This is a genomic window from Nonomuraea antimicrobica (genome assembly GCF_039536965.1).
Classification (GTDB): domain Bacteria; phylum Actinomycetota; class Actinomycetes; order Streptosporangiales; family Streptosporangiaceae; genus Nonomuraea; species Nonomuraea antimicrobica.
Genome location: NZ_BAAAZP010000196.1, coordinates 1 through 55,201, shown reverse-complemented (window position 1 = coordinate 55,201; position 55,201 = coordinate 1). Strand labels below are relative to the sequence as shown.

Annotated in this window: 50 protein-coding genes, 3 tRNA genes and 1 pseudogene; 32 read left to right on the top strand and 22 right to left on the bottom strand. The window is 69.7% G+C overall.

Going from position 1 to position 55,201, the window contains the following annotated elements:
* Positions 1-373 precede the first annotated feature (373 nt).
* Both ABD844_RS44125 and ABD844_RS44120 read left to right on the top strand, forming a co-directional pair.
* Positions 374-670: a hypothetical protein gene (locus ABD844_RS44125; protein ID WP_344892867.1), complete on the top strand. Its 297-nt coding sequence runs from the start codon at positions 374-376 to the stop codon at positions 668-670.
* A 316-nt stretch (positions 671-986) separates the two neighbouring features.
* Positions 987-1,068, top strand: a tRNA-Tyr gene (locus tag ABD844_RS44120).
* 121 nt (positions 1,069-1,189) lie between these two features.
* On the opposite strand, the gene ABD844_RS44115 is transcribed toward ABD844_RS44120, so the two are convergent.
* From ABD844_RS44115 to ABD844_RS44095, 5 genes and pseudogenes are all read right to left on the bottom strand, one after another.
* Positions 1,190-2,575: a tyrosine-type recombinase/integrase gene (locus ABD844_RS44115; RefSeq protein ID WP_344892864.1), complete on the bottom strand. Its 1,386-nt coding sequence runs from the start codon at positions 2,573-2,575 to the stop codon at positions 1,190-1,192.
* Positions 2,576-2,903: 328 nt separating this feature from the next.
* Entirely contained in the window at positions 2,904-3,722 is an 819-nt protein-coding gene (locus ABD844_RS44110; RefSeq protein WP_344892862.1) for a ComF family protein, read from the bottom strand.
* A 2-nt stretch (positions 3,723-3,724) separates the two neighbouring features.
* Entirely contained in the window at positions 3,725-4,624 is a 900-nt protein-coding gene (locus ABD844_RS44105) for a DNA-processing protein DprA (RefSeq protein ID WP_344892859.1), read from the bottom strand.
* A gap of 354 nt (positions 4,625-4,978) precedes the next feature.
* Entirely contained in the window at positions 4,979-5,983 is a 1,005-nt protein-coding gene (locus ABD844_RS44100; protein WP_344892856.1) for a DNA-methyltransferase, read from the bottom strand.
* A gap of 464 nt (positions 5,984-6,447) precedes the next feature.
* Positions 6,448-6,594 (bottom strand): annotated as a pseudogene (locus ABD844_RS44095) (tyrosine-type recombinase/integrase); the annotation flags it as partial.
* Positions 6,595-6,801: 207 nt separating this feature from the next.
* Here ABD844_RS44095 and ABD844_RS44090 point away from each other — a divergent pair.
* Positions 6,802-7,272: a histidine phosphatase family protein gene (locus ABD844_RS44090; protein WP_344892854.1), complete on the top strand. Its 471-nt coding sequence runs from the start codon at positions 6,802-6,804 to the stop codon at positions 7,270-7,272.
* Positions 7,273-7,690: 418 nt separating this feature from the next.
* On the opposite strand, the gene ABD844_RS44085 is transcribed toward ABD844_RS44090, so the two are convergent.
* The 5 genes from ABD844_RS44085 to ABD844_RS44065 form a co-directional block, all read right to left on the bottom strand.
* Positions 7,691-8,068, bottom strand: a complete 378-nt coding sequence (locus ABD844_RS44085; protein WP_344892851.1) for a hypothetical protein — start codon at positions 8,066-8,068, stop codon at positions 7,691-7,693.
* 1,197 nt (positions 8,069-9,265) lie between these two features.
* Complete coding sequence (locus ABD844_RS44080; protein WP_344892848.1) at positions 9,266-9,643, bottom strand: hypothetical protein; 378 nt, start codon at positions 9,641-9,643, stop codon at positions 9,266-9,268.
* Between the two features lie 154 nt (positions 9,644-9,797).
* Entirely contained in the window at positions 9,798-10,697 is a 900-nt protein-coding gene (locus ABD844_RS44075) for a hypothetical protein (protein WP_344892845.1), read from the bottom strand.
* 75 nt (positions 10,698-10,772) lie between these two features.
* A complete protein-coding gene (locus ABD844_RS44070) occupies positions 10,773-11,072 on the bottom strand; it encodes a barstar family protein (protein ID WP_344892842.1) in 300 nt (99 codons plus the stop codon).
* A 194-nt stretch (positions 11,073-11,266) separates the two neighbouring features.
* Complete coding sequence (locus ABD844_RS44065) at positions 11,267-11,863, bottom strand: hypothetical protein (RefSeq protein ID WP_344892839.1); 597 nt, start codon at positions 11,861-11,863, stop codon at positions 11,267-11,269.
* A gap of 434 nt (positions 11,864-12,297) precedes the next feature.
* Here ABD844_RS44065 and ABD844_RS44060 point away from each other — a divergent pair, with 434 nt between their 5' ends.
* Positions 12,298-12,654: a hypothetical protein gene (locus ABD844_RS44060; RefSeq protein ID WP_344892836.1), complete on the top strand. Its 357-nt coding sequence runs from the start codon at positions 12,298-12,300 to the stop codon at positions 12,652-12,654.
* 220 nt (positions 12,655-12,874) lie between these two features.
* On the opposite strand, the gene ABD844_RS44055 is transcribed toward ABD844_RS44060, so the two are convergent.
* The 5 genes from ABD844_RS44055 to ABD844_RS44035 form a co-directional block, all read right to left on the bottom strand.
* Entirely contained in the window at positions 12,875-13,816 is a 942-nt protein-coding gene (locus tag ABD844_RS44055; protein ID WP_344892833.1) for an SLAC1 family transporter, read from the bottom strand.
* A gap of 805 nt (positions 13,817-14,621) precedes the next feature.
* The gene (locus ABD844_RS44050; protein WP_344892830.1) at positions 14,622-15,191 is read right to left on the bottom strand and encodes a flavin reductase family protein; all 570 of its coding nucleotides are present in this window, start codon (positions 15,189-15,191) and stop codon (positions 14,622-14,624) included.
* An 87-nt stretch (positions 15,192-15,278) separates the two neighbouring features.
* A complete protein-coding gene (locus ABD844_RS44045; protein ID WP_344892827.1) occupies positions 15,279-16,055 on the bottom strand; it encodes an SDR family oxidoreductase in 777 nt (258 codons plus the stop codon).
* Between the two features lie 270 nt (positions 16,056-16,325).
* Positions 16,326-17,165 (bottom strand): SDR family NAD(P)-dependent oxidoreductase, encoded by an 840-nt coding sequence (locus ABD844_RS44040; RefSeq protein WP_344892824.1) that lies wholly within the window; start codon positions 17,163-17,165, stop codon positions 16,326-16,328.
* 228 nt (positions 17,166-17,393) lie between these two features.
* Positions 17,394-18,245, bottom strand: coding sequence for a helix-turn-helix transcriptional regulator (locus tag ABD844_RS44035; RefSeq protein WP_344892821.1), 852 nt, complete (start codon positions 18,243-18,245; stop codon positions 17,394-17,396).
* Positions 18,246-18,370: 125 nt separating this feature from the next.
* Between ABD844_RS44035 and ABD844_RS44030 the strand changes: the two genes are divergently transcribed.
* From ABD844_RS44030 to ABD844_RS43980, 11 genes are all read left to right on the top strand, one after another.
* The gene (locus tag ABD844_RS44030; protein ID WP_344892818.1) at positions 18,371-19,225 is read left to right on the top strand and encodes a helix-turn-helix transcriptional regulator; all 855 of its coding nucleotides are present in this window, start codon (positions 18,371-18,373) and stop codon (positions 19,223-19,225) included.
* A gap of 209 nt (positions 19,226-19,434) precedes the next feature.
* The gene (locus ABD844_RS44025) at positions 19,435-20,826 is read left to right on the top strand and encodes an amidohydrolase family protein (RefSeq protein WP_344892815.1); all 1,392 of its coding nucleotides are present in this window, start codon (positions 19,435-19,437) and stop codon (positions 20,824-20,826) included.
* An 82-nt stretch (positions 20,827-20,908) separates the two neighbouring features.
* Complete coding sequence (locus tag ABD844_RS44020; RefSeq protein WP_344892812.1) at positions 20,909-21,598, top strand: Atu4866 domain-containing protein; 690 nt, start codon at positions 20,909-20,911, stop codon at positions 21,596-21,598.
* Between the two features lie 45 nt (positions 21,599-21,643).
* Positions 21,644-21,973: an Atu4866 domain-containing protein gene (locus ABD844_RS44015; protein ID WP_344892809.1), complete on the top strand. Its 330-nt coding sequence runs from the start codon at positions 21,644-21,646 to the stop codon at positions 21,971-21,973.
* 129 nt (positions 21,974-22,102) lie between these two features.
* Positions 22,103-22,951, top strand: a complete 849-nt coding sequence (locus ABD844_RS44010; protein ID WP_344892806.1) for an NTP transferase domain-containing protein — start codon at positions 22,103-22,105, stop codon at positions 22,949-22,951.
* Between the two features lie 17 nt (positions 22,952-22,968).
* Positions 22,969-24,771, top strand: a complete 1,803-nt coding sequence (locus ABD844_RS44005) for an aldehyde ferredoxin oxidoreductase family protein (RefSeq protein ID WP_344892803.1) — start codon at positions 22,969-22,971, stop codon at positions 24,769-24,771.
* Between the two features lie 173 nt (positions 24,772-24,944).
* Positions 24,945-27,902, top strand: a complete 2,958-nt coding sequence (fdhF, locus tag ABD844_RS44000) for a formate dehydrogenase subunit alpha (protein ID WP_344892800.1) — start codon at positions 24,945-24,947, stop codon at positions 27,900-27,902.
* Positions 27,903-29,606 (top strand): NAD(P)H-dependent oxidoreductase subunit E, encoded by a 1,704-nt coding sequence (locus ABD844_RS43995; RefSeq protein WP_344892797.1) that lies wholly within the window; start codon positions 27,903-27,905, stop codon positions 29,604-29,606. It abuts the gene before it with no gap.
* A gap of 40 nt (positions 29,607-29,646) precedes the next feature.
* Positions 29,647-30,867, top strand: coding sequence for a molybdenum cofactor synthesis domain-containing protein (locus ABD844_RS43990; protein ID WP_344892794.1), 1,221 nt, complete (start codon positions 29,647-29,649; stop codon positions 30,865-30,867).
* On the top strand, positions 30,864-32,783 hold the full coding sequence (locus ABD844_RS43985) for a molybdopterin biosynthesis protein (protein WP_344892791.1): 1,920 nt from the start codon (positions 30,864-30,866) through the stop codon (positions 32,781-32,783). Before ABD844_RS43990 ends, ABD844_RS43985 begins: the two co-directional genes overlap by 4 nt.
* Before the next feature lie 479 nt (positions 32,784-33,262).
* Positions 33,263-33,895 carry a 2'-5' RNA ligase family protein gene (locus tag ABD844_RS43980; protein WP_344892788.1) on the top strand — a complete coding sequence of 211 codons (633 nt, stop codon included), beginning with the start codon at positions 33,263-33,265 and terminating at the stop codon, positions 33,893-33,895.
* A 135-nt stretch (positions 33,896-34,030) separates the two neighbouring features.
* On the opposite strand, the gene ABD844_RS43975 is transcribed toward ABD844_RS43980, so the two are convergent.
* Genes ABD844_RS43975 through ABD844_RS43965 form a run of 3 tightly spaced genes read right to left on the bottom strand, consistent with a single transcriptional unit; the run spans position 34,031 to position 36,247 of the window.
* Positions 34,031-34,531 (bottom strand): NUDIX domain-containing protein, encoded by a 501-nt coding sequence (locus tag ABD844_RS43975; protein ID WP_344892785.1) that lies wholly within the window; start codon positions 34,529-34,531, stop codon positions 34,031-34,033.
* Between the two features lie 50 nt (positions 34,532-34,581).
* Positions 34,582-35,325: an ABC transporter permease gene (locus ABD844_RS43970; RefSeq protein WP_344892782.1), complete on the bottom strand. Its 744-nt coding sequence runs from the start codon at positions 35,323-35,325 to the stop codon at positions 34,582-34,584.
* The gene (locus ABD844_RS43965) at positions 35,306-36,247 is read right to left on the bottom strand and encodes an ATP-binding cassette domain-containing protein (RefSeq protein ID WP_344892779.1); all 942 of its coding nucleotides are present in this window, start codon (positions 36,245-36,247) and stop codon (positions 35,306-35,308) included. Before ABD844_RS43965 ends, ABD844_RS43970 begins: the two co-directional genes overlap by 20 nt.
* A gap of 261 nt (positions 36,248-36,508) precedes the next feature.
* Between ABD844_RS43965 and ABD844_RS43960 the strand changes: the two genes are divergently transcribed.
* The 12 genes from ABD844_RS43960 (at position 36,509) to ABD844_RS43905 (ending at position 44,291) form a co-directional block, all read left to right on the top strand.
* Positions 36,509-37,030: a P-loop nucleotide/nucleoside kinase family protein gene (locus ABD844_RS43960; protein ID WP_344892776.1), complete on the top strand. Its 522-nt coding sequence runs from the start codon at positions 36,509-36,511 to the stop codon at positions 37,028-37,030.
* Positions 37,027-38,043, top strand: coding sequence for a GH25 family lysozyme (locus ABD844_RS43955; RefSeq protein WP_344892773.1), 1,017 nt, complete (start codon positions 37,027-37,029; stop codon positions 38,041-38,043). Before ABD844_RS43960 ends, ABD844_RS43955 begins: the two co-directional genes overlap by 4 nt.
* Before the next feature lie 74 nt (positions 38,044-38,117).
* Positions 38,118-38,642, top strand: coding sequence for a C40 family peptidase (locus tag ABD844_RS43950; RefSeq protein ID WP_344892770.1), 525 nt, complete (start codon positions 38,118-38,120; stop codon positions 38,640-38,642).
* A 138-nt stretch (positions 38,643-38,780) separates the two neighbouring features.
* Positions 38,781-39,011: a transposase gene (locus ABD844_RS43945; protein WP_344892767.1), complete on the top strand. Its 231-nt coding sequence runs from the start codon at positions 38,781-38,783 to the stop codon at positions 39,009-39,011.
* 39 nt (positions 39,012-39,050) lie between these two features.
* Positions 39,051-39,123, top strand: a tRNA-Thr gene (locus tag ABD844_RS43940).
* A gap of 392 nt (positions 39,124-39,515) precedes the next feature.
* Positions 39,516-39,589, top strand: a tRNA-Met gene (locus tag ABD844_RS43935).
* Positions 39,590-39,660: 71 nt separating this feature from the next.
* A complete protein-coding gene (gene rpmG / locus ABD844_RS43930; protein ID WP_019632658.1) occupies positions 39,661-39,825 on the top strand; it encodes a 50S ribosomal protein L33 in 165 nt (54 codons plus the stop codon).
* 456 nt (positions 39,826-40,281) lie between these two features.
* On the top strand, positions 40,282-40,731 hold the full coding sequence (locus ABD844_RS43925; RefSeq protein ID WP_344892763.1) for a MaoC family dehydratase N-terminal domain-containing protein: 450 nt from the start codon (positions 40,282-40,284) through the stop codon (positions 40,729-40,731).
* Between the two features lies 1 nt (position 40,732).
* Positions 40,733-41,161 (top strand): MaoC family dehydratase, encoded by a 429-nt coding sequence (locus tag ABD844_RS43920; RefSeq protein WP_344892760.1) that lies wholly within the window; start codon positions 40,733-40,735, stop codon positions 41,159-41,161.
* Positions 41,162-41,330: 169 nt separating this feature from the next.
* Positions 41,331-42,449, top strand: coding sequence for a hypothetical protein (locus ABD844_RS43915; protein WP_344892757.1), 1,119 nt, complete (start codon positions 41,331-41,333; stop codon positions 42,447-42,449).
* A gap of 11 nt (positions 42,450-42,460) precedes the next feature.
* Positions 42,461-43,498 carry a UDP-N-acetylmuramate dehydrogenase gene (locus tag ABD844_RS43910; RefSeq protein WP_344892754.1) on the top strand — a complete coding sequence of 346 codons (1,038 nt, stop codon included), beginning with the start codon at positions 42,461-42,463 and terminating at the stop codon, positions 43,496-43,498.
* A gap of 226 nt (positions 43,499-43,724) precedes the next feature.
* Positions 43,725-44,291: a TMEM165/GDT1 family protein gene (locus tag ABD844_RS43905; RefSeq protein ID WP_344892751.1), complete on the top strand. Its 567-nt coding sequence runs from the start codon at positions 43,725-43,727 to the stop codon at positions 44,289-44,291.
* Positions 44,292-44,310: 19 nt separating this feature from the next.
* On the opposite strand, the gene ABD844_RS43900 is transcribed toward ABD844_RS43905, so the two are convergent.
* Positions 44,311-47,163, bottom strand: coding sequence for an ATP-binding protein (locus ABD844_RS43900; RefSeq protein ID WP_344892748.1), 2,853 nt, complete (start codon positions 47,161-47,163; stop codon positions 44,311-44,313).
* A gap of 167 nt (positions 47,164-47,330) precedes the next feature.
* Positions 47,331-47,477 carry a hypothetical protein gene (locus tag ABD844_RS43895; RefSeq protein WP_344892745.1) on the bottom strand — a complete coding sequence of 49 codons (147 nt, stop codon included), beginning with the start codon at positions 47,475-47,477 and terminating at the stop codon, positions 47,331-47,333.
* Positions 47,478-47,687: 210 nt separating this feature from the next.
* Here ABD844_RS43895 and deoC point away from each other — a divergent pair, with 210 nt between their 5' ends.
* From deoC to ABD844_RS43875, 4 genes are read left to right on the top strand one after another with little or no spacing between them, the layout of a single operon-like run.
* Positions 47,688-48,617 carry a deoxyribose-phosphate aldolase gene (gene deoC, locus ABD844_RS43890; protein ID WP_344892742.1) on the top strand — a complete coding sequence of 310 codons (930 nt, stop codon included), beginning with the start codon at positions 47,688-47,690 and terminating at the stop codon, positions 48,615-48,617.
* Positions 48,618-48,620: 3 nt separating this feature from the next.
* On the top strand, positions 48,621-50,039 hold the full coding sequence (locus ABD844_RS43885; protein ID WP_344892739.1) for an aldehyde dehydrogenase family protein: 1,419 nt from the start codon (positions 48,621-48,623) through the stop codon (positions 50,037-50,039).
* Positions 50,029-50,226 (top strand): hypothetical protein, encoded by a 198-nt coding sequence (locus ABD844_RS43880; protein WP_344892736.1) that lies wholly within the window; start codon positions 50,029-50,031, stop codon positions 50,224-50,226. Before ABD844_RS43885 ends, ABD844_RS43880 begins: the two co-directional genes overlap by 11 nt.
* Complete coding sequence (locus ABD844_RS43875; protein WP_344892733.1) at positions 50,219-51,064, top strand: aldehyde dehydrogenase family protein; 846 nt, start codon at positions 50,219-50,221, stop codon at positions 51,062-51,064. The genes ABD844_RS43880 and ABD844_RS43875 overlap by 8 nt, the downstream gene beginning before the upstream one ends.
* 60 nt (positions 51,065-51,124) lie before the next feature.
* Here ABD844_RS43875 and ABD844_RS43870 read toward each other — a convergent pair whose 3' ends face one another.
* The gene (locus tag ABD844_RS43870; protein ID WP_344892730.1) at positions 51,125-52,594 is read right to left on the bottom strand and encodes an amidase; all 1,470 of its coding nucleotides are present in this window, start codon (positions 52,592-52,594) and stop codon (positions 51,125-51,127) included.
* 42 nt (positions 52,595-52,636) lie between these two features.
* Between ABD844_RS43870 and ABD844_RS43865 the strand changes: the two genes are divergently transcribed.
* Positions 52,637-53,815: a threonine synthase gene (locus ABD844_RS43865; protein ID WP_344892727.1), complete on the top strand. Its 1,179-nt coding sequence runs from the start codon at positions 52,637-52,639 to the stop codon at positions 53,813-53,815.
* 40 nt (positions 53,816-53,855) lie between these two features.
* Here ABD844_RS43865 and ABD844_RS43860 read toward each other — a convergent pair.
* Positions 53,856-55,201 (bottom strand): ATP-dependent helicase C-terminal domain-containing protein (locus ABD844_RS43860; RefSeq protein WP_344892724.1); only part of this gene is annotated, 1,346 nt, incomplete at its 5' end.

Sequence of the window (55,201 nt, the reverse complement as noted above, 5' to 3'; positions counted from 1 at the left end):
GGAGCCACCGATGCTGGCTGAAGAATCTGCGATCTGCATCATTAAGTCAGAAACGCCTCAGCATCGCACACACGTCCCCGGTACGAACCCATGAGATTCGCCCACCCGTCGTCCGGCTCAAGCCCTCATCAACCACCGCCGAACCGGCCGACCGCCCTCTTTCGCGACGCGCGCCCGCCTTCGCGCCCACGCCATGTGGAACCGTTCACTGCCGGGAGGAGAAAAACGTCGACGGCCGGAAGCACAAACCACACCCTGACCTGGGCCGATGGCTGCGGTGACGGCCGTGGGTCTGGCAACTGTTCTCCACGTCAGCCCCGAGCCGTAGCCCCGGCGCAGGGGATTGCCCTCCAGCCTCGCAAAGTAGGAATGAGTGAACGCAGAGGCAGAGATCCTCGATCTGATGGCGCGCTTGCGGGGGCTCAACAGGAACCCGCGTACCGCTGACGACATCACACCCGTGATGCTCCTGGTGTTGATGCGCCTGGACGACGTCCGTACCGAGATAAGACGAGATCTGGCCGCGCTAGGCGACGAACTCGCCGCCCTCCGACGCCACCTGAACAAAAGCCTCACCTACCCCCCATCAGCACCACCCACAGCACCGGCATCCTGCGACCCGACACGAACACTCAGCGCCGCCGAGCCATCCGCCCACGAAGCCACCTGAAGCCATGGGCCTTCCCACGACGAAGGCCCAGCCCTCAACACCGCTGATCGCGCCCCGGCTACCGTCCCCCCGAATCCACCTCCCCGGCCCCACAACCGCGGCCAGAGGGGCGAAACCCTCGCATCTCTCCAGTCCCTTCCACCACATGCGTCGACGAGGCACAGGGACCACCGAGGTGCGAGCGAGCAGGCGTGTGGGCCGGAGCCGGTTGGCCCGCAGGCGCGGACAATCCGAATCCGGCCCAGGACAAACCGGTGTCACGTACACCTCCGAAGTCCGCTATCCTTCTTTCTGTCGCCGCGAGAGCGGATGGCACGGCAGGTTGCCCGAGTGGCCAAAGGGAGCGGTCTGTAAAACCGTCGGCTCAGCCTACGCAAGTTCGAACCTTGCACCTGCCACACCAGCTAGAAGAGGCCCGTCACCAGCGGAAACGCGGTGGCGGGCCTCTTGCTTTGTGTCCGGCTGTTCACGGTCGTCAACGGCGTTCTACGGGCTCTCGCGTCGCATGCGCGTCGGCGATCAGTCGGCCTCTCGCGGAGGTTCCAGGGCTTCGCTGATCAGCTTTCGGGCGAAGCCGTCTTGGCCCACGATGCACTTCGCGTAGACCCGAAGAAGCACGTTCACGCTGTGCCCTGCCCACTCTGCGACCTGGGGGGCCGGAACCCCGGCGTTGAGCCATGTCGAGACGCAGGCGTGGCGCAGGTCGTACGGCCGGGCCGCGAGCGGTGAGGCGGCCTCGGTCTTGCTCAGCGCGCCCGTACGAGCTTTCTGCCAGACGCGGCCATAGACGCTCTCCGAGAGCGGGCCGCCGCTCTCTCCTACGAACAGGTGGCCGTCCGGGCTTACGCCATGCGTCCTGAGGTGGGCGCGAAGGATGGGAACCAAGGGCGGCGGGATCGGTACGGGTCGGACTGCCGTACGTGCGCGGTGCTTGAGTTCTCGCGACTCCCGACGCTTTCCGTTCCCTGTCCAGTCGGCTCCGACCGCCGACGCTGAGTCGCCGAGACAGAACCATCCCCACTTATCGTCACTTTCGACGTCGGGCAGGTCGATTTCGTCGGCTGTGAGGTCGGCGGCTTCCGCTGGGCGTAGAGCCGAGTAGTACATGACCGCGAAGAATGCCGTCAGTTGCGCCATGGTCTTTTCGACCTCGGCGAGCAGCGCCTCGGCTTGCTTGGGGTTGACCACGCGGCGGGGAGAGACTTCCTCGGAGACCTTGGGCGTCTTCCATTTCACGCTGATCAGCGGGTTGTTGGGCAGTAGCTTGGCCGGGCTCACCGCATAGTCCAGGACGTTGTAGAAGACCGCGCGTTTACGGGCGATCGTGGTCCCTGCGGCGGTCTTTCCCGTCAGGGTCCTGGAAATGCCTTTCAGCGTCTCCAGGACCGTAGCCTCATCGGCGAGCGATGCCACGGGAACGGTGTTCTTCTCCAGCCACGCAACCGTGCTGGCGATGTCTTCCGGTATGTTCCCGGCAGTCCTGCGCGGCTTGTGAGCAGCCCACTTGGACACAGCCTGGCGAATATCAGACTTGGTTGGCCGGCCGGTCCCACTGGTGAGGAGAGACAGTGTCGCGGTGGCGAGCGCGTCAGCGATTGAGCTGCGCGAGTTCGGAGCCGCGTCGTCCCACCGGTGGTCAACGTAGGAACACATCAGCTCCCACCACGTGACTGACTGGCCTCGCTGTCCGGCGTGCTCGCGGGGGCGCCCGGTGGCCAGGTCGAACGCCTTTCCCTGCCGGATGGCCGTGAGCAACTCGGCACGGAAACTCTCAGCGAGTGCCCGCGTCACGAACGTCTCTCGCCAGGGCTTTTCAGCGGTGAGCCACCGCACGGTGTAGGTGTTTCCTCCCTTGTTCTTGTTGGTGAGTACGCGCCATACGCGCACGTCGTAAGTGGTGTTCATCAAGCGGTGTCCTCTCTGGAGGCAAGCCAGCGCTCGTACTCGGTGCGGCGGATGCGCAGGCTGCCGTTGGGCAAGGTGATGCATCTGGGTGCCCGACGCTTGGCGCGCCAGTCATAGAAGGTGGAGCGGGCGATGCCACGGTCTTTGCAGTGAGGCGGTCATGTTGTCTCCCTTCCGATGGGCGTGGTCGGGTCGGGCTGGTCAGTAGGCATGGCGAGGTGAACTCGTTCGTTGGGCGGCGCTCGTGCGCAGGTGAAGGGGCGCGTGGGATGCGAAAGGGCCCCGCTCTGTGTGCTGAGAGCGGGCCCGGTGTTGCCGGGGGAGGCGGTTACAGGTTGCGTGGATTCTGGGCGCGGTCGTGCCGGTCGCAGATGCAGCAGCAGTCGAAACTGAAAGGCTGCTCGCAGGCTTGTTTCCAGATGCCGGCGCTATAGGGATCTTTGGACGCCGGGTTGATCAGCCGCGCGATCACGAGCGTCACCACTGCTGCAGCTCCGGCCTCGATCAGTGCCGAGGCTGCGCTCTGTACGTGAGCGCCGGAGACGAACAGATCATCCACCAGCAGGACGCGCGCGTTGTCCAACCTGTCAGAGCGGGGGACCCGGAAGGCGTCCCGGTGGGCGCGGCGGTCGGCAAGAACCGGCGCGAACATGGTGTCTGCCTCCAGCAGCAGTGGCCGCCACAGTCGAGCCAGCGCGCCCACCCTCTCCACGACCTGCCACATGATGTGGAAGGCTTTAGCGGGTGTGTCGAGGTTGTTGCTCGGGATGGTGGCCACCAGGGTGAACGGGCCGCCCGCCAGTCCTTGCAGGCAGTGGGCGTGCTGGTGGTAGAAGTGGCTCACCGTCGCGGCGAGGAAGTCGGCCCGCTTGCGCCGCCCTCCGGGGCCGTTGGGGTCCCTTTTGCGGACGAGCACGTCGTACAGTTGCGTGTTTGTGGTCGTCAGCGAGATCGGCACCACGTACTGCGTGTGGCCGTATAAGTTCTTCGTGGTGCGCTTGCAGCTTGCGCACGTGGCCCAAGGCCCGCCGGTGTCACCGACGTTGTTCGGACCGGAGTGGCAGATTCGGCACACGCCTGGCCGCGTCGGTGGAACTGGGCGGAACAGTGGCAGGAATTCGCGGGTGAACGCCTCGGCATCACCCATGATCAATAGGTGTTCGTTCCAGGGGTCATATCTATGAGATTGACCGCCTGCTTGGGCAGCTCGTCAATGTCCTGGACGGCAGTCATGCCTCCCCGCGAGCCTGCTCGCGCGGCCCATGGCTGTTCTTGGTGGAGCCGCTGGGACACGAACACATATTTGCCGGTCTGGAGTGCCTGCTCGACGTGGCCGGCTGACGATCCGCCGGCGGCCCCGTCGACGACATACAGGCAGTCCGCTAACCCGCAGGTCACGATGCGGGAGAGCGCCACGGTCCGGTCGGTCGGAGCGGCGTCGGGCCAGAACGCGGACACGAGCGCGCCGCAGTTGGCTATCTGCTCGGCCATACTGGCGTACTCGTCGACGGTGGCTGGCTCGGCGATGCCGCCGGACAGGACGGCCAGGGTGCGGCCACCGGCGTCGTGCGCGGCCTGGTGGACCGCCGCGTCCAGGGCCGAGCGCAGCGGCGCGACCACGGTGATGCCGGCCTGGGCCAAGGCGCGGGCCGCAGACGCCGCATGCCCGGAGTCGACCTCGCCGATCACGGCGACGGAGCGGTGGTCGTTGGGGCGGATGTCGCCGCGGATCCACAGGAACGGCTGCCGGTCGTAGGCCCACATCAGGTTGCCGGGGTAGGCGTCGTCCAGCACGGTGACGAGATGGACGCCGTCATCGCGCATGGCCGTGACGAGGTCGCGCGCCCAGGCCAGGTCGCCGGGCAGGACCTGGGCCGTGATGTCGGCGGCGTGCGCCCGGTCGTCGGCGTCCCGGCTCGCGCAGCGGCGGTCGAGCAGCGCCAGGGCGCTACCCGCGTCGAGGATGATGCGTGCGGTGTAGAACCAGGGCTTGTCGCGGGTGGCTTTGGTGAGGGCGAGGACGGCGGCTTGCTCGTCGATCGTGGTCATGGTCATCACCATCTCGAACGTGGTTTCGGTGTGAACGTACGCGCTGACGCCGACAAAAGCAGCGACAGGATGCGTGGTTGCCTTGGGGCTATCGTGCCGAGCCTGGCACCACGGCGGGGCGGGTTTGCCGGGTTGGATTCACCGCCGTACCGGCCGCGCCGCGGAAGCGTGGCCTTTTGAGCAGGTCACAAGATTCCGGCGCGTGGGCAGGGATCGAAAGAGGCTCACGACGCTTCAAAGAGCGCCGCCTGATCAGGATTGGCAGGTGGGGGCTTGGGCAAGCCCAGGGCTCGGGCTCGCTCTCCCGGGTCGGTGGTGCGCCAGGCAGCGAGGCGGCAGTAGTCCGCGGAGCGATCAACGCTCACGCCGTGGCGGGCCGAGCGTGGCCGCCACAAGGGACGTGGTGCCTGCCCCGCCGAACGGGTCGAGCACGACAGCAGGCCGGGTAGGCGCGTTGGGTTGGAGACAGTCGCAGGCGTAACCGACCATGCGGTCAGGGTTACTCATGCGCAGTGCCCACTCGGCAGAGCCGCCACGGATTGTGGATCGGATCCTGCCGTCAGGGTTGTTGTTCTGGCCGAGGACGCCTGGCTTCTCGACTAACGGTCGGCGTCCTTCGCCACACTTGACGCAGATGCCGGGCGGAGACCAGCCGCGGATGGTGCGCCTCGGGATCTCCATGGGAAAGGCGGCGTAGTGGTCGGTCCCGAGATGCTCAGGCACTACTAGCGGCTGCGACGCGATCTCCCACACGCTCCCGGGGAGAGGGCCGAGCGGGTTCACTGTGTCTGCCATGGCCCGGCGGCGCTGCCCGGGAGGGGTCGCCCGGCGAGCGCCCGGCCTGCGCTCGTAATTACTCGCCGGGGTGCGTATCTCGTCCACGGACGCGTAGTAGTGTGGCTCCTTGGTCAGGTGAGCGATGTCCTCGTGCGCGACTCGGACCCGGTCGGTCACGCTCTCTGGCATCGCTGACGGCTGCGACCAGATGATGACCACCCGCACTAGCAGCCCCAGATCGAGGCATCCGATCCTGTACCGCTCCGGCAGCATCAGACGCGACTTGCGCGGCGCCATCGCCGTCGAAGACTTCCCGGGCGGCAGGCATCCCGCCCGGTCCTCACGCCACGACTGCGCCGACGCCGAACCGCCGTCAGCACGGTCAGAGTACTTGTCGCCCAGCACCACGAAGATTGAACCCTCAGGCTTGAGGACCCGAATCCACTCGCGGGTGCACTCCCACAGCGACTCCACATACTCACCCGGCGAGACCTCGTTGCCGATCTGACCTTTCAGGCTCTCGTCGCCGTCGCGGTAGTCCCTCAGCGCCCAGTACGGCGGCGAGGTGCAGATCAGATCCACGCTCTCGTCTGGTAGCGGGAGTCGGCGTGCGTCTCCGCGGAGCACGATCGCGCGGCCCGTCACTAGGTTGCCTTGGCCAGGGTGGACAGCCAGTTGGCGGCCAGCGGGTCGGAGCCGTACTCGCTGCTCTTGCTCAGGTCCATGGGCGTGACCAGGCCGAGGAAGTGAGTGCCGCAGGTGATGACCATGAAGCGTCCGGCAGGGCGGATCTCCAAGGGCAGGTGGTCGCGGGAGGCGGCGCGGAAGCGGGCCAGGTAGGCCGGGTTCAGGGCGACGCCTCGGGCGGAGGTCACCGGCTCGGGCTTCTTGGTCACCTGCTGGGCGATCCAGTTCCGCCAGTCGCGCAGGAACGGTGCTTCGCCGGAGGCGGGCAGGCGGAAGGTCAGGAGCGGATCGCTGAGCTGGTCGAGGGCCAGGCCGTCGCTGGTGAGGGTGAGTCGCACGTTGGCGCGGGGCTTGATCTGGCACTTCGCATAGACGCGGAGGAGGACGTCAACGCTGTGACCCGCCCGCTCGGCACCCTCCGGGGCCGGGACGCCAGCGTTGAGCCAGAGGGATACGGCCGGGTGCCGGAGGTCGTAGGGGCGCTTGGCGAGCGGAGAGGCGACCATGCCCGGGCGGCGGGCAGGCGTGGGGCCGGGTATGGCGGCGCGCCGCGCCGCCGCTTGATCCGTATAGGCACAACTCGGCAACCTTCTCCTGCTCCAGTCGGAAGCTGTGTACCCGGCATGTGCAAGGCGGTAGCTTCGCGGTGTGGCTGATGACGCCGAGCTGACGCGCTGGGTTGTGCACGGCGAACGGCTGATCTACGACAACCGGTGGATTCGGTTGAGGTTGGCCGATGTGGAGATCCCTGGTGGGGAGCGGTTCGAGCATCAGACTGCGGGCTCTGCACATGGCACACCCCGCCAGAGGCAGACGGCCTCACCCACGCAGAATTCTTCCAACGCCTCGACATCGAGGGAGGCGGCATCTACCGGCCCTTCCAGCAAGGAAACGAGACCTGGGCCGAGATGGTGACCCGCACCAGTCGCACCATCACCGACCTCGCCCATCGTCACCGTGGGGAAACCATCATTCTCGTCGGCCACGCCGAGACGGTTGAGATCTCCTTCAACGCACTCGGGCTGCTACCGGTCTACCGCTCCTTCGACTTGAAAGTATCCCCGGCGTCCATCACCGAATGGATCATCGACCAGAACCGCACACAGTGGCCGCCACCAAGATGGACACTCCGTCGGTTCAACGAAACCCCAGCCTCCGGCGGGGGCGCTCCGGCTCAGGGATGATCGCCGCGCCGGGTGTCTGGGCCGTAGGTGGCTGAGGTGGAAGCCTGATCATCCCGCCCACCATCGACCCGGGACAAGCCGAGCAGACTGGGCCACGGGGCCAAGGTCGTTCCTCCGGTTGGGGGCTCCACCTTGTCCCCGTGGCCCTGGCCCGCTTCCCCTCCGGGCGGGTCGACGCCAGACGGGATGATCAGACGGGCGGGGTGCGCGCGTCGCGTGCGAGACACCAGGTCGCGGGCTGATCGTCGTGCCATTAGCGTCCCATTAAGGGCGGTAACGAAGGGACAACCACGGTCACTCACGACCGCCTTCCGGCCCAGGCCGGTGCCTCTACAAGCCAAGATTCCTGCAATTCCCAAACTGACAGCGCGGATTCGGCTGCAGGCCGGCTGACAGGTGGCTAGTCGGCGCTGTTGGGTCATGGCAGGTTGACTGCGCTGAGGACTTCGCCGATAGCCACTCGGCGCTGGCCCTCAAAGAACTCCAAGTGCTCACCGACTTGTAGCACGGCAGGAGGAAGACTGAGCAGGAACATAAGGGCCTTGCCTGTCTCTCCCGGCTTTAGTCCTCGATCGTTGCGAGGGTAGAGTCGACTGTCCCAATGGATCATGTCGTCCGTAGCTAGACGTTGCCCGATCCACAGTTGGGGACGGTAGCCGTGCACGATTCGTCCCTGGCGTCCTCCCTCCTCTGTCTTCACGAGGGTCAACCGCACTTCGAAGTGTGGCTCGCCGCTCCTGAGCATCTCCCGCAGGAGACGCTTCTGATCACTCTGAAAGTCATCCATCTTGCTCATATTGTGGATGTAGGCACTCAAGGCACCGTGCAATATGCGTGCAATGATCATGCTACGGGGAGCGACGCGACAGCCGAGCAACGCAGGTCAGACACTATGCGGACCTGGAAGCGGTCACGCGCTGCAAAACCGTCGGCTCAGCCTACGCAAGTTCGAACCTTGCACCTGCCACCAGCAGTTAGCGCAGCTCAGAGGCCCTACGGGCCTCTTCTATGTTTCAGGGGTGTGCAGCCAGATGCCGCCATGAGCGGTTTGTCGCTGGTCGCGGGATATATGCGGGATGGATCATGGGGTGTTTCCCCAGGTGGACGCCCATGGGCTGGGATGTGCGCGGGATGATGTGGCCCTGGAACGCCGAAAGGCCCCGGGGGAAGCCGGAGCCCTTCGAGGAAAGTTGTTTGTTATCTCATGCGGTCAGTACGTCCGCGATCCGCCGGTTGACGATCTCCTCCTGACCGTCGATCAAGCGGCGGCGCCGCACCCCGGCCATCCGCCCGCCCGCCGTCCGGGCGTGCGGCCTGGGGGCCGGTCCCGAACGGCGCGGGACACCGGGCTGGGCGCCGCACGCCGCCCCCGTCGTACGGACCGAACGCTGCGACCGAGGTTGCCGCGCCGTCGCACAGATGCAGCCCTACGGTCGCCACTGCATGGCTGGCCGCTGTGGATGGCTGGGGGCAATCGACGATCCGTGCTTCGTTCCTCAGCACGGCTCACCGGACAACGTAGTTATGGTCTGCGTCCGGCTTGAGGTAGGTCCTCCAAGTCTTCAGGTGACCAGAGGCTGCTACTGATCGCCTGATTCGTACACCTGGATGTCTGGGTCATCCTCGAGTCGGGCAAGGAGGTCGGCCACGGAACGTCCATGATGCGCCCAGTCGGTGGTCCGGGCTGCACTGCCCAATACAGCTGCCTTGGCTTCTCCGAGTGCGCTTGGGCCTGCACCGAGGAGCTGTCTTGTGACCAAGATGGAATCTATTACGCTCACGCCCCGGTCGGCCAGGAGACGTTGCACCGCTTCCATTCCGTCTTCCCATCCAAGTAGGGGTCGGCACTCTGCCTCCAACTCGGCCACGCGCCTCGCGCGTTGAGGATCAAGCCCATGGATTCCCATCTGAATCCTTCAGTCGTAACAATGTGATCATGCCGACCAGCGCGAGGCAGCAGGAAGATCGGCCGCGAGGTAGAGCTTGGTTGTGTCTACAGATCCGTCGGCGAGGGGATGGCGATCAGGTCCAGCGCCGCGATCTCGGCGAGTGCCTGACTGGAGAGATACCGGACTTCAGCCCATCCGGGATCGGTGGCGAGTCCCTTGGGGCTCCACCTTTCGGAGTGGGACTGACCGCTCATAGCCGTTAGGCAGTCGTCGATGCGCTGCAAAAGATCGTGAAGGATCGGTGATAAGAGCCCTGGCGATTGCTCGTCGACGCTCCACGGTACCCACCCGTTCGCCCAGTCGAGGTCGAGCGCCAATTCGTCCGGGTGCCACTGGTGCCGGGCAACCCATGCCGCCTGTTCGTCGGCGGAGGCGGCCAGCATGGCAAGCGTCTCCGCCAGTCGCAACACTGAGGTCGGCATGTCGGGCATGGTGTCCCGAGTTTCCGGCTGTGGGCCAGAGTTCATTGGCGTTGTCCCTTCTCTTGTGATCTTGCAACACCGGTTGCCCCGCCCAGGGAGGGCGGCTGCCGTCCCGGCTGCCGAATTGACCTGAAGTCCGTCGCTCCTGGCGCGCTCATTCACAGGGCACGTTGGCCAGAGCACGAGCCGCTTGGACGATGGCCGCGGCGTCGCTGGTCAGGGACTTGTCGGCGATGACCAGCGGGACGCCGAAGTAGCTATTGGAGCGCCGCATCTGCTTGGCCAACCTGGGCGGGGCCATGCGCAGGGTGTGCTCCTCGTCGGCCAGCATGAAGCCCACGATGCGGTGGGAGCCGTTGCGGCCGGTCCCCCGTGGGAGAGGCATCAGGCGGATGGCCGAGATCTGCGGCCAGGTGATGGTGAAGCCACGGCGGGGGAGCGTGACCCCCGATTCGTCCAGGACGAGCACAGGCTTGTCGAGCCGTACGGACAGCAGGACGATGCCTCCGACCACGGCCAGAACCAACAGCGGGATGGAAAGGGCCGGCGGACCGAACAGCAGTGCGACGCCGACCAGGGCCCCTGGCACGAGTCCGGCCAGCGCCCAGTCGCGGCGCGCCCGCTTCATGTCGTACCGGACCACCAAGGGGCCGGTGGGACCCATGGCGGTGGCCGGAGAGGCGGTGGGCACGGCCAGGTTGTTGACGTACTCCATGCGCATCAGCGCCTTCAGCCGTCGCGCGTCACGCCGGACGAACCATACGACCATGGCCACCCACAGCACCAGAGCGACCACCTGGAACCGGGAGTTCTCGACGCCAGCCACGAACGTGGCGACCACCGACACCGCGAGCGCCATTAGGAGCAGCAGCATGAGCAGCAGAGCCGGGACCAAGCGGCGGAAGTAGCCGCTCACGCCGAGCATTGATCGCGCATACGCCGCCGCGACGGCCGCGACCTGGGGATCGGGGTGCCTCTGCACGGAGAGCAACAGCTCCCGGCGTACCTGTTTGTCGAGGCGCCGCCATGCGGCCCGCGGTGAGTCCATGGTCATATTCCGACATGATCTCGTGGCTGCTGGTACGACCCCAACGGGTGCTCTCCAGGGGTCGGCCCACGGACGAGATGATCAGGCGGGCGGGGTGTGCACGCTGCGCAGCTCAAAGGTGAAACGGTCGCGCAGGCCCCATGCCGCGTCTTGTGTATGGACTTTGTCAAAGAGCCGGCGGATTCTCTCGAACAGATCGGCACCGAGGTTGGCTCTGCTTTCCTCCCAGTGAGTCCACACCAGCTCCACATCGGTACTCAGCCTGTTCCGGAGCGCGGCGAGGTTGTTGCCGTAGTAAGGCCCGAAGTCCAGAGGTCCGGCCAGAAACCGGTGAAGATTGGCCTCCATGGGTATCTGCCGCCCATCAACGACGACGCGCATTGCGCCACCTCCCGAGTTTCCGCGGTTCAGGCTTGATCGCCGGGCCAGGAGCGGGCCTTCACTTTTCCGTAGGTACGGTCATGAGTTGCGCACCGTCGACAGTTGGTGCCGCACTGAGGCTCGCTTGTCTGTGGCTGGCCATGGTGGGTGCATGGAAGCGAACGATGGTGGACAACGTAGGTTGCCATGGACGGTCACGAGTAGTCCTCTTCGTCGTATTGCTCAAGGTGGAGGAGAGCGCGGATTTTTCCCACCGCCGGCTTGCCGTCGTGGCGGGCGGCGTTCAGTACCTCCTGGATGAGCGTGTCGCGGGTACGGGCACGCGCCGCCAGGAGCCAGTGCCGTTGGGCCGTGAGCGATTCGGCCTCGAGTTGCCCCACCGGACCGCGCAGCGCCCTGGGCCAGGCGGTGTCGGTCAAATGCCGGATCTGCGTCTTGTTCGCGGTGGCGACCTGCGCTGCTCGGCGGCGTAGCACCGTGACAGGCTGGCCGCCGTTGATAGCCTGCTCAAGTCGCTCGAGCGCGATGTTGTACGGCCGCACGATGCCCAGATAACGGCGGGCCGCCTGATCGACGCTCAGCGGCGCCGGGCTCGGCGTCGCCTGCGGCGAGGGAGTCTCGGTCTCCACGCGTGGATCGGGGCTCGCGACCGTGGTCGTTGGGGGCGCGAGCGCGGCTGCTGGTACCGCGTCGACGGGGTCGCTCGAACACCCCGCGACCAGGGTAGCGATCACCAGTGTTCCTGCAAGGATGCGCACAAGTCCGCAATTGATCCACTCCGTCGTCGGCATGTCAAGGCGCTGAACCGCCCGCCAGAATTCATGCGGCTGTGGGAGGGGTCGCCCCGCCGCCGGCACGGCATCCGGTTCATCAAGGACGGCCCGCCGATCCGTACGACGCCCTGAACCGCTGCCTGTCCGCTCTGGGTGACGAAGCTTTGAACCTCCGCGCAGGCGTCCACATGCCCCGGATCGGCGCTAGCCGTGAGGTCGCCGTTGACCGGTTGACCAGAGACCGTTCCGCTTCAACGGTCGTTTCGCAGCGTGCTGTGTGCCCTGAGACCATCGCCGCCCGATAGCGATCTCCCTGAGAAGCGTCTCCTCATGTAGACCTCCGCGGGCCGGGAAGAAGACCTTCGAAGTCTGCTTCTCCGAATCTTGGATTTCGCTGAGGAGCGCTGAGAACCCCATCAGCCGCATCGCCAATTCTTCTCTAGACTGTTGAAGTGATCGAGTTGGGCTCGCGAGAGCGTAAGCAACCGCCGCCGGCTCATGTCGTGTGGGAGAGCCTGACCGATCCCCGACGACCTGGTGGGCGCCCATGGCTCGATCTGCGTCCTGACGAGGTTGAGCCGCGCATCCTGCATGCGGTGAAGCCGGAGCTCGTGGTCTGGTCATCATTGTGGCCGGGGAGGCCCGATGATGAGATCCGGTTCGACATCCGGCCGGCTGAGAGCGGCTGCGCACTGCGCTGGACGCTGTTGACGCCTGAGGGAATTCCGGAGCAGGCTGTGATCGGCCATCTGCGTTACCGGCTCAATTTCCTGATTAATGCTCAGCTTCGATTCTCCTTCGGGCAGTAGGGTCTCCTGCCCTCAGGAGGGGTTCCTACCGTGCCTTCCCAGCGCAGGCAGCAAGGTCAGTAGGGGTGTTCCCCGGTTGCGCTGCGGGGCCTTCCATTCCCGAAGTGGGGAAATTCCGGCCGCCACTGTGTCAGCCGACCGGCCGCCGTTGGGGGAGAGCCTGTTGGATGCTGACACGTCCAGGTGATCGTTGTGCAACTGGCGTGCAATGGGTATGCCGTTACCGCGGTGCTTGCGGGTTCTGGAGTTGGGGCAGGAATCTGTGGTGGGCGAGGGCGGTCGTCGTCTTGGCGACGAGCGCGGCGATGAAGGCTGTGATCGCGATCAGTACGCACCAGGCCCACACCGTGTGCCCGACGGGCTTTCCGTAGTGGATCCAGTGCAGGGCGAAGGTGGCGACGGCGGCGTACGGGAACGCGAACGACCAGAACGCGGGGCTGAACGCCAGCCGGCGGTACACGGGGATCAGCCGGAGTTGGACGATGGCGGCGAGCACGGTGAAGCCGCCGAACACCAGGGCCAGGGCGTCGACCTTGTCGTGGGTGATGGCCAGGTAGGCGAGGCCGGCGAGAGCGGGCGGCGCGATCTCGATGGCCAGGGTGGGCATCAGCGGCGCAGGCAGGCGCGGGCGGAACAGTAGCCGGGCCAGGATGACGGAGCCGATGAGCAGCCACGACACGAGGCCGATGCCCATGAACGCGTGGGCGATGGCGGTCCAGCCGGCGCGGGCGGCGCCGATGGAGGCGATGAGTCCGCCGGCGACGGCGGGCAGGACATAGCCGGAGTGGAACCGGTCCAGGTCGAGCCCTTCGACGATCCATTGGCCGGTGATCCACCCTGCCAGGATGATGGTGGCGGCGGCGAAGAGCGCGAACAGCCACCGGCCGGCGGTAGGGGCGTGGGGCATCAGACCGATCGCCAGGAGCATGCCGACGATCGGGATCAGCGACACGAACGGCGCCAGCACCGGATCGGCCAGTTCGCCGCGCCAGCCGCCGGGCCGTTGCGGAACCTGCGACACGTAGCCGACGATGAGCACCAGCCACACGACGGCGGTGACGACGAACAGGATGTCGGCCACCAGCGCGGGCGCCAGCCTCAGCATGGCCGCGTACCCCCAGCAGGTTGCCAGACCGGCCAACCCGTAGGAGATTCCAAACATGTTCGAGGTGATCCCAACCTGGGGTTGAGCTGTCCGCGTGTTCATCGAGCCCTCCACCGCGAGTACTGGCGGCCGCGTGCCCTCTGCAAATTCGCTGACGCTGACTGTGGTTGTGTGAGCGACGTCGTAGGATCCTGCCACTGTCAGTTCGACCTACCCCTAAAACCCATGCCCATGTCACCTGCGTGATCCAGGCTCGCGGCGGGGGCGATCATCCGCTTTACTCTGTTTGGCCTCCGGAAACCGTCCTTGCTTGCGACGCGTCCGCGAGAGGGAGTTCGGAGAGGTCGTCTTGACCCTGCTGTGGGAGTCACCCCTACTGGATAAGCAACCGCAGGTCTGAGCTGCGGGCATTGTCGCGCAGGCGACTGCCCTCATTCCGAAGATCTGGAATTTACGCCGGATTGCTCTGCGAAATGGCTGGTGGGCATCACTGAGTGCCGCTCGCTGTGGATGGACCGGCCGTTCGACGGCGGTTCGGATCGCGGTGAAGTGCTCGGGGGCTCGCGTGGTCATCTCGGCCGTCGCCTTGAAGGAGGCCACGTCGAAGGACACGTGGTTGGTCCAGGCGCAGACGTACGTCGTGGCGAGCCGGCACATCGTGTGCCCGGATCAAGCAACAGGGGATCATGATCCGATGCCGGCGATTGGAGCGAGATCGCTTCGGTGCGGCGTGGGCCGTAGAGTGAGGCGCCGCCTGGGTCCCGGGGTTGAGAACTCGGTGGAGGAGTGCCCGGAACACGGCGGAAAGAGGCCATGCGTGTCAGTTGCCGCTGGTCTGGGGCTGGTCAGTGTGCGGCGGTGACTACTGGTCGCGCGTCAGGTATTGCCATTTGGTCATGCGGTTTCGCAGGTCGAGGGTGTCGGCGTTGCCGGAGAAGGTGCCGTTGCCACGATGATGGAACTCGCCCGCTCCTCGTTTGCCGGCATCGAACCAGGCGCGCTCGCCGCGGAGAATCCACAGGTTGTAGTCGTCGACGAGCCTGTCATCGGCCACGGTGCATTCGATGTTGGCGAAGCACTCCTGGACGAGAGGCGCCCGGACGACAGCCGCAGGTGTGGGAGTGAAGCCGAACTTCGCCCATTTGTCGACGTCGCGGCCAGAGATGTTGCCGACGTCGGTCACCTGTTCGGCCAGGTCGATGGAGGGGATGGCGATGACGCACTCGCCGGTGGCGCGCAACGCGTCGTAGCTGTGATCCCACGGGCCAAGGATCAGCCCGATGAGCGCACCGTGCGCGATCGGCATGTTGAAACCGTTGGTCATCAGGTTGGCGCGCTCGCCGTCGAAGGTGCACACCATGATGACCGGCCCGGGCTCGATCAGCCGATGCACGAGGTCCAGCGGGTATTCGGAGAAGCCTGTGGGGCTCATATCGGGCCTTTCACTGTGCGTGAGAGAGGGCCGATGGCTGGTCGGAGACTCAGCCATCGGCCTCCCTTCCCAGGGCTGCCGCTTGGGCTAGACGGCCTGGGCGGTGGGCAGGATGGTGATCTCGGTGAGGTTGACGTGGCGGGGCACGGCGGCCATGAAGGCCACGGTCTCGGCGATGTCACTGGACTGCAGGACGTCGATCTGGTCGATCAGGTCGGCCATGAGCTTGGTGGCGTCGGGGTCGGTGACGTGGTCGGGCAGTTCGGTGTCGACCATGCCGGGCTCGATGGTGGCCACGCGGATGTTCTTCTGGCCGAGCTCCACCCGCAGCAGCCTGGTGAGGTGGCTGATGTAAGCCTTGGTGCCGGAGTAGATCGAGAACTTCTCCAGGATCCGGGTGGCGGCGATGGAGGAGGTGGTGATCAGGTCGGCCGGCTTTCCCGCCTCGGCGGCAGCGCTCAGATGTGGCAGGAAGGCGCCGATGACGTTCATCACGCCGGTGATGTTCAGGTCGATCTGGCGCTGCCAGTCGTCGAGTCGCAGCTCATCGATGGCGGAGATCAGTTGGACGCCGGCGTTGTTGAAGACCAGATCCGCTCGCCCGAACTGCTCGGTGATCTGATCGGCGGCGGCCTGGACGGCTTGGCGGTCGGTGACATCGACGGGCAGCGCCATGGCGACCCCGCCAGAGGCTTGAATGCTGTCGACGAGGGTGTCGAGCTTGTCCTTGCGCCGGGCCATGACGACGACCTTGGCGCCCAACTGGGCCAGGCGCTGCGCGGTGGCGGCGCCGATGCCGCTGGAGGCCCCGGTGACCACGGCCACGCGGCCGGCGAGCGGGGTGCCGGTGAGCAGAGCAGACATGAGTCGTGCCTTTCTTCTGGTGGTTGAGTTCTTGGGACCGATGACGGTCGTCAGTGGTGTCCGGCGCCACGGGTGAGCTCAGTGCTGGTCGAGCGGTGACGGTCGTCAGTGGTGTCCGGCGCCACGGATGAGCTCAGTGCTGGTCGAGCGGGAAGTCGGTCCCGGCGACGGTGCTCTCCCTCCGTCTCGGACTCTCTCCGTAGGCGGAGGGCTCGGTCATGGCCGAAGCCCGTGGAGCACCTCGTGATGAGCCGACAGCTGATGCGCGGGTCAGGCGGCGTCGTCGTGCGCGGTGGCCGCCGACTTGTCCCGCCAGGCGTTCAGGTCGTGGTGGATCTGCTCGAGCTTCACCTGGAGCCGATCGAGGGTGTCGGGTCCGAGGTACAGGTGCCGGGGCAGGATGGTCTGGCTGGTGACCTCGTAGATCAGGGCCGCGCTCTTGACGGGGTCGCCGAGCTGGGTGTGGTTGGCGTCGTCGACCCAGTCGAGGGTGACGTGCGCGGGGGTGCCGTCATAGTCGGCGATCCGCTCGCGCGCCAGCGACAGCGAGCTGGCGTCCAGGAAGTCGGTGCGCAGCACGCCCGGTTCGACGACCATGGACTGGATGCCGAACGGCGACATCTCCGCGGCGAGGGCTTCGCTGATCCCGGCGACGGCGAACTTGGAGGCGCTGTACAGGCTGACTCCCGGCTCGCCTTCGAATCCGGACCGCGAACCGATATTGACGATCTTGCCTGAGCCCTGGCGGCGCATGCCGGGTAGCACGGCCCGGGTCATGTTGATCAGGCCGAACACGTTGAGGTCGAACAGGGAGCGGGCCTCGTCGTCGCCGATCTCTTCCAGGGCACCCAGCAGGCCGCGGCCGGCGTTGTTGACCAGCACGTCGATGCCGCCGAAGCGGTCTGTCGCGGCCTGGACGGCGGCGGGGATGGCACCGCTGTCGGTGACGTCCAGGGCGACGGCGTGGACCTGGTCGGAGGTCTGCAGGTCGCCGGGGAGCCTGTCGGGGTTGCGGACGGCGACGACCACGTTGTCGCCGCCCTTGAGTGCGGCTCGGGCGATCTCGGCGCCGAGGCCGCGGGAAGCACCGGTGATGAACCAGGTAGCCATGATGTCGTCCCTTCCCTTTGTGCATCTCTTGTCGAGAGTTCCGGCGGAGTCGGATCCCGCCGCTGACAGATTCGAGTCTGTGCAGCTCACGGGCAGGGATGAAGGCCGGGACTTTCCTGGGAGTAACACACCTAGGAAGGGAACGTCGGGTGAAGGCCGGGCTCGAACGGAGGCGGTACGAGCTGGGCGTGCTTGGGCCACCTCTCCGATGCGGTGCGGGGGGAGCGGTCAGGTCACGTTGTTGTCGTGCAGCGTCCTTGCCGCCGCCCGCGCCGTTGAGGAGCGCAGTTGCTCGAACGCGGCTGCGGTCGCCGAGGCGGGCTGGGCCTGGTAGACGACGAGTTGCTGGTGCGGGGCGCCGTTGACGGTGAAGGCGGAGAACTGGATGTGCAGGTCGCCCACGCGTGGGTGCCGCAGGTGCTTGCCCTCCTGCGTCTTTGACTTCACCTCGTGGCGGGCCCACAGCTCGGCGAACGCGGGGCTGGCCGAGCGGAGCTCGTCGACGATCCGGTTGATGCGCGCGGACTCCGGGTCGTGGCCGTAGGCGGCCCGCAGCTCGGCCACGCAGGAGTGCGCGGCCCGCTCCCAGTCCTGGTAGAACTCCCTCCCTGCGGGGTCGGTGAAGACCATACGGGCCAGGTTGTCGGCGGCGGCGAACCCTTCGTGCAGGGCGGTGGCCATCGTGTTGGCGGCCAGGATGTCCAGGGCGGGGCCCAGCACGAACGCCGGTGAGGTGGGCCAACTGTCCATCAACTGGAGCAGTTGCGGACTGACACGGTCATCGGCGGCGGCTCGGCGCCGAGCGGGCGGCTGGACCAAGCGGTGAAGGTGCTCGGTGGCCTCCTCATCCAGGCTCAGGGCACGCGCTACGGCCTCGACCACCTGCGGCGAAGGGCTCGTCTCCCGGCCCTGTTCGAGCCGCACGTAGTAGTCGCTGCTCATGCCGGCCAGCATCGCCACTTCCTCACGGCGCAGCCCCTTCACCCGGCGCCGCCCATACTCCGGCAGGCCGACGTCCTGCGGTTTGAGCGCTTCGCGACGAGCTCGCAGGAACTCGCTTAAAGGTGTGCTTCGGCTCATTTGACCAGGCTAGGCGACAGATGCCCGATGAGTCGGGATATGGAGGCTTTGAGGTGGGTTCCTAGGAAAAGTACGCCCTGGCAGTGGCGATCCCTTTGCCGCCGCTCTCGCCTAGCCTCGATTCCATGGACGGTGCCGACACGAGCAACGCCTTGGGGCAGTTCCTGCGCCGCCACCGCGCGTTGACACGCCCTGAAGAGGCAGGGTCGCAGACACCGGGCCGCCGCCAGGTGCCCGGGCTACGCCGTGACGAGGTTGCCAGGCTGGCCGGGCTCAGCGCCGGCTACTACACGCGCCTGGAGCAGGGCAGACAGCGACACCCTTCGCGGCAGACCGTAGCCACCCTGGCGCAGGCTCTGCGGCTGGACGAGCCCGCCGCAGCCGAGCTGTACCGGTTGGCCCGTCCGGTCGTTCACCGCCGGCGCCCGGCGCGCGTGGAGCGGGTAGCCCCGGAGGTGCTGCGGCTCATGCACGGCTGGACGGACGTCCCCGCGTATGTTCTGGGCTGGTCGCAGGACGTGCTGGCGCGCAACCCGCTCGCCGATGCCCTCCACAGCCGCTTTGCCCACGATGACAACATGCTGCGCATGATCTTCCTCGATCCCGCAGGGCGAGAGTTCTTCCGTGACTGGAGTGAGACGGCCTGCGCGGCCGTGGCCGAGCTGCGCAAGATCGCCCTCATGGCGCCCGACGAGCGCGGCCTGACCGAGTTGGTGGGAGAGCTGTCCATCAAGAGCCCGCAGTTCCGGCGCTTGTGGGCGGAGCAGAAGTCCGGAGAAACCGTGCGCCGCACGGTCCGGCTCTCCCATCCGGAGGTCGACGAGCTGCACCTGAGCAGGGAAGTCTTCCTGATCGCCAGCGCGCCCGATCAGCGACTGGTCACCTACCAGGCCGAGCCCGGCTCGCCGTCCGCGGACGGGCTGGCCCTCCTGGCGACCCTGGCCGCGTCGGATCTAGGCGAGTGCGGCCCGTCGGCGTAACTCCCGTCGGCGTAACAAGGTCGCGTCCGCCGTCACGAGACTGTGCCGTCAGGGAACGCCGGCCCGGCATGCCCCTGATCTCGCGCTGAACGCGTCTTCCATCCTGGGTGCGGCACTCCCAGGAAATCAGCGGCCTTCTTCGCCCTCGGCGACGTGAACAGACTCGGATCTGTCAGCGGTGGAACCCCGACCGACGGAGAGAAGACCTCATGAACGCCGACATGACCCTCGACCAGCTACGCCGCCAGGACACCGAGCGCGACCGGCGCCTTCTGCTGACCGGTGCCACGATCGTCACCATGGACCCCGGTCTCGGCGTTCTGCCCAAGGGTGATCTGCTCGTCCAGGGCAGCGTCATCACCGCGGTAGCCCCTGACCTGCGCACCGCCGGCGCCGCCGTGGGCGCGGTCGTCATCGACGCCACCGGCACGATCCTGGCCCCCGGCTTTGTCGACACCCACCGGCATGCCTGGGAGGCGCAGCTACGTCGAGTCATGCCCGACGTGAACGACCTCGGCGAGTACGTCGTGTCCACCCTCGCCGGCATCGCTCCCGCCTATCAGCCGCAGGACATGTACATCGGGACGAAGCTCGCCGCCCTGACCGCCATCGACAGCGGCATCACCACGATGCTCGACTTCTCGCACAACTCGCGCACCGCCGCCCACTCCGACAGCGCCATCGAGGCCCTGATCGACACCGGCATCCGAGGTGTGCACGCCTCCATGCGGCCGCACTTCGGCGACTGGGACGGCCAGTGGCCGGCCGACCTGACCCGGCTGCGGGACACGTATTTCGCCTCCGGCGACCGGTTGCTCACACTGCGCCTGGCCGCCCTGGCCACCGACGAGATCGCCGGCCCCGATCTCGCCTACGGGCGCGCGCTCGCCCGCGTCGCACGCGACCTCGACATCGGCGTCAGCGTCGACGCCGTCTTCGGCATCCCCTCCTCCCAGGCCATTCTGCGCTGGTCGGCCGATGGGTTGCTCGGCCCGGACGTGACACTCATCCACAGCACCGGCTTGACCCCCGACGCCTGGCGGGCCATGGGCGACTCGGGCACCACGGTGACGCTCGCCCCCACCTCCGAGGCGCAGATCGGCCTGGAGACCGCGGTCCCGGCCGTCGACGAGGCGCTCGCGGCCGGTATCCGCCCCGGCCTGAGCATCGACGTCGAAGTGGCACTGGCCAGCGACATGTTCACGCAGATGCGCGCCCTGCACGCGATCCAGCGGATGCGCGCTGTCAATGCCGCCTACGGCAGCGCCGCCGCCCCTGTTCGGATCGGCGTGGCCGACGTCCTGGACTTCGCGACCCTACAGGGCGCCAAGACCGTCGGGCTCGGCGACGTCACCGGCTCGCTCACCCCCGGCAAGCAGGCCGATTTCCTCATCGTCGGAGCTGAGGACCTCAACAACATGCCGCTCAACGACCCGATCGGCACCCTCGTTCTCGGCTCCGACCCGCGCAACATCCAGGCCGTCTTCATCGCGGGCCGAGTGCGGAAGTGGGCGGGCACCGTCCTCGGCGTCGACCTGGCCGAACTGCGTCAGGAGGTGCGCGAGTCCCGCGATCGCGTCCTGCGCGCCGTCGGCCGCTGAACGCCCCTTTTCGCCGGGTCGTGCGGGCCGCGACCGAGCGTGGCATCCCATCCGGCTCCTACCTGAAGGAAAGTATCCCGACATGCGCACTCCGGAACTGCTCAAGGTCATCAACAACGACGACGTTCGCCCCCTGCTGCTGACCGGCGGCACTGTCATCAGCATGAACACGATGCTGGGCGACTGGGAACGAGCCGACGTCCTGATCGGCGGTCCCGCGATCGTCGGCGTCGGCCCCGGCCTGCTCACCGCCGCCGAGGACGACGGGATGATCATCATTGACTGCGCCGGCTGTCTCGTCCTGCCCTCCCGCGCCGATTTCGCCGACGCCGGCACCACCGGCACGCTGACACCGGGCGATCGCGCCGACATCGCGGTGATCAGGATCGCCGACCCCGAGGGTGCTCCGGGCGGCCCGGCCATCGCCCGAGGCGGCCATCTGGACGTTCTCCTGCAGGACGGCCGCGTGACGGTATGGGACGGACGCCCGGCCGGTGAACCCCCGGCCGTCTCCGCGGCCGCGGCGCCTGAGGCCGGCGTCGACCACTCGTACCTCGGCCTGTGGGTGGATGAGAACGACTTCGTCCGCCAGCGGCTACTGCCCGATGGCCGCTACGACGAGGCCCGCGGCGACCGTCCCAGCGCCTACCAGGGACGGTACTGGATCAACGAAACCCGCATCGACTATCTCGACGACCTGGGCTTCTGGGCCTATGGAGAATTCCGGGACGGCGAACTGCACCACGCCGGCTACCGGTTCACCCGCCACTGACGGCCACCCAGGACACTCCGCTCACTGACCAGGAAGGTCACGACCATGAAGACCAGCGTGTTCCTCGGGCTCGGCCTGTTCACCGTGCTCACCGCCGCGTGCTCGACCATCGAGCCCGGCAAGGCGCCGACCGGCAACAGCGCGGACCATCCCCACGTGGGCATGTGGGTCACCGCCGACGGCCGCATCCGGCAGGAACTCCTGCCCAACGGCCGCTATGAGGAGGAGAGGGACGGCCGCAAACGGGCCTATACCGGCCGCTACACGGTCACCGGCGACCACATCGACTACGTCGACGACACCGGCTTCACCGCCACCGGCGATGTCCGAGACGGCGTTCTCTACCATGAACACCTCGTGCTCTACCGGCAGTGACAGACCCGCGCTCACAGATGATCTGCCGTCCGAGTAAGCCGGGTGAGCGCGACGTAAGCCGGGTGAGTGCGACGGGCTGCCGGACGCTCCCGGGTGAGCGTGCTCCGCGGCGTGGCCTAGCATGCGGACATGCAGACTACCGCTGCGGGCATCGTGCTGGCGGGTGGGCGTTCCACCCGGATGGGGCGGCCGAAGGCGTGGCTGGAGTGGCACGGTTCGACGCTGCTGCACCGGGCCGCCGCGGTCCTCGCCAGGGCGGTCGACGGTCCGGTCGTCGTGGTGGCCGCGCCGGGGCAGGAGCTTCCGCCGCTGCCCTCGGGGGTCTCGGTGGTCGAGGACCCGGTTGAGGGGCTCGGCCCCATGCAGGGGCTGGCCGTGGGGCTCGCGGCGGTGGCCGATCGGGCCGAGACGGCGTTCGTGTGCTCCACCGACCTGCCGTTCCTGCACCCGGCCTTCGTCCGGCGCGTGCTTCGGGCGCTGACCCCGGGGACGGACGTGGCGTTGCCGGTGGCGAGGGGGTTCCGGCAGCCGCTGGCGGCCGGGTACCGGACGGCGCTGGCCGGGCTGGTCGCCGACCTGCTGAGGGCGGGCGACCTGCGGCCGGGCATGGTCTTCAAGCACTGCGAGGTGACCCGGTTGAGCGACGAGGACCTGCTGGCCGACGCCGACCTCGCCCGGCTCGATCCGGCGCTGGAGTCCGTGGTGAACGTCAACTCCCCGGAGGACTACGCGGCGGCCAGGGAGCAACCGCCGCCGGAGGTCGTGGTGGAGTGCTTCGGCGTGCTGGCGAGGCGGGCGGGTCACCGGTCGCGCGGCGTACGGGCCGCCACGCTGGGGGACGCGGCCGCCGCCGCCGGGCTGGTGCTCGACCGCCACGTGGTGGCCGCGCTCAACGGCGATCAGGTGACCAGGGACGCGTCGCTGCCCCTGGTGTCAGGGGACACCGTGGCCTTCCTGTCCGCGGATGCCGGCGGCTGAGGTCGTAGGGTCGGGTCATGGTGCCTGGTGGATTCTTCGGACGGGCGTTGCTCGTGGATGTCGCCGGCCGGGAGGCTAGTGGCGTTCCCTATGAGCTGAGCGAGCGGGTGTTGCGGTCGTACCTGGGCGGGGTGGGCCTGGGCACGTGGCTCCTGCACCGGTTGGCGCCCGCCGGGGTCGATCCCCTGGCTCCTGAGGCGCCGCTGGCCTTCGTCTTCTCCTCGCTGGTCGGCACCCCGTTGACGACCAGCGCGAAGTTCGCGGTCGTGGCCAAGTCGCCGTTGACCGGGCTGCTGACCGACGCCCTCGCGTCCAGCCAGTTCGCCATCGCGGGGAAGCTGACCGGGCACGACGCGATCGTGATCCGCGGCCGGGCCGACGAACTGTCGGTGCTGCTGATCGACGGCGACGGCCCGCGGCTCGAACCGGCTCCCGAGCTGGCCGGCCTGCCCGCGGCCGAGGCGGAGTCCGCGGTCAGGGCGCGGTTCGGCCGTACCTGGCGCACCGCGGCCATCGGCCCGGCGGGTGAGCGCCAGGTGAGATACGCGACCATCAGCCACGACGGCCGCCACGCGGGCCGGGGCGGGCTGGGCGCCGTGCTGGGCGCGAAGAACATCAAGGCCGTGCTGGTCAGAGCGGCGACCAAGGTGTCGGTCGCCGACCAGGCCGGGGTTCTCGCCGCCGCCCGTGACCTGCGCGGGCGCAGTTTCGGCCCGGCCACCGCGAAATACCGGGAGCTGGGCACGCTGGCCAACCTGCTGGCCTTCAACGCCGTCAGCACCCTGCCCACCCGCAACTTCACCGCGGCGACCTTCGAAGGCGCGCCCCGGCTGGCCGCCGAGGAGCTGCACGAGCTGCGCGGGGTGGCGCGCAACAGTTGCGCGTCGTGCTCCATCGGCTGCGAGCACATCTACACGCGCAAGGGCGGTGGCCGCCAGCGGATGGAGTACGAGAACGTCTTCGCGCTCGGCCCGCTGTGCGGCGTGTCCGACCCCGACGAGGTGTTCGCCGCCAGCGCGCGCTGTGACGAGCTGGGCATCGACACCATCTCGGCGGGCGGCACGATCGCGTGGGCCATGGAGTGCGTCGAGCGCGGTCTGCTCGACGAGCCGTGGCTGCGGTTCGGCGACGGCGCGGCGCTGCTGCGCGCGCTGGACGCGATCGGGGAGCGGTCGCCGGGGTTGGGTGACCTCCTGGCGCAGGGCTCGCGCCGGGCCGCCGGCGTGGTCGGGCGTTCCTCGATCGACTTCGCGCCGCAGGTCAAGGGGCTGGAGCTGCCCGGTTACGAGCCGCGCAGCCTGCAGTCGATGGCGCTCGGGCTCGCGGTGAACGCCAGGGGCGCCGACCACAACCGTTCGGGTGCCTACGAGGCCGACCTGTCGGGTGAGCTCGACCGGCTGGACGGCGGCGCGGCCCACGTCGCGGCCGCGATCGGCACCGAGGACCGGGCCGCGGTCATGGACTCGATGATTCTCTGCAAGTTCCTGCGGGGTGTCTTCGACGACCCCTTCACGGAGTGGGCCGGGCTGCTCGCGCTGGTCACCGGGTGGCCGCTGGACGCGGACGAGCTGCGGGCCGCCGCCCGGCGGATCGTCCGGGCGAAACGCGCGTTCAACCTGCGCGAGGGGGCCACCGCGGCGGACGACACGCTGCCGGTCCGCATGCTGGAGACGCCGCTGGAGCTGGGTTCCGGCCGTCGTGCGGTGCTGGACGCCGGTCGTCTGCGGTCGATGGTCGCCGGTTACTACGTGGCGCGCGGCCTGGACGAGGAGGGGCGGGTCGCGGCGGCCGACGTCGAGGATCTGCTCCTTGACGCGTAACACTCCGCCTCTCGGCATTGCAAAGTGCAAATCACTACAAACTTGACAATCTACTCATATTTCTACTAACACCGAATTCGGTAAGAAAGTGCAGCAAAGGAGGCATACATTGAAGCGGTGTTCGGTATGCCGTATTCTGTATGCGCTCGAGCCGCTCGAACGACGGGGTTGAGATGACGACTCTCGAAGAGCCTGTGACGGCCGTACGGACCGTGACGGCCGAGATCGACGGCCGCCCGGTGACCGTGCCCGAGGGCACCAGCATCTACGACGCCGCGAAGCAGGTCGGCGTCGACATCCCGGTGCTGTGTCACGACGAGCGCTACGACCCGGTGGGCGTGTGCCGCATGTGCGTGGTCGACACCGGCGGGCGGACCTTCGCCGCGGCGTGCGTACGTCCGTGCGAGGACGGCATGCGGGTCGAGACCAGCACTCCGGAGCTGGAGCGCAACCGCGCCACCCTGACCGAGCTGCTGATCTCCGACCAGCCGGCCCGCGCGGCCGACCCGAAGGAGACGACCACCGGCGACAACCTGCTCCTCGACCTCGCCGACCGCTTCGACGTGGCCAAGGAGACGACCGACCTGCCGTGCGGCTCGGGCCGGGGCCTCGACCTCTCCAACCCGGTGATCGCGGTCAACCACGACGCGTGCATCCTGTGCGACCGCTGTGTACGCGCGTGCGACGACATCCAGGGCAACGACGTCATCGGGCGTTCGGGCAAGGGCTACTCGACCACGATCGCGTTCGACCTCAACGACCCGATGGGCGCCAGCTCGTGCGTGACCTGCGGTGAGTGCGTACAGGCGTGTCCCACGGGCGCGCTGACCAACAAGGCGATCAACGACATCCCCATCCGGCCCCGCGAGGAGCTGGACGCGGTGGACAGCGTGTGCCCGTACTGCGGGGTCGGCTGCGCGCTCACCTACTACGTCGACCGGTCGCGCGGCGCGATCGCGTTCGCGGAGGGCCGCGACCAGCCCGGGTCGAAGAGCCGGCTGTGCGTCAAGGGCCGCTACGGCTGGGACTACGCGGCCTCGCCGCAGCGCCTGACCGTGCCGCTGATCAGGGTGGAGTCGTCCTACCCCAAGGGTCCGCTGTCGGCGGACGTACGCGGTGACACGGACAACGACCGGGGGCGCGTCGGCGGCGGGAACCGCAGCGGCGGCGGCCGGAGCGCCAAGCTCAGCAAGAACGGCAAGGACGGCCGCCGCAAGCCCGGCGGCCTGGTCGACTACGACGAGGTGCTGCCGCACTTCCGCGAGGCCACCTGGGAGGAGGCGCTCGACCTCGTCGCCCGGCGGCTGAGGGAGATCCACGCCGAGCAGGGTCCCGGCGCCATCGCCGGGTTCGGCTCGGCGAAGTGCTCCAACGAGGAGGCGTACCTCTTCCAGAAGCTCATCAGGGTCGGGTTCGGCACCAACAACGTCGACCACTGCACCCGGCTCTGCCACGCCTCGTCGGTGGCCGCGCTGTTCGAGGGCGTCGGCTCGGGCGCGGTGTCGACCACGTACGGCGACGTCGCCAACGCCGAGGTCGTGATCATCACCGGCTCGAACCCCACCGCGAACCACCCCGTCGCCAGCTCCTTCTTCAAGCAGGCCCGCCGGCGCGGCACGAAGATCATCTACGTCGACCCGCGCGCCAGCACCGTGGCCGAGCACGCCGACTACCACTGCCAGGTCAAGCCCGGCACCGACGTGGCCTTCTACAACGGGGTCATGCACGAGGTGATCCGGCTCGGCCTGATCGACCGGGAGTTCATCAAGGCCCGGGTGTCGAACTTCGAGGAACTCGTCCGCACCGTCAACGACTATCCGCCGGAGCGCGCCGCGCAGATCACCGGCGTGGACGCGGACCTGATCCGGGAGGTCGCGCGTGTCTGGGGCGAGGCGAAGGCCGGGGTCATCTACTGGGGGATGGGCATCTCCCAGCACACCACCGGCACCGACAACGCCCGCTGCCTGATCGCGATGTGCTCGATCACCGGCAACGTGGGCAAGCCGGGCGCCGGTCTGCACCCGCTGCGCGGGCAGAACAACGTCCAGGGCGCCTCCGACGCCGGGCTGATCCCGATGTTCTACCCCGACTACCAGGGCGTCGACCTGGACGCCACCCGCCGGCGGTTCGAGCAGGCGTGGGGCACGGAGCTGGACCCCAACCGCGGCCTCACCGTCACCGAGATCATCGGATCGGTGCTCAAGCCCGGCGGCGTGCGCGGCATGTACATGCTCGGCGAGAACCCGTTCCTGTCCGACCCCAACATCAACAAGGTGCGCAAGGCCCTCGGCGCCCTCGACTTCCTCGTGGTCCAGGACATCTTCCTGACCGAGACCGCGGAGTTCGCCGACGTCATCCTGCCGGCGTCGTCGTACCTGGAGAAGGAGGGCAGCTACACCAACACCGACCGGCGGGTGCAACTCGGCCGCAAGGTGATGGACCCGCCGGGCCAGGCGCGGGTCGACTGGGAGATCATCCAGGAGATCGCCCGCCGGATCGGGCTGGACTGGTCCTACTCCTCGCCCAGCCAGGTGTTCGACGAGATGGTCGAGCTGATGCCGTCGTACGCGAACCTGCGCCACGACAACCTGGGCCTGACCGGCAAGCTCTACCCCAACGACGACCCCGACCACTCCGACGGGACCGTGGTCCTGTTCGACGAGCGGTTCAACACCGACGACGGTCTCGCCCACCTCGTCCCCGCCCAGTGGCTGCCGGCGAAGGAGCTGCCGGACGCCGAGTACCCGCTGGTGCTCAACACCGGCCGGCTGCTCGAACACTGGCACACCGGGTCGATGACGCGCAGGTCGTACGCGCTGGACACGATCTCGCCGATCGCCGAGGTGTACATGCACCCCAAGGACGCCGCCGACCGCGGGCTGTCGCACGGCCAGACGGTCCGCGTACGGTCCCGGCGCGGGGCCATCGAGCTGCAGGTACGCATCTCCCACCGCGAGCAGTTGGGCAACTGCTTCATCCCGTTCCACTTCCGGGAGGCGGCGGCGAACCTGCTGACGATCGACGAGATCGACCCCTACGGCAAGATCCCCGAGTTCAAGTTCTGCGCGATCCAGGTCGAGGCGTTGCGCGCGGAAGACGCGGAAGACCTCAGCAGCATGGGAAGTGTCTGAATGACCCTGAGTTTCGAGCTGGGACGTCGCCAGGTGCCGGGTGTGGAGGCACGCGCCGGGAAGTTCCCCGGGCCGTCGCTGATCCCGGCGCTCAACGCCATCCAGGCGCGGCTGGGCTGGCTGCCCAGGGAAGAGCTGGAAGAGCTCGCGCGCACCATGCGGCGTCCGCGGTACGAGATCGAGGGTCTCATCTCGTTCTACCCGCACTTCCGCACGACCCCGCCCGCCAAGGTGGCGATCAACGTCTGCCACGACCTGTCGTGCTGGCTGCGCTCCGCGGACGACCGGATCGCCGAGGTACGCGACCGCTACGGCGACGACACCGAGATCGAGCTGGTCGAGGTCTCCTGCCTGGGCCGCTGCGACATCGCCCCCGCGCTGGCCGTCAACGAGCGGCCCGCGCCGGTGGCCGAGGTCGACACGCTGGTCGGCGCCGCGCTGGAGGACCGGCTCGCCGAGACCTCCGTCACGGGACGCGCCGAGCCCTGGCCCAACGACCCGTACCCGGCCGGGTCGGACCTCTCGGCCCGGTACGCGAGCCTGCGCGCGCTGCTGGCCGGCGAGCTGAGCGCGCAGAGCGTGGTGGCCACGCTGGAGGCGTCGGGGCTGCGGGGGATGGGCGGCGCCGGGTTCCCCACGGGCAGGAAGTGGGGCCTGGTCGCCGGTGCCGAGCCGGGCGGCGTCAAATACGCGATCTGCAACGCCGACGAGTCGGAGCCGGGCACGTTCAAGGACCGTCAGATCCTGACCGACCAGCCGCACCTGGTGATCGAGGGCCTGCTGCTGGGCATGGCCGTGGTCGGTGCCGAGCAGGGCTGGATCTTCATCCGGCACGAGTACGGCCCCGAGGAGCGTGTGCTGCACGCGGAGATCGACGCGCTGCGCGCGGCCGGGGTGATCGGCGAGAACGCCTGTGGCAGCGGCCGTCGCCTCGACCTCGACCTCTTCGTCTCGCCCGGGGGCTACATCCTCGGCGAGGAGACCGCGTTGCTGGAGTGCATGGAGGGGCACCGCGGCGAGCCGCGCAACAAGCCGCCCTTCCCGGGCAACTACGGGCTGCACGGCCGCCCCACGCTGATCAACTCGGTGGAGACCTTCGCCGACGTGCCGGTGATCCTGCAGCGCGGCGCCGAGTGGTGGGCCGAGCAGGGCGAGGGCGACTCCGTCGGCTGGAAGTTCTTCGCCGTGTCCGGGCACGTCGAGAGCCCCGGCGTCTACTGCGTGCCCATGGGAACCACGGTGCGCCGGCTGATCGACCTTGCCGGCGGGGTGCTCGGCGGGGCCCGGGTCGGCGCCGTACAGCCGGGTGGCGCCTCCTCCAACTTCATCGGCCCCGACAAGCTGGACCTGGCACTGGACTTCGGTACGCTCGCACAGGCCGGGACCATGCTCGGCTCCGGCGCCCTGGTGGTGCTCGCCGAGGGCACCGACCTGCTGGCCGCCTCGACGAACGTGCTGCGGTTCTTCCGCAACGAGTCGTGCGGCAAGTGCGTGCCCTGCCGGGTCGGCTCCACCAAGGCCCACGAAGTGCTGCGCGGCGCGCTCGACTCGGGTGCCGCCACCCTCGACGACGCGCAGCGCGGCCGGATCCTGCAGTTGGAGGAGACCATGCGCAAGACGTCGATCTGCGGGCTCGGGCAGGTGGCCCTGGGCCCGGTGGTCTCCGTGCTCGGGCTGGACCAGGGCCCGGCCGGGCAGGAATGATCCGGGCAGGGGTGATCATGGAGCTGGAGCGACAGGAGAGTTGAGCGGCAGGGAGTTCTTCACCGCCCGTACCCTCGCCGAGGTACGGGCCGGATTCCGGCCCGCGCACCGTACGCCCGTGGAGCGGGTGCCCTTGTCGGCGGCGCTGCGCCGGGTGCCCGTCGCCGACCTCGCCGCGCCCGCCGCCCTGCCCGGCTTCGCGCGCTCCACCGTGGACGGCTTCGCGGTCCGGGCGATGGACACCTACGGCGCCTCCGAGGGGCTGCCGTCCTACCTCGACCTGCTCGGCGCGGTACGGATGGGCGCCGAGCCCACCGTGGCGGTCCGGCCCGGCGGATGCGTCGCGATGCCGACCGGGGGAGTGCTGCCGGCCGGCGCCGACGCGGTGGTCATGGTCGAGTACACGGCGGAGACGATGCCGGGCACGATCGAGGTCACCCGGCCCGTCGCGCCGGGCGGCGGCACCGTCCGCGCCGACGAGGACGTGGCGGCCGGCGGCGTCCTGGCGTCCGGCGGCCGGCCGTTGCGCGCCCCTGACCTCGGCTTCCTCGCCGCCGCCGGGGTGACCACGGTCGCCGTGCACCGCCGCCCCCGGGTGGCGATCATCTCCACCGGCGACGAGGTGGTGCCGCCCGGCACCGCGGAACTCGCCCCCGGCCAGGTACGCGACGCCACCGCCTCCGCGCTGGCCGGGCTGGTCGCCGACGCGGGCGGCGAGCCGGTGATCGCCGGCATCGTCCCGGACGAGCCCGGCGCGCTCAAGGAGCGGTTGACCGCGGTCGTGGCCGAGTCGGACCTGGTGGTCGTGTCGGCGGGCTCGTCGGTCGGCGCGCGCGACGAGACCGCGGGAGCGGTGGCCGCCATCGGCGAGATCTGGTGCCACGGGATCGCCATCAAGCCCGGCAAACCCACCCTGCTGGCCGAGTGCTCCGGGATCCCGCTCATCGGGCTGCCGGGCAATCCACTGTCCGCGCTGGTCGTGTTCGGGCAGGTCGGGGTGCCGTTGTTGTGGCGCATCGCCGGGTGCGAGGCCCCGCCGCCGCAGCCGAGCACGCGGGCACGGCTCGCGCGTGACCTGGCCTCGGCGGCAGGACGGCTCGACGTCGTCCAGGTCAGGGTCCTGGACGGCGTGGCGGAGCCGCTGTTCGGCCCGTCGGCGCTGCTGTCGGTGCTGACCCGCGCCGACGGATACGTGATCGTGCCCGAACCGGCCACCGGCCTGGACGCGGGCACCGAGGTAGAGGTTGTCCTGTACCGATGAGTGCGGAAAGTCCCTTCGTCTCCGACGTCCCCGCGGCGCAGGCTCTCGGCGTCTGGCGCGAGGCACGTGCCGCGGCGGGGTGCTCGCCCCGGGTGGACGCGGTCCTGATGCCGGTCGGCGCCGCCGTGGGCCGGGTGACGGCCGAACCGGTGTGGGCGCTGCGCTCCTCACCCGCCTTCGACTCCGCGGCCATGGACGGCATCGCCGTACGCGCCGCCGACACCGTGGGCGCGGCCGAGACCAGCCCGGTGCTCCTCGCCACCGGTGACTTCGCCGTCGTCGACACCGGCGACCCGCTGCCCGACGGGTACGACGCCGTCGTGATGCGTGAGCACGTGCACCGTACCGAGGGAGGGGAGGCCGAGCTGCGGGCGGCGGTGCCGCCGTACCAGCACGTCCGTTCCATCGGGGAGGACATCAGCGCCGGGGAGCTGCTGCTCACGGAGGGGCACCGGCTGCGCCCCGTCGACGTCGCCGCCTGCGCGGCTGCGGGGGTCGCCGAACTCTTCGTCCGCCGCGCGCCCCGCGTGGTGATCGTGCCGACCGGCGACGAGATCCGCCCGATCGGCGCGGAGCTGGCCCCCGGCGACATTCTCGACACGAACTCGATGATGCTGGCCGCGCAGGCCCGGGAGGCGGGCTGCGACGCCCGGGTCACGGAGATCGTCCCCGACGACCCCGAGGCCATCACCGCGGTGCTCCTGGAGGCCACCCGCGAGGCCGACCTGGTCCTGCTCATCGCCGGATCCAGCGCGGGCCGCGACGACTACACCGCCCGCGTGGTCGCCGGGGCCGGGGTCGTCGCGGTCCACGGGGTCGCCGTGCGTCCCGGCCATCCCGTCGTCCTCGGCGCGGTCGCGGCCACGCCCGTGATCGGCGTCCCCGGCTACCCGGTGTCGGCGGCGCTGACCTTCGACATCTTCGCGGCCCCGATGCTCGCCGACCTGGAGGGCGCCGCGCCACGCGAACGCCCGTCGGCCACCGCGCACCTGGCCAGGAAGCTGCCGTCCGCCATCGGCATGGACGACTGGGTACGCGTGCGCCTCGGCCGGGTGCGCGACCGGCTCGTCGCCACCCCGCTGCCACGGGGGGCGGGCGTGCTCACCTCGCTCGTACGCGCCGACGGCCTGCTCGTCGTGCCCTCCGGCGTGGAGGGGCACCACGCGGGGGAGCAGGTCCGGGTCGAGCTGCTGCGCGGCCTGTCCGAGATCAGCCGGACCATCGTCGCGATCGGCTCGCACGACATGGTGCTCGACCTCGTGGCCTCCGCCCTGCGCGCCGCCGACCCGTTGATCACCCTGGCGTCGTCGAACGTCGGCTCGCTGGGCGGCCTCGTGGCGCTCCGCGACGGCCTCTGCCACCTGGCCGGGTCGCACCTGCTGGACCCGGCCACCGGCGAGTACACGCTCCCCTACGTCGACCGGCTGCTGGGCGCGGACGCCGACGTCGCCGTGATCCGGCTGGTGCACCGCGACCAGGGGCTGATCGTCGCCCCCGGCAACCCCCTCGGCCTGGACGGGATCAAAGATCTGGTCCGGCCCGACCTGCGCTACGTGAACCGCCAGCGCGGCGCCGGCACCCGCGCGCTGCTGGACCACGAACTGGCCCGCCTCGGCATCGAGGCGAGCGAGGTGCCCGGCTACTCCCGCGAGGAGCACACGCACCTGGCGGTGGCCGCGGCCGTGGCCGCCGGACGCGCGGACACCGGCCTGGGCATCCTCGCGGCGGCGCGCGCGTTCGGGCTCGGCTTCGTCCCGGTGGCCCAGGAGCCGTACGACCTGGTGGTGCGTACCGGCGCGCTCTCCGACGAACTGCTGGCTCCGCTGTGGGCCCTCCTGGAACGACCCGACTTCCGCGCCGAGGTGACGGCGCTCGGCGGCTACTCCTGCACCGAGACAGGACGCCGCATCCGCTGACGCGAGTCACCGGGTACGGCACCCCGGAAGCCGGTCAAGAGTTGCCCTGCACATCCTGTGGGGGCTGTGGTCTGCGGTGCGGTCTAGGGTGGTCTTTCCCGATCATTTCCGATGGATCATGATGCTCTGGAGGTGCCTGGCGTGGTGATCCGGATTGGTAGGGGGTATGCGGTTGTGGGTTGCGTTGCGTGGGGAGTGTCGCGTGGGTGATGGCGGTGGGTGCGCATAATGCCGTGGGTTTTCGCACTTCCGGTGGTGTGCGTCCGGCGCCGCTTACGCGATACCGGAAAACCGGACGTTTCTGATGGACGTTCTGGCGTCCGGGCCATGGTTGTCCGCGGTCGCCGACTCTTGGTGAGGATGGATGTGCGATTGGCCACTCCTTGGTTCCGTGGCTCGGATATCGTGACCACGCTGCGTGAGCAGATCAGGACGGACGACTGCGCTCGGGCTTTGCCCGCCCCCGTCAAGGAGGATGTGTGAGCTCGCTGCCGACGCGCATGGAGAACCGCTGGGAGAAGCGGCGAACGCTGATGCTGCCGCCCGGGCAGGGGCGGCTCTACTGGCACGTCCTGCTCGGCGACGATGCGCAGGCGCGGGACATCGTTCAGGAGGCCCAGGGGCGGCTGGCCGGTCTGCCGGGGCTCGATCTGGTGCCGCAGGAGTTCATCCATCTGACCATGTTCGTCGCGGGCTACTCGCATGAGACCACCGACCACCAGGTGAACGTGATGGCCGAGGAGGTGGCGGGGCAGCTCGCGAGGGTCGAGCCCATCACGGTCACGTTGGGACGCGTGCTCTACCACCCTGAGGCGATCGTGCTGGAGGCGCGGCCGGCCGAGCGGTTGCGGCCCCTGCTGGAGGCGGTGAAGTTCGCCACGCGGGCGGCGACGGGGCGCGACGGGGTGCTCGCCCACGACGTGTGGATCCCGCATGTCACGGTGGCCTACAGCAGCGCGGACGGTCCGGCGGCCCCCATCATCGAGGCGCTGGGCGAGCAGCTTCCCGAGCGCGAGGTGACCATCCGCAGCATCCACATCGTCAACCAGGACGGCCCAGAGACGGTCTGGGACTGGCGCACGCTGGCGGAGGTCCGGCTGGGCGAGTCGTGAAACGGCGGCGTGACGTGGTGCGGCCCTGGGCAGCGTGACGTCCGAAGGCCCCCGGTGTGCGTGCCGGCCCCTGGCCCGGATCCCGGAGCGGCTCTACCGGCCCGACGGCGACCTCGAGCGCGCCCGCTGAGCGCACTACAGCAGGACCAGCCACGTACGGTGGCCGCAGACGCGTTCGATCTCCGGCCGGGAGAGCCAGTCCGCGCGGGTGCACTCCGACCCGGCGGGCGGACGCGTCGGACCACCGGGTCCCGGCACCGCCGCCCGGAACATCGCCATGTAGGTCAACGCCGGATACGGGTAGTCCGCGGGCGGCGGCTCCAGCAGCTCGATGCGCTGCCAGGCGAAGATCGACAGGGCGGTGGACGGCAGGCGCAGCCCGGTCTCCTCGTACAGCTCCCGCGCCGCCGCCTCCGCCGCCCCCTCACCCGGCTCCAGGTGGCCGCCGGGGAGGTCCCAGCCGCGCCCGGCGCGGTCGACGCACGTCATCAGCGTCCGGCCGGCCCCGTCGGACACGAACGCGAACGCCGATGTGGTGCGGTCGGCGGGTGGGAGGGTCTCGGAGCGGATCACGTCGAGGCGGTGCGCCACCGGGATCCAGGGCACGGTCTTGGTCGCCACCACTTCATGCGTCATTGCGCCACTGTCGTGCCCGCACGAAACCGGTGTCAAAGGGGCTGGGCCGGTCAGACGCCCTGGCGCATGGCCCGGTTGCCCAGGTAGAGGCCGATGGCGGCGACGACGCAGGCGGCGGCGGTGCCGTACAGGACCGAGGGGTTGCCCAGATCGCCGGAGAAGAGGGCGCGCTGCGCGTTCACGATGTACGTGACCGGGTTGACCTGCCCGAGCACCCGCAGCCACCCAGGAGCGGTCTCCAGCGGGAGCAGCACCCCCGACAGCAGCAGCAACGGGAACATGATCGACTGGCTCACGACGTAGAACAGGGTGCCGCCGGGAGCCGACCTGATGGCCAGCACGAAGGAGAACGCCCCCAGCCCCACGCTGAAGAGCACGAGCTGGGCCAGCCCCGCCAGGACCCCGGCCACGTGCAGCTCGAAGCCGAGCGGCAGCGCCAGCACGATGATCAGCACCGCCTGTACGAGGAGGGTGAGCATGGCCTTCATGCTCTTGCCGACCAGCATCGCGGTCCGGTTGACGGGGGTGACCATCAGGCGCTCCATCGCGCCCCCGATCAGCTCGACCAGCAGCGTGTAGCCCGCGCTCATGGGCCCGGTCAGGCACATCATGACCAGGATCCCCGGCACGAACCACTGCCAGGACGAGCCGACCGCCCCGCCCAGCAGCGAGCCGAACAGGAAGAGGAACAGCAGCGGCTGCCCCATGTCGAAGATCAACCCGGTCGGGTTGCGCAGGCTGGGCCTGAACTCGCGGGAGAAGATGGTGATGGTGTCACGCAGGAATGTCGTCATCGGTGAGGCTTCTCCCGGTGAGGGTGAGGAACACGTCGTCGAGTGTGGGACGGATGGTCTCGGCGGTGGTGACCTTGATGCCGGCGGCGTCGAGGGTGCGCAGGTAGTCGGGCAGCGCGGCGGCGGCCTTGGCGACCCGCAGACGGACGGTGGTGCCGTCGGCGGTGCCGCCGCCGATCCCGGCGGCCGTCCCGGCCTCCTCCGCGGTGCTGGTGGTGATCGTGATGTGGTCGCCGGCCAGGTCGTTCTTGAGCTGTTCCGCGGTGCCGTCGGCGATGATGCGGCCGCCGTCGATGATCACCACCCGTTCGGCCATGTTGTCGGCCTCCTCCAGGTAGTGGGTGGTCAGGAACAACGTCGTCCCGTACGTCTCGCGCAGCCGCAGGATGTGCTGCCAGATGTCGGCGCGGCTCCTGGGGTCGAGGCCGGTGGAGGGCTCGTCGAGGAAGAGCAGGTCGGGGCGGTGGACGAGGCCGAGGGCGATGTCGAGGCGGCGGCGCTGGCCGCCTGACAGTGTGCCGGGCACCCGTTTGGCCAGCGACGTGAGATCGAGCAGGTCGAGCAGCTCGTCGGCGCGGGTGGCGGCCTCTCTTGGGTGCAGCCCGTAGCAGCGGCCCTGGGTGACCAGTTCGTCGCGGACGAGTTGGTCCTCGCCCGCGCCGTTGCGCTGGCCGACGTAGCCGATGCGGGCGCGTACGGCCCCCGGCTCGCGGGTCACGTCGTGACCGGCCACCAAGGCGGTGCCGGAGGTGGGGGGCAGGAGGGTGGTGAGCATGCGCAGGCTGGTGGACTTGCCCGCGCCGTTCGGGCCCAGGAACGCCACGAGCTGCCCGGCCTCCACGTCGAGGTCGATGCCTTTTACGGCCGTTACGGTCTCCTTCTTCATCGTGAAAACTCGGGTCAGTCCCCGGGTGTGGATCATGGTCGGTCTCCTCCGGGCATGGCGAAGAAACCCCTGGTCGGGGGCGCTTTTGAGGATCGGTCCAGTTTGGGCAGGCCGAAGGGGGTTTGGCAAACGCGAACATTAGGTACACATAACGCTCTGACCTGGGGAAACGACGTGCTGGGCGGCCTTCGCACGTGACGAATTTCCGGGCCCTGACCTGCGGCTTCTTCCTGCGTCCCCAAGATTTCCGAGCGCGGCTCTGCGAGCATCCCGGCCATGTGCGAACGAGTGGTTCTCGTGAACGGTCTTCCCGGGTCCGGCAAGACCACACTGGCGCGGGCGCTGGGGCGGCAGCTCGGTTGGCCCGTCTTCAGCAAGGACGATCTCGAGGAGACGCCGGCCGACGTGCTCGAACGTCCCGGGGAGCTGGACGGGCGCGAGTGGAGCAGGCGACTGGGGACGGCGGCGGGCGAGAGCATGTGGACGCTGCTCGCCTCCGCCGGGCGCGGTGCGGTGCTGGAGAGCCCCTGGCCGGCACCACTGCGGCCGGTCGTGCTGGCCGGGCTCGCACGAGCGGGGGTGCGGGCGGGGCCCGGCGTGCGCGAGATCTGGTGCGACGTACCGGTCGAGCCGGCCAGACGGCGGTACGAGGCGCGCGTGCGGCACGCCGTGCACCACGACGGCGAGGTCGGCGACGAACGGTGGGCGGAGTGGGCGGCGGTGGCGCGGCCGTTGGGGCTTGGGCCGGTCTATTGGATTGACGCCGCTAAAGAGGTGGATATTCGTGGACTTGCGGAATTGTGTGCCGCTCCGCAATGATCTCGGGCGTGAAACGTCTCTTGTTATTTGCGGTAATTGCTACGGTCGGTATGACCGGGGTCGCGCAGGCGGCCGATGGAGTGCCGGGCGTCGACGTCAGTAACTGGACGGGCGACATCGACTGGCAAAGCGTGGCCACGGGCGGCGCCAAGTTCGCGTTCGTGCAGGCCACCGAGGGTACGGACTACCGAAATCCCCGTTTCGAGGCCCAGCATGGCGGCGCCGCAGCGGCCGGTCTCATCCGCAGCGCATATCACTTTGCGCAACCGCACGAATCCGGCGGGGCAGCGCAGGCCGACTATTTCCTGCAGAACGGCGGCAACTGGGTAAGCGACGGCCAGACGCTTCCGGGAGTGCTCGATATCGAGGACAACCCGTACCAGGATAGGAACGGAAAGAACCACTGTTATGGCCTGTCCGCCGAGGACATGGTCACCTGGCTCAAGGACTTCACCGCCAAGTACCGCGAGGCGACCGGCCGGCACGCGATCATCTACACCACCACGAGCTGGTGGCAGACCTGTACGGGGAACTCCGACAAGTTCAAGTCGAACCCCCTGTGGCTGGCCCGCTGGGGCAGCGACCCTGGCGAGCTGCCCAAGAGCTGGAAGAAGCACACGTTCTGGCAGTCGGCCGACAAGGGGCCGCTGGTCGGGGGCCAGAACTCGTTCAACGGCTCGCAGTCGCAGCTTGAGTCGCTGGCCAACCCGCCCGCGGAGGTGAGGGTGTCGGGGCAGGCCAAGAGCAGGAAGACGTACACGGTCACGATCTCCAACACGGGGCCGCATCCGGTCAAGGACGTCAAGGTGTCGGGGCGGACGTTCGGCGGGCAGCGGGTGGTGAAGGCGCCGGGGTGCACGTTCAGCGGGACGGCGGTGCGGTGCCGGATCGACGAGTTGCCGCGCGGGCAGAAGGTGACGTTCACGATCACCACCAAGCCCGCGAAGTCGAAGGGGACGGTGGGTGTGTACGTGACCGTCGGCTCGGTGAAGCTTACTCTCAAAGCAGGATAAAACGGGACAAAGCGGTATGCGTGGGGATAGGGCAGGATGAATCCCATGGCGCGAGCTTTGGGGGGATGTGTGAGATGAAGCGGCGGTTGGCGGTGACGGGGGCGGCGCTGCTCCTGCTGACCGCCACGGCCTCGGTGCCGCTGAGCCTGCCGGTGCCGCCGTTGACCGTGCGGCTCGCGTACGAGATCGAGCAGCGGCAGATCGTCTACTCGTGGGGCGGCGGTCACGGCGAGGATCCTGGGCCGTCCATGGGGACCTGCCGGGGTTACCGGGGCCAGATCAAGCCCTGCCCGGCCGCCACGACGCTCGGGCTCGACTGCTCGGGCTTCGCGCGATGGGTGTACGCGATGGCGCACGGGGAGGACGTGCTGGGGCCGGGGAACACCGACGACCAGGTGAGGAAGATGCGCCGCGTCTCCGCCGCCCGGCCCGGTGACCTGGTGTTCTTCGGCCAGATCGGGAAGCGGGCCGTCAAGACCCACCACGTCGGCATCTATCTGGGCGGCGGGAAGATGATGAACGCGCCCTACACCGGGTCCATCGTGCGGATCGACGACATCCGCGACAGGGCCGACCTCGCGGGGTTCTACCGGTACTGAGCAGGCATTTCGCGCGGGTGCCGAATGAGTCTTTCGGTATTGGGGCTGGCTGTGGGGGTGGATTCGTACCGATTTGGTATGCGTGTAACGCGTGTGGCGTGGCGAAAATGAGAGACCCCACGGCTAATCTGTGCCGCTATGGAAAGGCGATGGGTGGGGCTCGACGGCTACGACGTCGTGGGTGCCGTGCGGGCCGGGCGGCAAGTGCTGCGGGTGCGCAGAAACGGGCGGGTCGTCGCCGACTGCACCTCCGTCTCGGAGGTGGCCAGGCACGTCGATCTGGCCGACCTGTGCGAGGTGGTCGAGCTCCCGGTGTGGCGGGCGACAAGATCGCCCGCGGAGGCCAGAACGAGTTCGCATCATCGCTGAGTGCCGTGTATGGTTACACCTGTCCGCAGCGCCGGGCAGGCCCCTATAGCTCAGTCGGCAGAGCGTCTCCATGGTAAGGAGAAGGTCAACGGTTCGATTCCGTTTGGGGGCTCGCACAATTGAGGTGAAAACGCCCGGTCCAAGGATTTCTTGGAGCCGGGCGTTCGTCATTCCTGGCCAGGGTCGGGCCGCAGTGTCGGGGGCGAGGTTCCGGGGTTGAGGCTCCGGGGCCGGGGCCGGGGTGAGGGCTGAGGTCGGGGACAGGGCTGAGGCCATGGCTGAGGTCGGGGCTGAGGTCGGTGGCGTGACGGGTTCGCCGGGCGTGCGGTCTGCTGCTACGCTGATCATCCTCGCGCGCGGGGGTGGCAGACGGGGCTGCCGCTTTTTGATTTCGGTTGTCGGGGGTTCCTGAGGCATACTGGGAGCACCCCACCTGATCGGGTGAGTTACGAATGTGCTCGCCACGTCGGGTATCCTCTACGGGCCGGGTCGTTCCGGCTCAAAGGCGGAGTAGCTCAGTCAGGCAGAGCAAACGGCTCATAATCGTTGTGTCGCCGGTTCAAGTCCGGCCTCCGCTACTGCCCAATCCCAGGTCGACCGGCCTGGGTACGGGCGTGTCCATGTCCCGAACGTAGAAAGGCACTCCCAAGTGGCTGCCACCGACGTTAGGCCGAAGATCACGCTGGCCTGCCAGGAGTGCAAGCACCGCAACTACATCACGCGGAAGAACCGGCGCAACGACCCGGATCGGCTTGAGCTGAAGAAGTACTGCCCCAACTGCCGCTGCCACCGCGCGCACCGCGAGACCCGCTAGGTTCTCCGGGCAGGGCTTCTGCCCCATAACCTTCATAACGCGCAACCGGCGTCCCCGACAGGGCGCCGGTTTCGTCGTGTCTGCACACCCTGCACGCCCTTTCCCAATGGCCCCCGAGGTGGCCCGGCTGCTCCCGTGACTGCCCAGGCCGCCACGGCTGCGCCTGCGGTGGCCGGTTGCTTCCGGGGCTGCCCTGCGCACGGCTACCGCGTCTGTCCGGGCTGCCCGCGTCTGTCCGCGCTGGCATGTTTGCTGCGGGTCTTGCCGGGGTCCGGGAGTCCTGCTGTGGTCGGCCCGGCTCCCGTTCGGAGCGGGGGTTCTGTGTTGGCTGGGAGGCTTCTGCCGGGGTCGGCTTGTTCGCCGGCAAAGAGCAGCCCATGAACGGCGACAGCCGAACCTTGTTCTGTTAGCGTCGGCGTCATCAGCGCTGGGACGGAGACAGGCGAGGGAGCAGCGATGGCCTTGAACCGCGACTTCGTGGGCAGAACCTATCCCCCGAGTGCCCCATACGAGGTCAGCCGGGTGAAGATCAGGGAGTTCGCCGCCGCGATCGGCGACCACAATCCGCTCTACCGCGACAGGGAGGCCGCCCAGGCCGCCGGGCACCCCGACGTGATCGCGCCGCCCACGTTCCCCATCGTGTTCAGCCTGCAGAGCGGCGGTGAGGCGCTGGTGGACCCCGACCTGGGGCTGAACCTCGCCATGGTGGTCCACGGCGAGCAGCGTTTCGAGTACGTACGCCCCATCCACGCGGGCGACGAACTGGTGATGACGTCCACGATCACCGACATCCGCACCGCCGGACACAACGAGCTGCTGACGGTCAGGAGCGACGTGAACACGGTCGACGGTGAGCCGGTGTGCGTCACGTACAACACGATCGTCGAGCGCGGAGGGGCGGGCTGAGATGGGCGCCAAGGTACGGTACGACGAGGTCGAGGTCGGGCACGAGATCCCGGCCGTGGACTACAACGTGCGCAGGGCCAACCTGGTGATGTACGCGGGGGCCTCCGGCGACTTCAACCAGATCCACTGGAACGAGCGCTTCGCCAAGATGGTCGGGCTGCCCGACGTGATCGCGCACGGCATGTACACGATGGCGCAGGCGGGGCGGTTCGTCACCGACTGGGTGGGGGACCCGGGCGCGGTGGTCGACTTCGGGGTGCGGTTCTCGTCGATGGTGGTCGTACCGGACGATGACCGGGGGGCCATGGTGTCGGTCAGCGGCGTGGTGGAGGAGAAGCTGGAGGACAAGCGGGTGGTCATCGGGCTCACCGCCAGGTCGGGCGAGGCGCGGGTGCTGTCGAAGGCACGGGCGGTGGTGCAGCTCTCCTGATCGTCCGTGGTCGAAGGGCGTGGCGGTCGTCCTGGGCGGTTCCGGGGGGCCGGGTCGCTCCGATCGCGGGCCTGGTGATATAAGGGGCGGGTCTCGGGTAGCGCGTCTCCGTATGAGTGAAGCTGCGCGACTGGTCTGGCCGACGGTTCGATCGATTCCCGTTTCCGCCGTGACCGACGGCAAGCCGCCCGGACGGCTGCGCCCCGCGCGCCCGGACCCGGCGGCCGGTTCCGGTACCGGACGCGACCCGGTGGGCGGCACGCCGATCACCTCCGCGAGCCAAGAGGCCCCACATGGGCAGGGGGCGCGGCGGGAGGCCGGAGCCGGGCGGGAGGGCCGGGCTCAAAGGGCCGGGCGGGAGGGCCGGGCTGAAGGGGCCGGGCGGCGGGCCGGGGCGGCGACCGGGGTGGGCACGGCGGGTTCCCGGCCCCACGGCGTGCACCCCAGGCTCAACCCGGCCGCGGACCTGGGCATCTTCGGCGGCCCCGGCCAGCACGGCGACCCGGGTGACGGCATGTTGCACGCCCAGCGCACCTGGGACGCCACCCTGGCCACCAACCGCCTCGACGTGCAGGGCGTGAACATCGAGCGGCTGCGCCTGGAGACCAAGGACGTCACCGCCAGCGTGAGCCTGCTCGTGGACGGCTGGCCCGACGACCTCAGGAGGTGCCTGCGGTCGGTGATCGAGCACACGGCCGCCCGGGTGCTCGCCCTCGACCTGGGCAATGTGGACGGCGCCGGAGACGTCCTGCGCGAGCTGGCAGGACGCCACCCCGACCGGATCGTCGAATGGCACGTGACGGAGCGCCCGCACTGGCGTGGCGGCACCGCGACCTGGGGTGAGAGCCGTACGAAGCTGCTGCAGCTCGACGAGGCCGAGGTGCACGTGCTGATGGAGACGAACGTCGTGCTGGGCGCCGACGCGCTGACCCCGCTGATCGCGGCGGTCGTGGAGGGCGCGGTGGCGGCCGGATGGAAGGGCGTGGAGCCGGCGGACGGCGGCGACCGGCCGGAGTGGGAGCGGGCGGGGCCCGGCCGGGTGCGGGCGCTGACCGGGGAGCTGATCGCCGTACGCAGGGCGCAGGCCCTGAGCGCGTTGCCCGCGGACGCCCACTACGGCCGCTACGCCGACCTGGAGCTCTCCCTGGCCCTGCCCGGCGAGCTGGTCGTGCCCAGCGAGCTGCTGCCCGTCACCCTCCTCGGACGGCACGAGATCGCCCCCGACTACCTGGACCGGGAGTCCCGTCGCAACTACGACGGGGTGCTGCGGATGCTGCGCGCCTCATAAGCTTGTTGCTCATGGAGATGCTCGCGCCGCACACCACGCTGCGCCTGGGCGGCCCCGCTCGCGAATTCGCGGAGGCCACCTCGGCGGAGCAGCTCGTTTCGCTGATCGCCGAGGCCGACAGGAGCGCCGTCCCCACGCTGGTGCTCGGTGGGGGCAGCAACGTGGTGGTGTCCGACGAGGGGTTCGACGGGCTGGTCATCAAGGTCGCCACCGAGGGCGTGGCCGTCTCGCGCGACGGCGAGCAGGTCGTCGTGACGGTCGAGGCGGGCGAAGACTGGGACCAGCTGGTGGCCCGCGCGGTGGCCGAGGGCTGGTCGGGCATCGAGTGCCTGTCCGGCGTGCCGGGGCTGGTGGGCTCGACGCCCATCCAGAACGTCGGGGCCTACGGGCAGGAGGTCGCCCAGACGATCAGGTGCGTGCGCGCCTACGACCGGCGCACCCGGCACGTGGTGGACCTGGAGGCACGGCAGTGCGGCTTCTCCTACCGCGACAGCGTCTTCAAGCGTGACCTGGCCCGCTACGTGGTGCTGGCGGTCACGTACGCGCTCGACCTGTCCGAGCTGTCCGGCCCGGTGGTCTACGACGAGCTGGCCCGCAGGCTGGGCGCGGAGGCGGGCGGCCGGGTGCCGCTCGACCGGGCCCGCGAGGCCGTGCTGGGGGTGCGGCGCGGCAAGGGCATGGTGCTCGACCCGGCAGACCCCGACACCCGCAGCGCGGGGTCGTTCTTCACCAACCCGGTGCTCACCGCGCGGGAGGCGGAGGAGCTGGCCGTGCGCGCTCCCGGGCACCCGCGCTGGGATCTGCCCGGCGGGCTGGTCAAGGTGCCCGCCGCGTGGCTGATCGAGCAGGCCGGCTACCCGAAGGGCTACGAGCTCGGCCCCGTACGCATCTCCACCAAGCACACGCTCGCCCTCACCAATCCCACCGAGCGCGCCACCACGGAAGACCTGCTGGCCCTGGCCAGGGAGGTGCGTGCCGGCGTACGCGAGAAGTTCGGGGTCACGCTGGTCAACGAGCCGGTGATGGTGGGCTGCACCCTCGGGGAATAGACGGTCTCTTGGGGCTGTTATGGTGTTTCGGTAATTCCGAAGGGGAGTAGTCCCAATCGCGTGATCGACACACTGGCGCGTGCTCGCGCCCGGTCACGCGGGCCTGATACGGGCGGACGAGACCTTCGGCCTGGCAGTCATGGACAAAGACGCTGCCGGGCCGAAGCCGTGCCCGAAAATTCTCCCCGGGTACCTTCTTCCGGCCCGGTCGCGCGGAAGAGGAGCGTTGGAAGCTTTCTGGATCAGTCTGGGCGTCATCTTCGTCGCCGAGCTGGGCGACAAGAGCCAGTTGATGGCGATGACGTTCGCTACCCGTTTCAAGATGTGGCCCGTGCTCGCGGGCATCACGATCGCCACGACCGCCGTTCACCTGGTGAGCGTGCTCGTGGGCGGGTTGATCGGTGACGCGCTGCCGACGACGGCCATCTCGGTGGTGGCGGGGTTGGCCTTCCTCGGGTTCGCTCTGTGGACGCTGCGCGGCGACGAGTTGAGCGACGAGGAGGCGAGCAAGGCCGGGCGCACCACCAGGAACGCCGTGATCGCGGTGACGGCGGCGTTCTTCCTGAGCGAGCTGGGCGACAAGACCATGCTGGCCACCATCACCCTGGCCACGCAGCACGACTGGGTGGGCACCTGGATCGGGTCCACGGTGGGCATGGTGGCGGCGGACGCGCTGGCCATCCTGGTCGGCCGGCTGCTGGGCAAGCACCTGCCCGAGAAGGTTATCCGGTACGGCGCGTCCGCCGCCTTCGCGATCTTCGGAATCGTGCTGCTGGTCGAGGCGATCCTCTGAGTCCCCTGGAGAACGAGGTTCAGGACAGCAGGGACAGGCGGTGAGCGGCGGCGGCGGCCTCGCCGCGCGTGGTGACCCCGAGCTTGGCCAGGATGTTGGACACGTGCACGCTCACGGTCTTCGCTGAGATGAACAGCTCGGCCGCGATGTCCCGGTTGGTACGCCCCTGGGTCACCAGCCGCAGCACCTCCAGCTCCCGCGGCGTGAGCAGCTCCGACGGCTGGTGCGCCGCCTGCGTGCCGCCCACCCGGCGGCACAGGACCTCGATCTCCGCCACCAGCGGCGTCGCGCGCAGCGCCGTGGCCAGCGGCAGCGCCACCTCCAGGCGGGTCGCCGCGCCCTCCCGATCGCCGGCGCGGGCGGCCACCCCGGCCGCCCGCAGCAGGGCCTTGGACCGGTTGTGCGGGCGGTTGAGCCGCTCCCAGGCCGCCGCCGCGGCGTCGAAGTCACGCGAGTACGTCAGCCGGTACGCCTCCACCACCGGCCCGGTGACCGACAGCTCGGCGGCCACCTCGGCCGCGTGCGCCCGGACCGCGGCGGACCGCTCGGGCTCGGTGTCCTGGGCGGCGTCGCAGACCGTGGGCAGCAGCGACAGCAGCCGCCAGCCCAGCATGGCCTTGCTGGACTGCTTGGGGTGCGAGAGCACGCGTTCGGCCTCGCACAGCGCGGCGGCCGGCTCGCCCTTGGTCAGGTGCCAGCCGATGAGCAGGCGGGCGTTGCTGATGATGTCCTGGACGAACTCCTCCGCGCGGTCCTTGAACACGCCGATCTCCGACAGGATGCTCTCCACGAGCTGCATCTCGCCCCTGGCCAGGGCGATGTCGGCGCGCACGCGCAGCAGGGCGTACCGGGTGCGCAGTGAGGGGCCGTGGCTGAGCGCGCTCTCGACGATGTCGATGGCCTCGTCCCAGCGGCCCATCGCCTCCAGCACCTCGGACCAGTTGTTCAGGATGAACAGGCCGCTGCCGCGCAGCCGGCCGTACTTCTTGGCGATCCGCCAGCCGTCCTCCGCCAGGCTCAGTGCCTCCTCCGCGCGGCCCATGTCGAGCAGCACGTCGACGTTGTTGGCCATCGCCCGGGTGATGATGCGGGCCGAGCCCTCCTCCCGCCCGATCTCCAGCGCCTCTTCGTTGACGGTGATCACGGCGTCGAGCTGCCCGTCGAGTGAGTGGCCGAGCGCCAGGTTCATCAGCAGGTCGCCTTCGAGGCAGCGGTCGCCGTGCTCCCTGGTCCAGCGCAGGCCCTCGGCGATGAGCTGACCGGCCTGCTCGATCTCGCCCCGCAGCATGAGGTGCCGGCTCAGCGGCGTGATGACCTCGGCCCAGTCGAGGGTGCCCGCGGGGACGAGCCGCAGCGCGTGCCTGAGGTCGTCGATGACGCCGGGCTGGCCCTTGGAGTTCTTGACCGCCGCCCAGCGCACGATGAGCTGCGACACCCGGGCCGGCTCGCGGGTCTCGTCCAGATCGGACAGCGCGGCCTTGACGAACTTGGCGCCCTTGTCCACGTCGCCGCCCGCGTAGGCCGCCTCGGATGCGCGTTCCAGCACGGCGGTGTGGTCGGCGCCGATCAGCTCGGCCGCGTCGTGCACGCGGTCCCAGAGCATGAGCACGCGTTCGAGCAGCGGGACGGCCTCGGTGTAGGCGTACGCCTTGAACGACTTCCGCGCCGCCTCCCACGCGGAGGTCAGGGCCCAGCGGTCGTCGCGGGCGCCGTACCAGTGGTGGGCCAGCTCGACGGCCGCACGGCCGGGCGGGACGAGGCCGCGGTCCTTGGAGATCTCCTGGGCGAACCTGGCGTGCAGGCGCTGGTGCTCGCCCGGCAGCAGCTCGTCGTGGACGGCCTCGCGGATCAGGGAGTGGCGGAAGACGTAGGCGCGGCTGTCGGCGATCTGCAGCACGTTGCCGGCGATGGCGGGGCGCAGCGCCGTCTCCAGTTCGACGTCGGACAGGCCGCTCACGGCGGCCAGCAGCGCGTGGCCGACCCGGTTGCCGCCCGCGGCGGCCACGCGCAGCACGCGCTGGGTCTCCTCGGGCAGGCGCTCGACGGAGCTGAGGATGAGGTCCTGCATCGACTCGGGGAACGAGCCGTCGTCGCCGCTCTCCAGCATGGCCTCGACGAAGAGGGGGATGCCCTCGCTGCGCTCGTAGACCTTCTCGACCTTGGCGTATTCCGGGATCCTGCCGAGGATCGCGGTCATCTGCTGCCCGACCTCGTCTCTCGACAGGCGGGGCAGGTCGAGCCGGTGCACGCCGTGGACCCGGCCCAGCTCGGCCAGCACCGGCCGGAGCGGATGCTGGCGGTGCAGGTCGTCCGATCGGTACGTCATCACGATCAGGACCTGTGGGATCTGCAGGTTGCGGCTGAGGAAGGCGATGAGGTCGCGGCTGGACCTGTCGGCCCAGTGGATGTCCTCGATGACCAGGACGGTGGGGCGGTGCTCCGCCAGGCGTTCGAGCAGGGTGAGGAACTGCTCGAAGAGCCGGGCGCGGCCGGTGTCGGTCTCGCCGTCGCTGTTGGGCTCGCCGAACTCGGGAAGCAGCCGCGCGAGGTCGCGGGCGGCGCCGTCGGGCAGCAGCCCCGCCACGGCGGCCGGGCCCTGCTCTCTGACGAGCTGCCGGAGCGCGGCGGTGAACGGCGCGTACGCCAGGCCCTCGGTGGACAGCTCGACGCAGCCGCCGAACAGCACATGGGCGCCGTCGGCCACGCAGCGGTCGGCGAAGCGCTGAACCAGCCGGGTCTTGCCGACCCCGGCCTCGCCTCCCAGCAGGACGGCCGTCACCGTGCCCTTCCGGGCCTCGTCGAAGCTCTCGGTCAGAGCCGCGAGCTCCTCTTCCCGCCCGACGAAGACGGGACTGACAGATCGTCCCCGCATATCATCCAGCATGTCATGCCCCATCTGGTGCTTTCGACGGCTTTTATGGGGGTGTGTCGAGGCGGCCTCGCGGGTGCACCGGGGCGGCTGCACAGGGGTGCCGAGGTGGTTCTACGGGGGCACCGAGGCCCGGCCACGAGGGAGGTGGCCGGGCTCTCGTAGGGTGGTCATGCGGAACGGCGCTTGCCGAAGACCGAGCGGCGCTCGGCCTTGTTGTGGCGCTGGGCCTCGCGTACGCGCCGGTGCTCGGCGGCGGCCCTGCGCAGCTCGCTCGCGTTGTTCTTCATGAGCTCGTACTCAATGTCGGGATGCATGGGGTTTCTCCCTGTGATCTCTGATATTTCGTGCTACTTCCTGACACCTTTAAGGTTCGTGCTAAGGCCCGGCCCGGCACATCGGGCGCATGCCCTATCTACGGCCCGCCGGTGGCCCCCGGCATACCTACGTACGCGGGCCCGAGTGCCCTAAGGTGGTCCGGTTTGGAGGTGGAGGGGCTGGTCGGCGATGCTGTCTAGGTGTCAACTGTGACTACCTCGCTCGCCGACGTCGGTTCGTCCGGCGCGACGCTGCGAGCATTCCTGCACGGCCTGCCCGGTGTCGACCGGGTCGGCGCGGACCAGCGGGCGGCGATGCTGGGCACCCGTTCGATCAAGACAACGGCGAAGGCGCACGCCATCGACCTGGCCATCTCCATGGTCGACCTGACCACCCTGGAAGGGGCCGACACGGCCGGCAAGGTGCGGGCCATGTGCGCCAAGGCCGTGCGCCCCGGCGGCGACGCGCCCTCGGTGGCGGCCGTCTGCGTCTATCCCGACCTGGTCGCGGTGGCGGCCGACGAGCTGAGGGGCACGGGCGTCAAGGTCGCCTCGGTGGCCACCGGGTTCCCCAGCGGCCGCACCTCGCTCGAGGTCAAGGTGAGCGACACGGCGCTGGCGGTGGCGGCGGGCGCCGACGAGATCGACATGGTGATCGACCGGGGCGCGTTCCTGTCCGGCGACTACCTGAAGGTCTACGAGCAGATCGTCGCGGTGAAGGCGGCCTGCGGGGCGGCCCACCTGAAGGTGATCCTGGAGACCGGCGAGCTGTCCACCTACGACAACGTGCGGCGGGCGTCCTGGCTGGCGATGCTGGCCGGCGCCGACTTCATCAAGACCTCGACCGGCAAGGTCTCTCCGGCCGCCACGCCGCCGGTGACGCTGATCATGCTGGAGGCGGTGCGGGACTTCCGCGACGCGACCGGCCGTCAGGTGGGCGTGAAGCCGGCGGGCGGCATCCGTACGACGAAAGACGCGATCAAGAACCTGGTGCTGGTCAACGAGAGCGCCGGCGACGACTGGCTGACCCCCGAGTGGTTCCGGCTGGGCGCCTCCTCGCTGCTCAACGACCTGCTGATGCAGCGCCAGAAGCTGGCCACCGGCCGGTACGCGGGCCCCGACTACTTCACCCTGGACTAGCCGATGTTCGAATACGCACCCGCACCCGAGTCGCGCGACGTCGTCGACCTGAGTCCCTCCTACGGCCTGTTCATCAACGGCGAGTTCGTCGACGGTTCCGGCCCCTCGTTCAAGACCGTCAACCCGGCCACCGAGGAGACGCTGGCGGAGATCGCCACGGCCTCCTCCGACGACGTCGACCGGGCCGTGCAGGCGGCGCGCAAGGCGTTCGGCGTCTGGAGCGCGCTGCCGGGCGCCGAGCGCGCGAAATACCTGTTCCGCATCGCGCGCATCATCCAGGAGCGGGCCAGGGAGCTGGCGGTGCTCGAGTCGCTCGACAACGGCAAGCCCATCCGGGAGTCGCGCGACGTCGATCTGCCGCTGGTGGCGGCGCACTTCTTCTACTACGCGGGCTGGGCCGACAAGCTGGAGCACGCCGGGTTCGGGACGAAACCGCTGGGGGTCGCCGGGCAGGTGATCCCGTGGAACTTCCCGCTGCTCATGCTGGCCTGGAAGATCGCTCCGGCGCTGGCCTGCGGCAACACGGTGGTGCTCAAGCCGGCCGAGACCACGCCGCTGACGGCACTGCTGTTCGCCGACATCTGCCGCCAGGCCGACCTGCCGCCTGGCGTGGTCAACATCGTCACCGGCGCCGGCGAGACCGGCGCGGCCGTCGTGGCCCACCCCGACGTCGACAAGGTGGCCTTCACCGGCTCCACCGAGGTCGGCCGGATCATCGCCAGGAGCGTGGCGGGCACCGGCAAGAAGCTGACGCTGGAGCTGGGCGGCAAGGCCGCGAACATCGTGTTCGACGACGCCGCCATCGACCAGGCCGTCGAGGGCGTCGTCAACGGCATCTTCTTCAACCAGGGGCACGTCTGCTGCGCGGGCTCGCGGCTGCTGGTGCAGGAGTCGGTCCAGGAGGAGCTGCTGGCCGCGCTCAAGCGCCGGCTGGGCACGCTGCGCCTGGGCGACCCGCTGGACAAGAACACCGACATCGGCGCGATCAACTCGGCCGAGCAACTCGCCAAGATCCGGCGGCTGAGCGACCTCGGCGAGGCGGAGGGGGCCGAGCGCTGGTCGCCCGCCTGCGAGCTGCCGGCCAAGGGGTTCTGGTTCCCGCCGACGCTGTTCACCGGGGTGGCGCAGTCGCACAGCATCGCCAGGGAGGAGATCTTCGGGCCGGTGCTGTCGGTGCTGACCTTCCGCACCCCGGCCGAGGCCGTGGAGAAGGCCAACAACACGCCGTACGGGCTCTCCGCGGGCGTGTGGACCGAGAAGGGCTCGCGCATCCTGTGGATGGCCGACCGGCTCAGGGCCGGGGTGGTGTGGGCCAACACCTTCAACAAGTTCGACCCCGCCTCGCCCTTCGGCGGCTACAAGGAGTCCGGCTACGGGCGCGAGGGCGGACGGCACGGGCTGGGGGCCTACCTTGACGTGTGAGCACCGCCGCGCCCGTCGCGGGAAGCGGCGCGCGCAGGCCACGAGAGGGCACGCCTTCGCCAGGGCCGGCCGGCCCGTACGCACCGGCTGGTTCGCCCACCGCTGCGGCGTCAGCCGGTGCGGCCAGGTCTTCGTGCCGGTCGAGATGTCGCAGGAGTCCACGTGGAGAGGGCGGGGCGATGAGTAGGTTGTCCGTCAGAAAGACCTACAAGCTGTACATCGGAGGGGCGTTCCCGCGCTCTGAGAGTGGGAGGTCCTACCCCGTGACCTCGGCCAAGGGCGACTTCCTCGCCAACGCCTCACGGGCCTCGCGCAAGGACGCCCGTGACGCGGTGGTGGCCGCGCGCAAGGCGTTCCCCGGCTGGTCGGGTGCCACCCCGTACAACAGGGGGCAGATCCTCTACCGCGTCGCCGAGATGCTGGAGGGACGGCGCGGCCAGTTCGCGGAAGAGCTGGGCGGCGGCAAGCGGGCCGCGCTGGAGCGGGTGGACGCGACGGTCGACCGGCTGGTCTGGTACGCGGGCTGGTCCGACAAGATCGCCTCGGTGCACGGGGCGGCCAACCCGGTGGCCGGACCGTACTTCAACCTGTCGACGCCCGAGCCGACCGGCGTGGTGGCCGTGGTGGCGCCCGCCGATCCGCTGCTCGGGCTGGTGTCGGTGGTGGCCCCGGTGATCGTGACCGGCAACGCCTGCGTCGTGGTGGCCTCCGAGCCCGCGCCGCTGGCCGCGATCACTCTGGCGGAGGTGCTGGCCACCTCCGACCTGCCCGGCGGGGTCGTGAACATCCTCACCGGACGCCAGGACGAGCTGGCGCCGTGGCTGGCGGCGCACATGGACGTCAACGCCGTCGACCTGACCGGCGTCCAGGACGCCGATCTGGCGCTGCGGTGCGAGCAGGCGGCGGCGGAGAACCTCAAGCGCGTGCTGCGGCCCTCCGACGACGACTGGACGGCCGATCCTGGCACCGGCCGCATGACCGCCTTCCTGGAGACCAAGACCGTCTGGCACCCGGTCGGCATCTGAGCACCCGAGTCCGGGGCCGCGCACCCGACCGGCGAGCGGGGCCCCGGACGCCCTGGTCTCTCAGAACGAGAAGCCGGGCGGCCTGAGCGGCGGGTGGGCGGCCTGGAGCTGGGCGGCCAGGCCCAGCAGGTGCGGTTCGCCGCCCGGCGGGGCGACGATCTGCACGCCGATGGGCAGCCCGCCGGAGTGGGTCGCCAGCGGGACGGTGACGGCGGGCCAGCCGCACATGTTCCAGGGGGCGGTGGCGGGGGCGTACCTGACGTTGGTCCCCGCGTTGCGCAGGAAGCCGCGCTCGCCCCAGCGCTCGGCCCTGGGCGGGATGGCGGCCAGTGCGGGCGTGATGAGGGCGTCGGCGTCGCCGAACCACTGGTCGGCGCCGTAGCCGCGCCAGCGCTCCCGGCCGCGTACGCCGTCCAGCCCGAGAGCCCCGAGCACCCGGCCCGCCCTGGCCAGCGCCCGCGTACGGCGTTCGAGACGGCCGCGGTCGAGCCCTTCGACCGACTCGGCGGCCCTGGCCAGCCAGCACGCGACAGAGGCCGGGCCCAGCCAGGCGGGCAGACGGCGGCCGTGCTCGACCACCGTGTGCCCGGCCACCCGCAACGTCTCGGCCGCCCCGCGCACGGCGGCCCTGAACTCCCCGTCCACCCGCAGCCCAGGGGGCAGCGGCTGCGGCGCGTATGCCACCCGCAGGTCGAACGGCTCGGGGCCGTCGGGCGGCGGCTGCGGCTCCCACACCTGGTCGTCGTCCGCCCAGACCGAGCGGAGCAGGCGCGGAGGGGGTTCGACCCGCCGCCCGCCCCGCCACGCCTCGGCCAGCGCCGGGTCCCCGGCCAGCACGGACAGCGCGAGCGACAGATCGGCGGCGGTCCTCGCCAGCGGGCCGTTCTCGGTGAGGCGCTCCCAGTCGTTCGCGGGCGCGGGCACCAGCCCGGTGCCGGGCTTGATGGCCAGCACGCCGCAGCAGGCGGCCGGGATGCGCAGTGAGCCCATGCCGTCGTTGCCGAGCGCGATCGGCACCATGCCCGCCGCCACGGCCGCCGCGCTGCCCGCCGAGGAGCCACCGGCGGTGCGGGAGAGGTTCCACGGGTTGCGGACGATCCCGTACGGGCTGTCGCCGAACGCCACGAGCCCCAGCTCCGGCAGGTTGGTCAGGCCCACCACCACGGCCCCGGCCGCGCGCAGCCGCGCCACCGTCACGTGGTCCTCGGGCGCGGGCGTGTCAGGGGTGGCCGCGGACCCGCCGCGGGTGGCCTCCCCGGCCACCTCCACGTTGTCCTTTACCGCCACCGGCACCCCGGCCAGCGGCAGCTCCGCCAGGTCGCCCCGCTTCTCCAGCAGCCGCGCCTCGTCCAGGGCCTGCTCCCTGACCAGCCGGAACGCCCCCACCCCCGGATCCCGCTCGGAGATGACGCGGAGGTGCTCCTCGACGACGGTCGTGGCCTTGACCTCTCCGTTCCTGACGGCCGTCGCGATCTCGACGGCGGATCTGCCTGCCCACAACATGACTAGAGTGTGCAGCTTTTCACGCATCGTGGCGAGGCTCGGCTGCCAGTCTCGATAGGGTCGCTCCACGTGAACGGACCTTCGCTTGCCCTCCGTCAGCGCTCCCTGGGCGACCCCTCGGCCGACTTCCCTCTGTTCCCGCCGCTGACGCGGGGATGCCCCAAGACCAGCACCGCCGAGCTCGCCTATCCACTGGAGGTGGTCTACGACTACGCGAAGGTCGACCGTGGCCTCTTCGCCCAGCACCCGGGCCCCGACCTCGCGCGCTGGTCGCCGCTGCTGCCGCCGCTCGACGCGCCCACGCTGGGGGAGGGCGGCACGCCGCTGGTCGAGTTCGGCGAGGTGCACATCAAGGACGAGTCGCGCAACCCCACCTGGTCGCACAAAGACCGGCTCAACCGCGTCGCCGTCAGCGCGGCCGTCGCCTGCGGGGCGCCGGGCGTGGTCGTCGCCTCCTCCGGCAACCACGGGGCCTCTGCCGCCGCGTACGCGGCCCGCGCCGGGCTGCCCGCGATCGTCCTGACCTCCGCCGCCTCGCCGCCCGCCGCGCAGGCGTTCGTGCGGGCGTACGGGGCCAAGGTCGTGTCCGTGCCCGTCGAGGCGCGCTGGCCGCTGCTGCGCGAGGTCGTCGAGCGGCTGGGCTACCACCCGGTCAGCAACCAGACCGTGACGCACACCGGGCACCCGTTCGGGGCCGAGGGCTACAAGACGATCGCGTACGAGCTGTTCCTGCAGCTCGGAGAGGTGCCCGCGGCGGTCTTCACGCCCACCGGCTACGCCGAGCTGCTCTACGGCGTGTGGAAGGGGTTCACCGAGCTGCGGCTGCTCGGGCTGACGGAGAAGGCGCCGCGCATGTTCTCCTGCGAGACGGCCGCCGGTGGGCCGCACGCCAAGGCGCTGGCCGCGGGCGTGCCCGCCACGGTCGTCGACCTGGGGCCCACCGACGCGTACGGCCTGGCCGGCTCGGCCGGTGGGTATCGGGGCGTGGTGGCCGTACGCGACAGCGGTGGCGAGGCGATGCTCCTCACCGACGAGGAGATGCGCCGGGCCCAGCACGACCTGGCCAGGCAAGGGCTGTGGCAGGAGCTGTCGGGGGCGGCCGGGCTGGCCGGATACCGGCGGCTGCGCCGTGACTTCGACGGCCCGGTCGTCTGTGTGGCCACCTCCAGCGGGTTCAAGGACGCGGGGCTCGGGGGCGGGCGGCACCCCGTCATCGAGAACCCGACCCTCGACGACCTCATCCGCTGATCCGGGCGCGCGACCTCCAGTCGACGGGGGTCGCCCGCGATCACTTCGTCCGGCGGGTCGGCGGGGCCGTCAGCGGGTCCTCCGGCCACGGGTGCTTGGGGTAGCGTCCGCGCATCTCCGCCCGTACGTGGCGGTATCCGTCACGCCAGAACGACGCCAGGTCCGCCGTGACCGCCAGCGGGCGGCCCGCGGGGGACAGCAGGTGCACCAGCACCGGCACGCCCGCGATCGTCGGCGTCTCCTGCTCGCCGAACAGCTCCTGCAGCTTCACCGCCAGCACCGGCTGCTCGCCCGAGTAGTCCACGCGGATCGCCGAGCCGCTGGGGACCTCGATGCGTTCGGGGGCGGTGCGCTCAAGGCGTTCGCTCCACGGGATCAGGCGTCTCAGCGCGGCGGCCACGTCGATGCGTTCCACGTCGGCGCGGCGGCGGGCCCTGGACAGCTCGGGCTCCAGCCACTGGTCGGCCAGGTCGATGAGGGCGTCCATCGAGGGCCAGGGCGCGCCGATCGCGCGGTGGCAGAAGGCCAGGCGGTCGCGCAGGTCGTTGGCCTGTTTCGTCCAGGTCAGGAGGTCTTCGGCGCGCAGGCCGGACAGGATGGCGGGGCGGACGTCGGCGTCCTTGAGCGGGGTGGCGGACAGCTCGATCGCGCCGAGGCGCTCGACCCTGCGGGCGAAGACGTCGCCGCGGCGCTCGCCCGGGGGGACGCGCCAGGTGATCTCGTCCTCGACCGTCGTGCCGGTCGCCAGGCGGGCCGTGGCCTCGTCAATGACGACCGCCTGCCGGACGCGGGCCGAGGCCGAGCCGGTGGGGCGGTCGGCGATCGCGACGGCCAGCCATTCGGCGGTGCCGAGCTTGGAGCCCTCGGGGAGCTGGGCCTGGGTGCCGGAGGCCATGAGGTATCCGGCACCGCGCCTGCGCGCCACCCGCTCGGGAAACGCCAGCGCGACCGCCGTCCCGGCCAGCTCGTCATCGGATCGGCGGCTCGGGGCGGTGCCAGTGGCTCTCCGGGGGGCTGCTCCGGTCGTGTGGCTCGCTCCGGTGGTCGCGGCTTCTGTCGCGGTGCGGCGCAGGCGGGCGGCCTCCTGACGCCAGCGGGTGGCGAAGGGGGTGCCGCCGCGACGGGCCGCGCGCCAGACCTCCACGAGGTCGTCCGGTACGTCGCGGGGGAGCTGTTCCGACAGCAGGGCCACCACCTCGGCGGCCTCGGGCCCGAGGTCGAGCAGGACGCGGGCGAGGCGGGGGTGCACACCGGCCACCACCATCCGCCGCCCTCGCTCGGTCACCCGCACGGGTGTCGGCTGGGCGAGGGCCGGGGAGTGGGTGAGGGCGCCGAGCGCTTGCAGCGTGCGGGTGGCGGCGGCCAGCGCGGCGGGCGGCGGCGAAG

What these genes read in the sequence shown, in the direction of transcription:
- ABD844_RS43945 (WP_344892767.1), top strand. Translation starts at nt 38,781, where the DNA reads ATGGAAAGGCGATGGGTGGGGCTCGACGGCTACGACGTCGTGGGTGCC.
- ABD844_RS44040 (WP_344892824.1), bottom strand. Translation starts at nt 17,165, where the DNA reads ATGGCTACCTGGTTCATCACCGGTGCTTCCCGCGGCCTCGGCGCCGAG.
- ABD844_RS44085 (WP_344892851.1), bottom strand. Translation starts at nt 8,068, where the DNA reads ATGAGCAAGATGGATGACTTTCAGAGTGATCAGAAGCGTCTCCTGCGG.
- ABD844_RS44015 (WP_344892809.1), top strand. Translation starts at nt 21,644, where the DNA reads ATGAAGACCAGCGTGTTCCTCGGGCTCGGCCTGTTCACCGTGCTCACC.
- ABD844_RS43975 (WP_344892785.1), bottom strand. Translation starts at nt 34,531, where the DNA reads ATGACGCATGAAGTGGTGGCGACCAAGACCGTGCCCTGGATCCCGGTG.
- ABD844_RS43900 (WP_344892748.1), bottom strand. Translation starts at nt 47,163, where the DNA reads ATGCGGGGACGATCTGTCAGTCCCGTCTTCGTCGGGCGGGAAGAGGAG.
- ABD844_RS44050 (WP_344892830.1), bottom strand. Translation starts at nt 15,191, where the DNA reads ATGAGCCCCACAGGCTTCTCCGAATACCCGCTGGACCTCGTGCATCGG.
- ABD844_RS43925 (WP_344892763.1), top strand. Translation starts at nt 40,282, where the DNA reads ATGGCCTTGAACCGCGACTTCGTGGGCAGAACCTATCCCCCGAGTGCC.
- ABD844_RS44020 (WP_344892812.1), top strand. Translation starts at nt 20,909, where the DNA reads ATGCGCACTCCGGAACTGCTCAAGGTCATCAACAACGACGACGTTCGC.
- ABD844_RS44110 (WP_344892862.1), bottom strand. Translation starts at nt 3,722, where the DNA reads ATGGGTGATGCCGAGGCGTTCACCCGCGAATTCCTGCCACTGTTCCGC.
- ABD844_RS44025 (WP_344892815.1), top strand. Translation starts at nt 19,435, where the DNA reads ATGAACGCCGACATGACCCTCGACCAGCTACGCCGCCAGGACACCGAG.
- ABD844_RS44105 (WP_344892859.1), bottom strand. Translation starts at nt 4,624, where the DNA reads ATGACCACGATCGACGAGCAAGCCGCCGTCCTCGCCCTCACCAAAGCC.
- ABD844_RS44080 (WP_344892848.1), bottom strand. Translation starts at nt 9,643, where the DNA reads ATGCCGACCTCAGTGTTGCGACTGGCGGAGACGCTTGCCATGCTGGCC.
- ABD844_RS43895 (WP_344892745.1), bottom strand. Translation starts at nt 47,477, where the DNA reads ATGCATCCCGACATTGAGTACGAGCTCATGAAGAACAACGCGAGCGAG.
- ABD844_RS43995 (WP_344892797.1), top strand. Translation starts at nt 27,903, where the DNA reads ATGACCCTGAGTTTCGAGCTGGGACGTCGCCAGGTGCCGGGTGTGGAG.
- ABD844_RS44030 (WP_344892818.1), top strand. Translation starts at nt 18,371, where the DNA reads ATGGACGGTGCCGACACGAGCAACGCCTTGGGGCAGTTCCTGCGCCGC.
- ABD844_RS43955 (WP_344892773.1), top strand. Translation starts at nt 37,027, where the DNA reads ATGATCTCGGGCGTGAAACGTCTCTTGTTATTTGCGGTAATTGCTACG.
- ABD844_RS44045 (WP_344892827.1), bottom strand. Translation starts at nt 16,055, where the DNA reads ATGTCTGCTCTGCTCACCGGCACCCCGCTCGCCGGCCGCGTGGCCGTG.
- ABD844_RS44115 (WP_344892864.1), bottom strand. Translation starts at nt 2,575, where the DNA reads ATGAACACCACTTACGACGTGCGCGTATGGCGCGTACTCACCAACAAG.
- ABD844_RS43965 (WP_344892779.1), bottom strand. Translation starts at nt 36,247, where the DNA reads ATGATCCACACCCGGGGACTGACCCGAGTTTTCACGATGAAGAAGGAG.
- ABD844_RS43870 (WP_344892730.1), bottom strand. Translation starts at nt 52,594, where the DNA reads ATGCGTGAAAAGCTGCACACTCTAGTCATGTTGTGGGCAGGCAGATCC.
- ABD844_RS44055 (WP_344892833.1), bottom strand. Translation starts at nt 13,816, where the DNA reads ATGTTTGGAATCTCCTACGGGTTGGCCGGTCTGGCAACCTGCTGGGGG.
- ABD844_RS43950 (WP_344892770.1), top strand. Translation starts at nt 38,118, where the DNA reads ATGAAGCGGCGGTTGGCGGTGACGGGGGCGGCGCTGCTCCTGCTGACC.
- ABD844_RS44010 (WP_344892806.1), top strand. Translation starts at nt 22,103, where the DNA reads ATGCAGACTACCGCTGCGGGCATCGTGCTGGCGGGTGGGCGTTCCACC.
- ABD844_RS44065 (WP_344892839.1), bottom strand. Translation starts at nt 11,863, where the DNA reads ATGCCGACGACGGAGTGGATCAATTGCGGACTTGTGCGCATCCTTGCA.
- ABD844_RS44035 (WP_344892821.1), bottom strand. Translation starts at nt 18,245, where the DNA reads ATGAGCCGAAGCACACCTTTAAGCGAGTTCCTGCGAGCTCGTCGCGAA.
- fdhF (WP_344892800.1), top strand. Translation starts at nt 24,945, where the DNA reads ATGACGACTCTCGAAGAGCCTGTGACGGCCGTACGGACCGTGACGGCC.
- ABD844_RS43985 (WP_344892791.1), top strand. Translation starts at nt 30,864, where the DNA reads ATGAGTGCGGAAAGTCCCTTCGTCTCCGACGTCCCCGCGGCGCAGGCT.
- ABD844_RS43875 (WP_344892733.1), top strand. Translation starts at nt 50,219, where the DNA reads ATGAGTAGGTTGTCCGTCAGAAAGACCTACAAGCTGTACATCGGAGGG.
- ABD844_RS43970 (WP_344892782.1), bottom strand. Translation starts at nt 35,325, where the DNA reads ATGACGACATTCCTGCGTGACACCATCACCATCTTCTCCCGCGAGTTC.
- ABD844_RS43910 (WP_344892754.1), top strand. Translation starts at nt 42,461, where the DNA reads ATGGAGATGCTCGCGCCGCACACCACGCTGCGCCTGGGCGGCCCCGCT.
- ABD844_RS44075 (WP_344892845.1), bottom strand. Translation starts at nt 10,697, where the DNA reads ATGACCATGGACTCACCGCGGGCCGCATGGCGGCGCCTCGACAAACAG.
- ABD844_RS43885 (WP_344892739.1), top strand. Translation starts at nt 48,621, where the DNA reads ATGTTCGAATACGCACCCGCACCCGAGTCGCGCGACGTCGTCGACCTG.
- ABD844_RS43920 (WP_344892760.1), top strand. Translation starts at nt 40,733, where the DNA reads ATGGGCGCCAAGGTACGGTACGACGAGGTCGAGGTCGGGCACGAGATC.
- ABD844_RS44005 (WP_344892803.1), top strand. Translation starts at nt 22,969, where the DNA reads ATGGTGCCTGGTGGATTCTTCGGACGGGCGTTGCTCGTGGATGTCGCC.
- ABD844_RS44070 (WP_344892842.1), bottom strand. Translation starts at nt 11,072, where the DNA reads ATGCGCGTCGTCGTTGATGGGCGGCAGATACCCATGGAGGCCAATCTT.